At 52.9% G+C, this 43202-nt stretch carries 40 protein-coding genes and 1 pseudogene; 27 read left to right on the top strand and 14 right to left on the bottom strand.

What is annotated here, in order from left to right:
• The first annotated feature begins 282 nt into the window (after nucleotides 1–282).
• The gene (locus JTI85_RS16675) at nucleotides 283–1581 is read left to right on the top strand and encodes an MFS transporter (RefSeq protein ID WP_219351773.1); all 1299 of its coding nucleotides are present in this window, start codon (nucleotides 283–285) and stop codon (nucleotides 1579–1581) included.
• On the opposite strand, the gene JTI85_RS16670 is transcribed toward JTI85_RS16675, so the two are convergent.
• From JTI85_RS16670 to trxC, 5 genes are all read right to left on the bottom strand, one after another.
• A complete protein-coding gene (locus JTI85_RS16670; RefSeq protein WP_048210876.1) occupies nucleotides 1578–1901 on the bottom strand; it encodes a YfiM family lipoprotein in 324 nt (107 codons plus the stop codon). The two genes, JTI85_RS16675 and JTI85_RS16670, sit on opposite strands and share 4 nt — an antisense overlap.
• A 44-nt stretch (nucleotides 1902–1945) precedes the next feature.
• On the bottom strand, nucleotides 1946–3301 hold the full coding sequence (gene pssA, locus JTI85_RS16665) for a CDP-diacylglycerol--serine O-phosphatidyltransferase (protein WP_048210877.1): 1356 nt from the start codon (nucleotides 3299–3301) through the stop codon (nucleotides 1946–1948).
• A gap of 114 nt (nucleotides 3302–3415) precedes the next feature.
• Entirely contained in the window at nucleotides 3416–6076 is a 2661-nt protein-coding gene (gene pat / locus JTI85_RS16655) for a protein lysine acetyltransferase (RefSeq protein WP_219351771.1), read from the bottom strand.
• 36 nt (nucleotides 6077–6112) lie between these two features.
• The gene (gene tapT, locus JTI85_RS16650) at nucleotides 6113–6811 is read right to left on the bottom strand and encodes a tRNA-uridine aminocarboxypropyltransferase (RefSeq protein WP_061068369.1); all 699 of its coding nucleotides are present in this window, start codon (nucleotides 6809–6811) and stop codon (nucleotides 6113–6115) included.
• 69 nt (nucleotides 6812–6880) lie between these two features.
• The gene (trxC, locus tag JTI85_RS16645) at nucleotides 6881–7300 is read right to left on the bottom strand and encodes a thioredoxin TrxC (protein ID WP_003037559.1); all 420 of its coding nucleotides are present in this window, start codon (nucleotides 7298–7300) and stop codon (nucleotides 6881–6883) included.
• A 207-nt stretch (nucleotides 7301–7507) separates the two neighbouring features.
• Between trxC and JTI85_RS16640 the strand changes: the two genes are divergently transcribed.
• The gene (locus JTI85_RS16640; protein ID WP_048210880.1) at nucleotides 7508–8587 is read left to right on the top strand and encodes a tRNA/rRNA methyltransferase; all 1080 of its coding nucleotides are present in this window, start codon (nucleotides 7508–7510) and stop codon (nucleotides 8585–8587) included.
• Nucleotides 8588–8620: 33 nt separating this feature from the next.
• Here JTI85_RS16640 and ung read toward each other — a convergent pair whose 3' ends face one another.
• Nucleotides 8621–9310, bottom strand: a complete 690-nt coding sequence (ung, locus tag JTI85_RS16635) for a uracil-DNA glycosylase (protein WP_124022087.1) — start codon at nucleotides 9308–9310, stop codon at nucleotides 8621–8623.
• A 317-nt stretch (nucleotides 9311–9627) separates the two neighbouring features.
• Between ung and grcA the strand changes: the two genes are divergently transcribed.
• Complete coding sequence (gene grcA, locus JTI85_RS16630; RefSeq protein ID WP_005121223.1) at nucleotides 9628–10011, top strand: autonomous glycyl radical cofactor GrcA; 384 nt, start codon at nucleotides 9628–9630, stop codon at nucleotides 10009–10011.
• A gap of 79 nt (nucleotides 10012–10090) precedes the next feature.
• On the opposite strand, the gene eamB is transcribed toward grcA, so the two are convergent.
• On the bottom strand, nucleotides 10091–10678 hold the full coding sequence (gene eamB, locus JTI85_RS16625) for a cysteine/O-acetylserine transporter (RefSeq protein WP_199963062.1): 588 nt from the start codon (nucleotides 10676–10678) through the stop codon (nucleotides 10091–10093).
• Between the two features lie 102 nt (nucleotides 10679–10780).
• Between eamB and JTI85_RS16620 the strand changes: the two genes are divergently transcribed.
• Nucleotides 10781–11677, top strand: coding sequence for a LysR family transcriptional regulator (locus JTI85_RS16620; RefSeq protein WP_105242187.1), 897 nt, complete (start codon nucleotides 10781–10783; stop codon nucleotides 11675–11677).
• 17 nt (nucleotides 11678–11694) lie between these two features.
• Here JTI85_RS16620 and srmB read toward each other — a convergent pair whose 3' ends face one another.
• Nucleotides 11695–13023 (bottom strand): ATP-dependent RNA helicase SrmB, encoded by a 1329-nt coding sequence (gene srmB, locus JTI85_RS16615; protein ID WP_061068367.1) that lies wholly within the window; start codon nucleotides 13021–13023, stop codon nucleotides 11695–11697.
• 130 nt (nucleotides 13024–13153) lie between these two features.
• Between srmB and trmN the strand changes: the two genes are divergently transcribed.
• A complete protein-coding gene (gene trmN, locus JTI85_RS16610) occupies nucleotides 13154–13891 on the top strand; it encodes a tRNA(1)(Val) (adenine(37)-N(6))-methyltransferase TrmN (protein WP_137363678.1) in 738 nt (245 codons plus the stop codon).
• On the opposite strand, the gene nadB is transcribed toward trmN, so the two are convergent.
• On the bottom strand, nucleotides 13876–15498 hold the full coding sequence (gene nadB, locus JTI85_RS16605; protein ID WP_137363679.1) for an L-aspartate oxidase: 1623 nt from the start codon (nucleotides 15496–15498) through the stop codon (nucleotides 13876–13878). The genes trmN and nadB overlap by 16 nt on opposite strands.
• A 263-nt stretch (nucleotides 15499–15761) precedes the next feature.
• Here nadB and rseD point away from each other — a divergent pair, with 263 nt between their 5' ends.
• The 12 genes from rseD to acpS all read left to right on the top strand — a co-directional run bounded on the left by rseD (nucleotide 15762) and on the right by acpS (nucleotide 25357).
• Nucleotides 15762–15926, top strand: a complete 165-nt coding sequence (rseD, locus tag JTI85_RS16600) for a rpoE leader peptide RseD (RefSeq protein WP_124022090.1) — start codon at nucleotides 15762–15764, stop codon at nucleotides 15924–15926.
• Nucleotides 15923–16498, top strand: a complete 576-nt coding sequence (gene rpoE, locus JTI85_RS16595; RefSeq protein ID WP_003037573.1) for an RNA polymerase sigma factor RpoE — start codon at nucleotides 15923–15925, stop codon at nucleotides 16496–16498. Before rseD ends, rpoE begins: the two co-directional genes overlap by 4 nt.
• 31 nt (nucleotides 16499–16529) lie before the next feature.
• Nucleotides 16530–17180: an anti-sigma-E factor RseA gene (gene rseA / locus JTI85_RS16590; protein ID WP_219351769.1), complete on the top strand. Its 651-nt coding sequence runs from the start codon at nucleotides 16530–16532 to the stop codon at nucleotides 17178–17180.
• Complete coding sequence (rseB, locus tag JTI85_RS16585; protein ID WP_048210886.1) at nucleotides 17180–18136, top strand: sigma-E factor regulatory protein RseB; 957 nt, start codon at nucleotides 17180–17182, stop codon at nucleotides 18134–18136. The genes rseA and rseB overlap by 1 nt, the downstream gene beginning before the upstream one ends.
• On the top strand, nucleotides 18133–18597 hold the full coding sequence (gene rseC / locus JTI85_RS16580) for a SoxR-reducing system protein RseC (protein WP_048210887.1): 465 nt from the start codon (nucleotides 18133–18135) through the stop codon (nucleotides 18595–18597). The genes rseB and rseC overlap by 4 nt, the downstream gene beginning before the upstream one ends.
• Before the next feature lie 270 nt (nucleotides 18598–18867).
• The gene (lepA, locus tag JTI85_RS16575; protein WP_005130327.1) at nucleotides 18868–20667 is read left to right on the top strand and encodes a translation elongation factor 4; all 1800 of its coding nucleotides are present in this window, start codon (nucleotides 18868–18870) and stop codon (nucleotides 20665–20667) included.
• Between the two features lie 15 nt (nucleotides 20668–20682).
• The gene (gene lepB, locus JTI85_RS16570) at nucleotides 20683–21657 is read left to right on the top strand and encodes a signal peptidase I (RefSeq protein WP_048210888.1); all 975 of its coding nucleotides are present in this window, start codon (nucleotides 20683–20685) and stop codon (nucleotides 21655–21657) included.
• Between the two features lie 238 nt (nucleotides 21658–21895).
• Nucleotides 21896–22576 carry a ribonuclease III gene (gene rnc, locus JTI85_RS16565; protein ID WP_003037579.1) on the top strand — a complete coding sequence of 227 codons (681 nt, stop codon included), beginning with the start codon at nucleotides 21896–21898 and terminating at the stop codon, nucleotides 22574–22576.
• Entirely contained in the window at nucleotides 22573–23478 is a 906-nt protein-coding gene (gene era / locus JTI85_RS16560) for a GTPase Era (RefSeq protein ID WP_048210889.1), read from the top strand. Before rnc ends, era begins: the two co-directional genes overlap by 4 nt.
• Nucleotides 23479–23505: 27 nt before the next feature.
• The gene (gene recO / locus JTI85_RS16555) at nucleotides 23506–24234 is read left to right on the top strand and encodes a DNA repair protein RecO (protein WP_061068364.1); all 729 of its coding nucleotides are present in this window, start codon (nucleotides 23506–23508) and stop codon (nucleotides 24232–24234) included.
• An 11-nt stretch (nucleotides 24235–24245) separates the two neighbouring features.
• A complete protein-coding gene (gene pdxJ / locus JTI85_RS16550) occupies nucleotides 24246–24977 on the top strand; it encodes a pyridoxine 5'-phosphate synthase (protein WP_061068363.1) in 732 nt (243 codons plus the stop codon).
• Nucleotides 24977–25357, top strand: a complete 381-nt coding sequence (gene acpS, locus JTI85_RS16545; RefSeq protein ID WP_003037588.1) for a holo-ACP synthase — start codon at nucleotides 24977–24979, stop codon at nucleotides 25355–25357. Before pdxJ ends, acpS begins: the two co-directional genes overlap by 1 nt.
• A gap of 29 nt (nucleotides 25358–25386) precedes the next feature.
• On the opposite strand, the gene JTI85_RS16540 is transcribed toward acpS, so the two are convergent.
• Nucleotides 25387–25647 (bottom strand): YfhL family 4Fe-4S dicluster ferredoxin, encoded by a 261-nt coding sequence (locus JTI85_RS16540; protein WP_003037590.1) that lies wholly within the window; start codon nucleotides 25645–25647, stop codon nucleotides 25387–25389.
• A 55-nt stretch (nucleotides 25648–25702) separates the two neighbouring features.
• Nucleotides 25703–26551, bottom strand: coding sequence for a MurR/RpiR family transcriptional regulator (locus JTI85_RS16535; RefSeq protein WP_048210891.1), 849 nt, complete (start codon nucleotides 26549–26551; stop codon nucleotides 25703–25705).
• A gap of 117 nt (nucleotides 26552–26668) precedes the next feature.
• Between JTI85_RS16535 and murQ the strand changes: the two genes are divergently transcribed.
• From murQ to tadA, 4 genes are read left to right on the top strand one after another with little or no spacing between them, the layout of a single operon-like run.
• Nucleotides 26669–27562, top strand: a complete 894-nt coding sequence (gene murQ / locus JTI85_RS16530) for an N-acetylmuramic acid 6-phosphate etherase (protein WP_061068362.1) — start codon at nucleotides 26669–26671, stop codon at nucleotides 27560–27562.
• Nucleotides 27563–27571: 9 nt separating this feature from the next.
• Nucleotides 27572–28936, top strand: a complete 1365-nt coding sequence (locus JTI85_RS16525; RefSeq protein ID WP_115601646.1) for a PTS transporter subunit EIIC — start codon at nucleotides 27572–27574, stop codon at nucleotides 28934–28936.
• Between the two features lie 3 nt (nucleotides 28937–28939).
• Entirely contained in the window at nucleotides 28940–29575 is a 636-nt protein-coding gene (gene yfhb / locus JTI85_RS16520; RefSeq protein ID WP_115643078.1) for a phosphatidylglycerophosphatase C, read from the top strand.
• A 17-nt stretch (nucleotides 29576–29592) separates the two neighbouring features.
• On the top strand, nucleotides 29593–30129 hold the full coding sequence (tadA, locus tag JTI85_RS16515) for a tRNA adenosine(34) deaminase TadA (protein ID WP_101742030.1): 537 nt from the start codon (nucleotides 29593–29595) through the stop codon (nucleotides 30127–30129).
• A 12-nt stretch (nucleotides 30130–30141) separates the two neighbouring features.
• Here tadA and mltF read toward each other — a convergent pair whose 3' ends face one another.
• The gene (mltF, locus tag JTI85_RS16510) at nucleotides 30142–31692 is read right to left on the bottom strand and encodes a membrane-bound lytic murein transglycosylase MltF (protein WP_115643079.1); all 1551 of its coding nucleotides are present in this window, start codon (nucleotides 31690–31692) and stop codon (nucleotides 30142–30144) included.
• A 257-nt stretch (nucleotides 31693–31949) separates the two neighbouring features.
• Here mltF and purL point away from each other — a divergent pair, with 257 nt between their 5' ends.
• From purL to glnB, 5 genes are all read left to right on the top strand, one after another.
• Nucleotides 31950–35837 (top strand): phosphoribosylformylglycinamidine synthase, encoded by a 3888-nt coding sequence (gene purL / locus JTI85_RS16505; RefSeq protein ID WP_199945921.1) that lies wholly within the window; start codon nucleotides 31950–31952, stop codon nucleotides 35835–35837.
• Between the two features lie 590 nt (nucleotides 35838–36427).
• Entirely contained in the window at nucleotides 36428–37858 is a 1431-nt protein-coding gene (qseE, locus tag JTI85_RS16500) for a two component system sensor histidine kinase QseE/GlrK (protein ID WP_115602391.1), read from the top strand.
• Between the two features lie 22 nt (nucleotides 37859–37880).
• Nucleotides 37881–38600 carry a two-component system QseEF-associated lipoprotein QseG gene (qseG, locus tag JTI85_RS16495; protein WP_219352590.1) on the top strand — a complete coding sequence of 240 codons (720 nt, stop codon included), beginning with the start codon at nucleotides 37881–37883 and terminating at the stop codon, nucleotides 38598–38600.
• The gene (gene glrR / locus JTI85_RS16490) at nucleotides 38600–39934 is read left to right on the top strand and encodes a two-component system response regulator GlrR (protein ID WP_304502702.1); all 1335 of its coding nucleotides are present in this window, start codon (nucleotides 38600–38602) and stop codon (nucleotides 39932–39934) included. The genes qseG and glrR overlap by 1 nt, the downstream gene beginning before the upstream one ends.
• Nucleotides 39935–39994: 60 nt before the next feature.
• A complete protein-coding gene (glnB, locus tag JTI85_RS16485) occupies nucleotides 39995–40333 on the top strand; it encodes a nitrogen regulatory protein P-II (RefSeq protein WP_002914032.1) in 339 nt (112 codons plus the stop codon).
• On the opposite strand, the pseudogene JTI85_RS21785 reads toward glnB, so the two are convergent.
• Nucleotides 40330–40425: pseudogene (locus tag JTI85_RS21785) on the bottom strand (hypothetical protein); the annotation flags it as partial. The gene glnB and the pseudogene JTI85_RS21785 overlap by 4 nt on opposite strands.
• 4 nt (nucleotides 40426–40429) lie before the next feature.
• Nucleotides 40430–41620, bottom strand: a complete 1191-nt coding sequence (hmpA, locus tag JTI85_RS16480; protein ID WP_219351766.1) for an NO-inducible flavohemoprotein — start codon at nucleotides 41618–41620, stop codon at nucleotides 40430–40432.
• Nucleotides 41621–41945: 325 nt separating this feature from the next.
• Here hmpA and glyA point away from each other — a divergent pair, with 325 nt between their 5' ends.
• The gene (gene glyA / locus JTI85_RS16475; RefSeq protein WP_003037627.1) at nucleotides 41946–43199 is read left to right on the top strand and encodes a serine hydroxymethyltransferase; all 1254 of its coding nucleotides are present in this window, start codon (nucleotides 41946–41948) and stop codon (nucleotides 43197–43199) included.
• Nucleotides 43200–43202: the final 3 nt, after the last annotated feature.

Raw genomic sequence — 43202 nt, 5'->3', positions numbered from 1 at the left:
AAACTGCCAGGCATCAATTAAGTGAAGAAGCCCATCCTGACGGATGGGCTTTTTTGCGTCTGTGCGGGGTGCACATTGCCGGATTAAGCGCAGCGCATCAGGCAATTCTGACAGCCAACCTGGTTCTCTTCCTTCGAACATTTCTTAATCCTTTTCCTGCTAATTAAAATTGTGATCTATCTCTCATAATAAATTATAACAATTATATAACATTTAATTTACTAAAACAGACATGAAACATCATTGATAGATTCATAAGATCCTGGCAGGGGTACAATTCTAATGGCTGATAGCAGTGTAACTGAGAACGGGGCGCTGGCAGATGGCGACACCCGTCGTCGTATATGGGCAATTGTTGGTGCATCGTCAGGGAATCTGGTTGAATGGTTTGATTTCTATATTTACTCTTTCTGCTCTCTCTACTTTGCTCATATCTTTTTTCCATCTGGAAACACCACCACGCAACTCTTACAAACCGCCGGCGTTTTTGCTGCAGGCTTTCTGATGCGGCCAATCGGGGGATGGTTTTTTGGTCGTATTGCGGATAAACACGGGCGTAAAAAGTCTATGCTGCTGTCCGTTTGTATGATGTGCATGGGATCGTTGGTGATCGCTTGTCTTCCGGGATATGAAACCATCGGCACCTGGGCTCCCGCGCTATTACTGCTGGCCAGATTATTCCAGGGGTTATCTGTTGGTGGGGAATATGGAACCAGCGCTACCTATATGAGTGAAGTAGCCGTTGAAGGTAAGAAAGGTTTTTATGCCTCATTCCAGTATGTGACGTTAATCGGCGGGCAGTTACTGGCATTGCTGGTTGTGGTCATATTACAGCAAACGTTAGAAGACTCGGCGCTAAGAGCGTGGGGTTGGCGTATTCCCTTTGCGCTGGGAGCCGTGCTGGCTATTGTTGCGCTATGGTTGCGTCGCCAGTTGGATGAAACCTCGAAACAGGATGTCCGTGCGTTGAAAGAAGCGGGTTCTCTGAAAGGGCTGTGGCGTAACCGCAAAGCCTTTCTTATGGTACTGGGATTCACCGCTGCTGGCTCGCTGTGTTTTTATACGTTTACGACCTACATGCAGAAATATCTGGTTAATACGGCTGGTATGCATGCCAATGTGGCCAGCGGCATTATGACAGCTGCATTGTGCGTGTTTATGCTGGTGCAACCGCTGTTCGGTGCGTTGTCAGATAAAATAGGCCGACGGACTTCAATGCTGTGTTTTGGCGCGTTAGCCGCGATTTTTACTGTTCCCATTTTGACCGCGTTGCAAAGCGTGACGTCTCCTTACATGACGTTTGCTCTGGTGATGTGTGCCTTGTTGATCGTGAGTTTCTATACGTCAATTAGCGGTATTCTGAAGGCCGAAATGTTCCCGGCGCAGGTGCGTGCTCTGGGGGTTGGGTTATCTTATGCGGTGGCTAATGCTTTGTTTGGTGGTTCAGCCGAATATGTTGCGTTATCCCTGAAGTCTGTCGGCATGGAGACATCATTCTTCTGGTATGTCACCGTGATGGCGGTGGTCGCATTCCTGGTTTCGCTGATGTTACACAGTAAGGGAAAAGGTTTACGCCTCTAATGGTGTGCCAGTTGCCAAACGGTATAGCCGGTTGATGCGCCCGCCACATCCCAGGCAAAGTCTTTCCAGCTCCAGCCGCTCCCAGCGGGGCGGCTATCCCACAGCTCTTTTGATGCACCCAGGCTGACTGAGAACATCAAACCGATAGCTGCGCTACGATCGCGATTGTTTCCCTGATGCTGTGCATACTCGTTCCCCGCTGCGGCAAGCATGGCCGAGGCGATAAAGTGTTGAGCTTTGTCTTGCCCACTCCAGCTGTCGTTAGCCATGTGGCTACAACCGGAAAGAAGCAAAACACTGGCAAGAATACACAGACGCATCGTTGCCTCCATAGGAAAAACCCCGTCGCTGGACGGGGTCTTGATTACAGAATACGGCTGATTAATCTGTCGATTCGAATACGGCGTAATCGACGGATGAGCTTACGTACTTTGACTGGATAGTCGGCAATGCTCTGCAGGTCGCGATAGTGTTTCACGACGGTGGTGTGCGTGCGGATAAGCTCCAGCTCTTTATCACGCTGAGGAGTCAGTTCCTGCTGGGGATCATGGATAAGAATGGCGTTTTCCAAATCCAGCCGCCAGGCTCGGGGGTTAAGATTATTGCCGGTAAGCAGCATCCATTTATCATCAACCCACATGCCTTTCAGATGATAGGTGTTGTCATCATCTTTCCATAAGCGCACGACCAACTGGTCGGTATTCACGTAATACTGCAGTCTGCTCAGGAAACGGCGCAGATTTATTTCATACAGATAAGGCAGCGCACCGATGATCTTGAATGGCTCATCTTCCGGAATGAAGAAGTCGTTGGCGGTTTTATCACCGACAATGATTTCGACCTTTTTCCCTTCACGCAGCAGTTGAATGATATTGCGCACCAGGATGGCGGGCAGGTTGAAATAAGGGGTACAGATTGTGAGTTTGTGCTCCGCGCAGGGCATAAGATGGAAAATGGTCTTATTTAACAGACTGGATTTTCCGAGCCCAACCAGCGGCGTGACCGAAAGCTGCTCGTTATCCGCATCACCCTGAAAATGGAAGGATGCATCGCGCAATTCCTGACGGTACAGGCGGATATCATTTTTAATTTCCGGGCTTTTAGGACGATGGATATCATCGAGACGATTAACGCCGCGCCCATTCATCAGATTCTGCGTAACCCAATCGTACATTATATCGGCCATCTTCGCGTTGCGAATCAGCTGATAGCGGTCATAGCGGTATTTATCATGTTGGTGTAAGTAAACATCGTTCAGACTGGCCCCGCTATACAGGACGCTATCATCAATGATAAAGCCTTTAAAATGCAGAACACCAAGCGCTTCACGGGTGTTAATTGGCACGCCGTAGACAGGGATATCGATACCAGGATTTTCTTGCGCCATGCGGCAATACCAGTCAGCGTTGGTATTGGATGCCGCAACACCAATGCGTCCACGCTGGGCTCGATGCCAGTCGACAAGCACCCGGATATCCAGTTCAGGACGCTGCCGCTTTGCCGCATAGAGCGCGTCGAGTATGCCTTTACCGCCGTCATCCTGTTCCAGGTACAGCGCAATAATGCAGATCCGTCGCGTCGCGCTGGCTATTTTCTCCAGCAGAGTCTCCCTGAAATTTGCGGGAGCATAAAAGAAATCTACATCATCAACTGACTGAGAAATCTTAGGTAGTTGGGCAAGGTGTTGTTGATGTTTATTACGCTTAAATTTTGACAACATCACAGTGCATTTCTTCTCTGTTCATTGAAGGGTCCTCTGTGCTTTGCAGACGACATAAGCGGGCAATGATACCACCAGTACCCATTAATGTGGTCAACATTTCCAGTACCTTACTCACGATTCCTCATATTGGGCCAGATTCAGCGTTAGCCCAACAATTCCCTCTTCGAGCTGGACATCGACATCAAACCCGAGTTTTCGGGCCAGGGCGACCATCCCCCGATTGTTTGGCATCGTAATACCATTTAAACGTCTAAGTCCGTGATCTCGGGTGTATGCAATCAACTTTTCCATCAACCGACGACCTAAGCCCAGCCCTTTGAGGTCAGAACGAACCAGCACGGCAAACTCGGCGTCAACGTTATCAGGATCCGAGATTGCTCGCGTTACGCCGAGGATCTCTTGCTGATTATCTTTACAGCGTACTGCCACAAAGGCCATTTCCCGATCGTAGTCGATCTGTGTCATATTGGCTAAATCTTCGTGGGTAAATTCGTTTATCTCACTGAAATAGCGATAATAAAGATCTTCTTTCGTTACCTGAGATATGAACTGCTGCAGATGAGGCTCGTCCTCCGGCAAAATGGGACGGAACAGGCAGCGATCGCCATTTTTCAACTCCACCCATTCTTCAAGCTGATGGGGATAAGGGCGTACCGCCAGCCTGCTTTCGTTATCGCCCGTGAAAGGGGCAATATCCAGTGTGACGTCCAGTGCAGTAAATTCCCCAGCAGAGGCCAGTAGAGGATGGATATCCAGGCGCTGAATTTCCGGACAATCGACGATCAGGTTGGAGACCTGGACCAACAGTTGGCTTAAACCTGCAATATCTAAGGGCCGTAGTGCGCTGCGAGCGCGGATCTTTTTGTTTTTGATCCCCTGGATCACCAGATAACGCGCCAGATTCATGTTCAATGGAGGCAAGGCCACCACGGCTTGCTCGTCTGGACGCCACTCAACCCCGCCTTCGCCCAGCATAATCAACGGGCCAAACACAGGGTCATGTTCAACGACGACGCGCAGTTCCTGAGCGCCAGCGCGATTTGCCATACTTTGTACTAATAAACCGTGAATGCGCGCCTGCGGCCAGGCCATTTTTACCCGATCAAAAATCGCATTGGCTGCCTGCTGCACCTCTGTTGCCGTACGCAGATAGAGCATTACCCCCTGAACTTCCGATTTATGCGGGATATCAGGAGAACGCAGCTTCAGTGCTACCGGGTAACCGATTTGTTCTGCGATATGTACGGCTTCCGCACTGTCGCTGGCGATCCATGTCGGCAGTGTGTGTAAGCCATAGGCGTGTAAAATCGGCTGCACTTCATGGGTATCCAGCGATGTCGCTCCCTCAGCAATCGCCTGCTGTAACAGACTATGCGCTTCGGCGGTGTTAGTGGTCAGGCTATCGGGTAGGGCTGGTGTTTCTCGCAGTTGCTTCTGGTTACGCCGGTACTCCACCATATGCATAAATGCAGTGATAGTGCCTTCCGGCGTACGATAGGTGGGTAATCCGGCTTCACTAAACAGCCTGCGGGCTTCCTGGGATGAAAACTCGCCGCACCAGTTGGTCAGCAACGAGACGAACTTGCCGCGCGGATGGCGCTTTACCGCTTCGATCAACGCTTGCGCGCTTTCGGTTCCGGGGGCGGCTGCGCTGGGTGAGTGAATCACCATCAGTGCGTCGAAATCCTGACTGGCGAGTAAAATATCCAGTGTCTTGACGTAATGTTCGCTGCTGGCATCATCACGCAGATCCAGTGGGTTGGCGATATCCACGTGAGCAGGTAGGGCATCGCGTAATTTCTGGCAGGTTTCTTCACTCAGCGCGGCCAGCTTACCGTTTCGCGACCACAGTTCATCTAATGCCAGCGCCGCGGGAGCGGCCCCATTGCTGATGATCATCAGCCTGTCGCCACGTAGCGGACGCATGTGGCTCAGGGTTTCGACTGCCGAGAAAAGCTCATGAGTGTCCTGAACGCGCAATAAACCAGCGCGTTGAATCGCCGCATCCCAGGCCGGGTCCATTCCGGCACTGGTATGCAGTAAACGCTGCGCTGCAGGGCTGCGACCGCTTTTAATCACCAGAATAGGTTTATTGCGCGAGGCGCTACGCGCGGCGGAGACAAAACGCCTTGCATCGCTTAAATGTTCGAGGTAGAGCAATATCGCGCTGGTTTTGCTGTCGCGGGCCAGGTAATCCAGCAACTCATCAACGTCGATATCCAGGCTGTCACCCAGCGCGATAAACCAGGAAAAACCCATGTCGCGCTGCTGCGCCCAGTCCAGAATGGTGTTGGAAATCGCAGCCGACTGGGAAATAAATGCCAGCTTGCCGCGCTTGATGGGGACGGGGGAAAAGCTGGCGTTAAGCCCCTGCCAGGGCGCGAGAAGTCCCAGACTGTTGGGCCCCAGCAGACGTATGTTGTAGCGTGATGCACAGGCCAGCAGCTCCGCGTGTTGCGCCGTGGGAGCCGAGAGAATAATGCAGGTTTTACAGCCTTTCTCGCCAAGCGCTTCGAGTAATGCCAGGTTACGGCTGGCATTGGTGCACAACACAGCGAGATCGGGGCTAAAAGGCAGGCTGTTGATATTGGGCCACGCCAGTACGCCCAACACGGCTTTCCAGGCGGGGGTCACTGGTAAAACGGGGCCGTTGAACCCTCCTGCCAGCAGGTTACGCATCATCAGGTATCCTGCTCGATTGGGCTTCATTGACGCCCCAATCACGGCAATGGATTTCGGTCGCAGTAGCGCTTCCAGACCACGTTGACTCATATCGGCTTCCTTAATGACTCCAGTGACCGAATGATTTTAAACGCTTTCTGTTGAATCTGCTGTGACGCTTCCCTGATGTTGAGTTTTTCCTGCCAGGTAGCGTGTTTTAAAGCGCGTGAAGTGCTCACCTAATCCTTCGGCTGCCTGCGTATCACCTGCCAGATCCAGTAAAGCAATTGCCACTTCGGCAGTGCAATATTGCCCCTCGGCATGGACTTCGCGCAGATGGTAAGCGGAGAGGCGTGATAAATCGACGGAGATCACCGGCAGGTTATCAAGGTACGGGCTTTTGCGGAACATTTTGCGTGCTTCTGGCCAGGTGCCATCAAGCATAATGAATAGCGGTGGTTTACCGGCTGGTGGTGTGAAAATGACCTCACGCCCCTCGTCGGCATAAGATGCCGGGAATACGACCATCGGCTGATAATCCGGATTTTTCACCAGTTCAAGCAGCGCCTGCGGTGGCTCGGTGCGTGACCACTGAAAAGCCGTTGTTTCGGGCAGGATATCGGCAATTAAACGCCCGGTATTGCTGGGCTTCATCGGTTCGGTATCAAACATCACCAGGCAAAAACGGCTTTTCGCCTGAGCTGGCGTCAGCGTTTCACACAGGCACAGTTTCAGCGGCAGCAGGCAGCGCTGACAGCGACGGATGCGATTACCTCGGGCAAGAAAAGGGCGCGTGGCGCGCGCAAGACGCTCGGCACGTAACTGGAGAACGGCGTTATTGGTCATCGGGAAGCACGTTGAAAAATGCTATTGTCTCAGAGGACAAAACGGGGCACAAGATGTGCCCCATAGAGTTTATAATGATTCGTTAAGCCAGCTATCAAACGGAGCCTTAGGTACGGCACCATTAAGCATGTCGACGATTTCACCTTTTCTGAAGATCATGATGGTCGGGATGCTGCGGATACCGAAGCGGGCGCTGAGCTCACGTTCGGCTTCCGTATTCACTTTAACAAAACGTACTTTACCGCTACGTTCTTCCGCGACATCTTCAAAAATCGGAGCGAAGTTGCGGCATGGACCACACCAGGGGGCCCAAAAATCAACCACCACCGGGAGATCGTCTTTTAACAGTTTATCCAGTGTTTCACCGGTCGCATTGATCACCTCCCCATCAAACAGGTCGTGACCACAGCGTCCGCATTTAGCCGCTTCCTGGACACGATCGTCGGGGATGCGGTTGATAGCCTGGCAGCTGGTACAAACGGTATTCATAACTAACCTCTGGATGAGTGGAGTGGACTTCACGGCAGTAACGCCAGTATGTTTCTATTATGTTACATATTATCGGGGAGTCTGTTCTAAACAACAATGCGTTTTATTCAATGAGTACAATAGTCCTTAGCTTTTAAATGAAATAATGGCTAACGACGTGCACATCGGGTAATCTGCGCGCTTCGCGCAGAGCAGGTGGAGAAAAACATGAGCGACGAACTGAAGAACAAAAACGGCAAGGTCAAAGTGATGTACGTCCGCAGTGACGATGACTCGGATAAACGCACCCAAAATCCACGTACTGGTAAAGGCGGCGGTCGCCCCGGTACTTCCCGAGCCGAAGGCGGTCGTCGCCCTGCCCGTGATGACAGAAAGGGTCCGAACAGCGAACGAGGCCGTGAACGTGGTCGTGACCGCGATGTTGAACGCGATCGTAAACGTGAAGATTCGCCATGGCGTACCGTGTCCCGCGCCCCGAGTGATGACGCAGCGGAAAAAGCCGATCACGGCGGTATCAGCGGCAAAAGCTTTATTGATCCGGAAGTATTACGTCGCCAGCGCGCGGAAGAAACTCGCGTTTACGGTGAGAATGCCTGTCAGGCTCTGTTCCAGAGTCGTCCGGACGCTATCGTCCGCGCCTGGTTTGTTCAGAGCGTCACCCCGCGCTTTAAAGAAGCATTACGCTGGATGGCGGCAAACCGCAAAGCCTACCACGTGGTTGACGAAGCCGAACTGGCGAAGGCCTCCGGCACTGAACACCACGGTGGTGTCTGTTTCCTGATTAAAAAACGTAACGGTACCACCGTTAAGCAGTGGGTTGGTCAGGCGGGCGCGCAGGATTGCGTACTGGCGCTGGAAGATATCGCCAACCCGCATAACCTGGGCGGTATGATGCGTAGCTGCGCACACTTCGGTGTGAAAGGCGTGGTGGTGCAGGATGCGGCGCTGCTGGAATCGGGTGCGGCTATCCGTACCGCTGAAGGGGGGGCTGAGCACGTTCAGCCGATTACCGGTGACAGTATTGTCGACGTGCTGGACGATTTCCGTAACGCGGGTTACACGATAGTGATGACCTCAAGCGTGAAAGGTAAACCGCTGTTTACGACCACGCTGCCGGAAAAAATGGTGCTGGTATTAGGGCGTGAGCGTGAAGCTCTGCCGGAAGCGGCATGCTCAGCCGACGATTTGTGCGTAGCGATTGACGGTACCGGCAACGTAGAAACGCTTAACGTTTCTGTTGCGACCGGCGTGCTGCTCGCGGAGTGGTGGCGTCAGAACAAAGCCTGATAATAAAAATGCCAGCGAATCGCTGGCATTTTTTTACTCGCTTTCTGCGGGTAATATCGGCATCCAGTCAATCGGTTTTTCACCTCGTTGTTCCAGCCATTCATTAGCCAGTACAAAGTGATTGCAGCCAAAGAAACCGCGATGTGCAGAGAGCGGTGATGGGTGTGGCGCTTTCAACACATGGTGACGCTGCGCATCAATAATCGCGCCTTTCTTCTGAGCATGTGAACCCCAGAGCAGGAAAACCACACCTTCCCGATGTTGGTTAATCAGGCTGATGACTTTATCAGTAAACGTTTCCCATCCCAGACTGGCATGCGAATGCGCCTGACCCGCCCGAACGGTGAGAACGGTGTTGAGTAACAATACGCCCTGGCGTGCCCAGCTTTCCAGGTATCCATGTGTCGGACGGGTAAATCCCGGGATGGTGGCTTCCAGCTCTTTATACATGTTCAGTAGTGACGGCGGAGTGGCGATGCCAGGGCGTACAGAGAAGGCGAGACCGTGTGCCTGGCCTGGGCCGTGGTAGGGATCCTGACCCAGGATGACAACTTTCACGTCACCAAGCTCGGTAAAACGAAACGCGTTAAACACATCTTTTTGCGGTGGATAGATTGTCATTCCTGACTGACGCTCGCCGGCAACAGTATGCAGTGTGTTAACAAAATAAGGCTGCTGTTTTTCTTCAGCCAGCACATCGTGCCAGGTTAATTCGGTGGCCATCTCGCTCTCCTGCGAATTTTCAATCCTCCTAGCTTAACTGCTTCTGTCGACGTCGCAAAATTCTGTACGTTTCTCAAAGCGCTACCTCTTAAAGATAGTTGAAAATTTATGTAAAAAGTTTACCCGTGCATATGGTGTAAGTTGATGTAAAACAATAAAATCCACCTATCACCACTTTTCACGTGTGGTTTTTATTGATTTAAATCAAAGATTCAAGGGTGTGTGAGGGGTATATATACACTCAAGCAACAATGGTTTTACCAATTGGCCGGATGAGGCCAACCGAAATCAAATAATTTTGCCGGGGAGGCATCAACATGATTACAGGTATCCAGATTACTAAAGCTGCAAACGACGACCTGCTGAACTCTTTCTGGCTGCTGGACAGCGAAAAAGGCGAAGCACGCTGCATCGTTGCGAAAGCAGGTTTCAATGCTGATGACGTCGTTGCTGTCAGCAAACTGGGCGAAATCGAATACCGTGAAGTACCGGTAGATGTACAGCCAGAAGTTCGTGTAGAAGGTGGTCAGCACCTGAACGTTAACGTTTTGCGTCGTGAAACACTGGAAGATGCAGTTAAGCACCCGGAAAAATATCCGCAGCTGACTATCCGTGTTTCTGGTTATGCAGTGCGTTTCAACTCTCTGACCCCAGAGCAGCAGCGCGACGTTATTGCTCGTACCTTTACTGAGAGCCTGTAAGGCTCGCGGGGAATAACCCCGCTCAGCAGAGAATCTACAAGCGGAAGACGCCAGTGCGTCTTCCGCTTTTTTGTATCCGTTAGTAAAAAATTCTCACCGCACAATACACCAACAGTAATGCCAGAATGATATTCAACTGCCGACCGTAACGGCGAAAGATGCGCTGAAAAAGATGGCCCGCCAGCGCCCAACAGGCATTCCCGAAGGTGCCGATGAGCGCCAGCAGAATACTCACTCCAATCAACCAGTGCGCGTCCTGTGTATACGGCAATACAAATGTGGATAACGCGGTAATGCCGTACAAAATGATTTTGACGTTCACAAACTGCAAACCAAAACTCGCCCAAAAGCTAATCGGTTCCGCCTGCAGGCTATCGTTTGAGGCTGGGCTGGTGGCGATTTTCAGCGCCAGCCATAAAATGTAGGCTGCCCCTGCCCAACTCAGCCAATGAATAATAGCCGGATCCAGGACGGCCAGCGAAAACGAGATCCCGGCGCACAGCAGCATGACGATTAAAAAGCCCAGACTCATTCCGGCCAGAACACGCGTGCTTTGACGTAAGCCATGTGATGTCGCCGCACTCAGCGCGAGGATATTATTCGGGCCGGGTGTTAGCGCAGTAATCAGTGTATAGGTCCAGAATGCACTTAAAAGCATGGGGGTCACTTGTTATCTCCTCTGTTTTAGCAGACAGTACCCGAGATATAAGGTTTAAAAAAATGAATGTTTTTGCATTTTGAATTCGATAATTTCGATAGGTTGGTGAGGATGGATTTACGTCGGTTTATTACGTTAAAAACGGTAGTGGAAGAGGGCTCATTCCTTCGGGCTTCACAAAAGCTTTGCTGTACGCAATCAACCGTAACGTTTCATATTCAACAGCTTGAACAAGAACTCTCAGTACAGCTATTCGAAAAAATTGGCCGGCGGATGTGTCTCACCAGTGAGGGCAAACGGCTGATGCCGCATATACATGACCTGACGCGTGTGATGGCATCGATCCGTCAGACGGTGCAACAAGATGCACAGCCGAGCGGCGATCTCCGCGTCGCAACCGGAGAAACGTTACTGGCCTATAAAATGCCGCAGGTTTTACAGCGCTTTAAACAACGCGCTCCCAATGTTCGGTTGTCCCTACAGTCGCTCAATTGTTATGTCATTCGTGATGCCCTGCTGGACGATGAGGTTGATCTGGGGGTGTTTTATCGGGTTGGGAATGATGAGGCGCTTGAGATGCTGTCACTGGGTGAACAGTCACTGGCGCTGGTCGCCTCTCCGGCTCTTCAGGATGTTGATTTCACTCAGCATAATCAGCATATTCCCTGCAGTTTTATCATTAATGAACCGCAATGTATTTTTAGACAGCGTTTTGAAAGTCTGCTGCGTAAGCGGCAGATAACGCTGGAAAATACTATTGAGCTATGGAGTATCGAAAGCATCAAGCAGTGTGTCTCTGCGAATCTTGGTGTCAGTTTTTTACCGCGGTTTACCGTTGAGAAGGAATTACACTCAGGAGAATTAATCGAGTTGCCGTTCAGTGAAAAGCCTGAATTGATTACCGCATTGTGCGCACATCATGCCGGAAAAGTCGTTAGCCCGGCGATACGGGTTTTTATGGAATGTATTACAGAGAGCTTTGCTGCGCATGAAAAAATGCCGGGCTAAACGGCCCGGCATTCAGTTTACTCTTTGTCGGACTGCTGGGTAGCAGCTCCGCTCGGCTTACGACGTTTGCCGATATTTTTAGCGTCGCGGTGACGTTTTTTCACCCGCGGCTTCTCTTTCTCTTTCGCTTTTTTCTCGGCGCGCTTCGCCAGCACTTTCTTGGATGGCTTACCGTTGGATTTCTCACTTGGCGCGCGCGTGGTTGGACGCAGTTCGTCGATGACGCGTGCTTTCAGCGGCTCGTCAATATAGCGGCTCGCTTTGCCGAGCAGCAGGTGGTCATGCGCTTCAACCAAAGAGATTGCAGTACCTTTACGCCCGGCACGACCGGTACGACCAATGCGGTGCAGATAGGCATCGCCACTGCGCGGCATGTCGAAGTTAAACACGTGGCTGACGTCAGGAATATCGATCCCGCGAGCGGCAACGTCGGTGGCTACCAGCACGTTCACGCGACCATCGGTCAGGCGTTTGATCGCTTCGTTACGTTTGTTCTGCACCATCTCGCCTTCGAGATAGCAGTTATTAATGCCTGCCTGGCGCAGCCAGCCAGCCAGCTCGTGCACACGTTCGCGTTTGCGTACAAAGACAATTGAGCGGGTCGCTTCCGGCTGTTTTAACAGATGGATCAGCAGGGCAGTTTTGTGCTCGATATCATCGGCACGGTAGTAAAACTGATGGATCTTCTTGCGTTCGCGGGTGGACGGATCTGCCGAGACTTCGACAGGATCTTCCAGCAGACGCTCGGCAAAATCTTTGATCGCATCGCCTTCCAGGGTGGCGGAGAACAGCATCGTTTGCTTACGCCAGCGGGTTTCACCGGCGATATGTTCGATGTCCTGGGCAAAGCCCATGTCCAGCATACGGTCTGCTTCATCGAGGATCAGCGTTTCAACTGCATGGCAGTCGAAGTTCTCTTCTTTAATGTATTGCAGCAGACGACCAGTGGTGGCGACCACGATGTCCTGGTTTTCGCTAAAGACTTCCATGTGGTTCATGTAAGCCACGCCGCCGGTAATGGTGGCAATATCCAGATGCGTATTTTTGGCCAATTCACGGGCGTGTTCGGCAACCTGCATCGCCAGTTCGCGCGTCGGTGTCAGGATTAAAATGCGCGGTGGACCTGATTTCTTGCGCGGGAAGTCGAGCAAGTGCTGCAACGCTGGCAGCAAATATGCCGCCGTTTTACCGGTGCCTGTCGGCGCAGAACCGAGTACATCGCGGCCATCGAGCGCAGGCGGAATGGCGGCAGCCTGAATGGCGGTCGGGCGAGTGAAACCTTTTTCCTGGAGGGCTTCCAGCAGGCTTTCATCGAGTTCAAGTTCGGAAAAAGTCGTTACAGTCATGTTCTACCTCTGAGTGGGGCGCTGATTATAGACGTTACGGCTGCAATCTTCATCTGTTTGTATGGATATACCTTCTCAGGTATTGTTTTTATCCTATGTTATCGTTTTTTTTCCAGGAAGGTTGTTCTTCATGCCCCAGTCTACATCCGTACTTAGACGTAATGGATTTACTTTTAAGCAGTTTTTTGTGGCACACGATCGTTGTGCAATGAAAGTCGGAACGGACGGCATTTTATTGGGAGCCTGGGCCCCCGTTGCGGGCGTAAAGCGGATCCTGGATATTGGTACCGGGAGCGGCCTGCTGGCGCTGATGCTGGCCCAGCGCACTGAGGAAAACGTCATCATTGACGCCGTGGAGCTTGATGTCGACGCCGCGCAGCAGGCGCAGGAGAACATCGCGCAATCTCCGTGGATGCATCGTGTGAACGTGCATACGGAAGATGCCCAGCAGTGGATACCGCGCCAGACCGTGCGTTTTGATTTGATAATCAGCAATCCTCCCTATTATGAACAGGGCGTGGAATGTGCTACGCCGCAGCGCGAGCAGGCACGTTACACCACCACGCTCGATCATCAGGCACTGCTTACGCTGGCGGCGGACAGCATTACGGAAGAAGGCTTTTTTTGTGTGGTGCTACCGGAGCAGATTGGTAACGCATTTACTCAGCAGGCACTTGGCATGGGCTGGCATCTGCGATTGCGCACAGATGTAGCAGAAACCGAGGCCCGTCTACCGCATCGGGTATTGCTGGCATTCTCCCCGCAGGCCGGGGAGTGCTTTAGTGACAGGTTGGTTATCCGTGGGCCAGACCAGCGTTACTCTGAAGGTTATACGGCGCTGACCCAGGCATTCTATCTGTTTATGTGATGACTGAGCGGCGAGAGAATTGACGGGCCCGCCTCTGGAAGCTGTTCTGGATAATCCAGCGTGTAGTGCAGGCCCCGACTCTCTTTGCGCATCATCGCGCAGCGGACAATCAGCTCGGCAACCTGCACCAGATTGCGCAGCTCCAGTAGGTTGTTCGACACACGGAAATGGGCGTAATACTCGTCGATTTCCTGTTGCAGCATGGTGATACGGCGCAGGGCGCGCTCCAGACGTTTAGTGGTGCGCACGATGCCGACGTAATCCCACATAAACAGCCGCAGCTCATGCCAGTTATGCTGAATGACAACCAACTCATCCGGGTTTTCTACCCGGCTTTCATCCCAACCCGGGAGCGAGTTAACGCCGCGGGCATAAGGCATTCTGCGGTCAATATCTTCCGCCGCAGACCAGCCATACACCAGACACTCCAGCAGCGAGTTCGACGCCATGCGGTTGGCGCCATGCAGGCCGGTATAACTCACTTCGCCGATCGCATACAGCCCGTCGACATCTGTACGACCAAAGTCATCAACCATCACGCCGCCGCAGGTATAGTGCGCGGCAGGAACGATAGGGACCGGCTCTTTGGTCAGATCGATGCCCAGTCCCAGCAATTTTTCGTAAATCATCGGGAAATGCTGGCGAACAAACTCTTCGGGCTTATGGCTGATGTCGAGGAACATACAGTCAGCGCCGAGGCGCTTCATTTCGTGGTCGATGGCACGGGCGACAATATCACGTGGGGCCAGCTCGCCGCGCTTGTCAAAGTCGGGCATAAAGCGTGAGCCATCCGGGCGTTTCAGGTGTGCGCCTTCGCCGCGAAGCGCTTCAGTCAGCAGAAAATTGCGCGCCTGTGGATGATACAGCGCGGTTGGGTGAAATTGGTTAAATTCCAGATTGGCGACGCGGCATCCTGCGCGCCAGGCCATCGCAATACCGTCGCCCGAAGAAATATCCGGATTGGTGGTGTATTGATACACTTTAGAAGCGCCGCCAGTGGCCAACACTACCGACTTCGCATGGCAGGTCTCAACGGTTTCTTTATTACGATTCCAGATCCAGGCTCCGACAACCCGACGTGTTCCCGGCAGGCCAATTTTATCAGAGACAATCAGGTCCACGGCGTTACTGCGCTCCAGTACCCGAATATTCGGATGACTTTGCGCCTGGCTGACCAATGTGGTTTCGACCTCTTTACCAGTGGCATCTGCCGCATGCAGGATTCGTCGATGGCTATGGCCGCCTTCTCGGGTCAGATGATAGCTCTCTTCGCCATTGGGTTGAACCTGAGTATCAAATAAGACGCCTTGATCAATTAGCCACTGGACACACGAGCGGGCGTTACTGGCTACAAACTCAACGGCATGACGATCGCAAAGACCGGCCCCTGCAATCAGCGTGTCTTCAACGTGGGAGTCAATGCTGTCGGTTTCATCGAAAACAGCGGCGATGCCACCCTGAGCATAAAATGTCGAGCCTTCACTAACTGGCCCTTTGCTCAGGACAATGACCTGATGTTTTTCAGCCAGGCGTAGCGCCAGTGAGAGTCCGGCAGCCCCGCTGCCAATGATCAGCACGTCACAGGATAATTCGGGAGTCGTATTCATGATTTTTGTTTAATTTACTAAACAGTGTTCGTTCACCATAGCACCATACTGCGCGATACTGCACGTTTTATTTTCAACTGTGTTGCAATGGCTAAACACAGGGGAAGAGAATGTGGATGAGTGAAAGAGCAAAAATATTTTGTGAAGCAGGCCGTTAGCATCAGATTATGAGGTGAAATAAAGTGGCTGTTGGGTTACTCTGCTGGCGGTGAAATGGGCATTTCTATACAGATAGTGCGTTGATCGGGTTATGTAGACTTATAATGAGAGATAAGACCTGTCTACAACATGACAAACAAAAACAAATGCGTAACGGAACTTTACGAAACTTGAGCACTCTAAGCTTTTGCTTGCTCATAGTGAAGCTTATGGAGTGGCGTTTCGAAAGCGCGTGGAAATTTGGTTTGGGGAGACTTTACCTCGGATGAGCGAGCAGTTAACGGACCAGGTCCTGGTTGAACGGGTCCAGAAGGGAGATCAGAAAGCCTTTAACTTACTGGTGGTTCGCTACCAGCATAAAGTGGCGAGTCTGGTTTCCCGCTATGTACCGTCGGGCGATGTTCCCGATGTTGTACAAGAAGCATTTATCAAGGCCTATCGTGCGCTGGACTCGTTCCGGGGAGATAGTGCTTTTTATACCTGGCTGTATCGTATTGCGGTCAATACGGCGAAGAATTACCTGGTCGCTCAGGGGCGTCGTCCACCTTCCAGTGATATAGATGCGATAGAAGCAGAAAATTACGAAAGTGGCGGTGCGCTGAAAGAAATTTCGAACCCTGAGAACTTAATGTTGTCAGAAGAACTGAGACAGATAGTTTTCCGAACTATTGAGTCCCTCCCGGAAGATTTACGCATGGCAATAACCTTGCGGGAGCTGGATGGCCTGAGCTATGAAGAGATAGCCGCTATCATGGATTGTCCGGTGGGTACGGTGCGTTCACGTATCTTCCGAGCGAGGGAAGCTATTGATAATAAAGTTCAACCGCTTATCAGGCGTTGACGATAGCGGGATACTGGAAAAGGTATTAGGCATGCAGAAAGAAAAACTTTCCGCTTTAATGGATGGCGAAACGCTGGACACTGAGTTGCTCAAAGAGTTGGCTCATGACCCGGAAATGCAAAAAACCTGGGAGAGTTATCACCTGATTCGCGATTCCATGCGAGGTGATACCGCCGACGTTCTCCATTTCGATATTTCCGACCGCGTAATGGCTGCTATCGCAGATGAGCCAGTACGTCAGGCGGTGCCATTGATCCCTGAGGCCCAGCCAGCACCGCATCAGTGGCAGAAAATGCCATTCTGGAAGAAAGTGCGTCCGTGGGCTGCGCAGCTTACCCAAATGGGTGTGGCCGCGTGTGTATCACTTGCAGTTATTGTTGGCGTCCAGCACTATAATGGACAATCTGAAACGTCCCAGCAGCCCGAAACGCCGGTATTTAATACATTACCGATGATGGGTAAAGCCAGTCCGGTGAGCCTGGGTGTACCTTCTGACGCGACTGCCAGCGGCGGTCAGCAACAGCAGGTACAGGAGCAGCGTCGTCGTATTAATGCCATGTTGCAGGATTACGAACTGCAACGTCGACTGCACTCCGAACAGCTTCAGTTTGAGCAGGCGCAAACACAGCAAGCCGCTGTCCAGGTGCCAGGAATTCAAACTTTAGGAACGCAATCGCAGTAATGAAGCAACTTTGGTTTGCCATGTCACTTGTGGCTGGTAGCCTGTTCTTCTCTGTAAACGCCTCGGCCAATCCTGCGTCCGGGGCGTTGTTGCAGCAGATGAATCTGGCCAGCCAGTCGCTCACCTATGAGCTGTCATTTGTCAGCATCAATAAGCAGGGCGTTGAATCCCTACGTTATCGCCATGCCCGCCAGGACAACCGCCCTCTTGCACAGTTGTTGCAAATGGATGGACCGCGTCGGGAAGTGGTGCAACGTGGCAATGAAATCAGTTACTTTGAGCCAGGACTCGAACCGTTCACGCTGAATGGCGACTATATTGTTGATTCTCTGCCATCCCTGATTTACACCGATTTTAAACGTCTTGCACCCTACTATGATTTTATCGCGGTAGGACGCACGCGTATTGCCGACCGACTCTGTGAAGTTATCCGCGTGGTAGCGCGTGACGGTACGCGTTACAGCTACATCGTCTGGATGGACACCGAAACCAAGCTGCCAATGCGTGTCGATCTCCTCGATCGGGATGGCGAAACGCTTGAACAATTCCGCGTTATCGCCTTTACCGTCAATAACGGGGTTAGCGACAGCATGCAGACGCTGGCGAAAGCAAATCTTCCGCCGTTATTGTCAGTTCCTGCGGGGGAGAAAACGAACTTCAACTGGAGTCCATCGTGGTTACCGCAAGGCTTCAGTGAGGTTTCCAGCAGTCGACGCCCGCTGCCGACAATGGATAACATGCCGATTGAATCGCGCCTGTATTCTGATGGCCTGTTCAGTTTTTCTGTGAACGTGAACCGCGCGTCGCAAAACAGCGCCGATCAACTGCTGCGTACCGGACGTCGAACGGTCAGTACTACCGTGCGGGATAATGCCGAAATCACCATTGTGGGCGAGCTCCCGCCGCAAACGGCAAAGCGTATCGCGGATAATATTAAGTTCAGGGCCGCGCAATGATTAAAGAATGGGCAACAGTCGTCTCCTGGCAAAATGGCCTGGCGACGGTCAGCTGCGATGTTAAAGCATCGTGTAGCAGCTGCGCGTCGCGGGCTGGATGCGGCAGTCGTGTGCTGAACAAACTGGGGCCGCAAACAACGCATACTATCGTGGTACCCAGCGATGAACCGCTGACGCCTGGGCAGAAAGTTGAACTGGGTATTGCCGAAGGGAGCCTGTTAGGCTCGGCGATGCTGGTTTATATGTCTCCGCTGGCGGGACTCTTTATTTTTGCTGCGCTGTTTCAGGTGCTGTTTGGCAGCGATATCGCCGCACTCAGCGGGGCGATACTGGGCGGTGTGGGGGGATTCCTGATTGCGCGAGGATATTCCCGTAAGCTTGCTGAGCGCGAAGCCTGGCAACCGGTTATTCTCAACGTAGCTCTCCCGCCCGATCTGATTCGTGTTGAAACCCCGCAGTGATATCTTTGCCTGATGGCGCTGCGCTTATCAGGCCTACAGCGTCCTCAGATGCAAAGGTAGGCCGGATAAGGCGTTTATGCCGCCATCCGGCAAAAGTTTCACTGACTTTGCAAAGTTGTTTCCAGTTCCCGCTATCCTTGCTCTATGAACATTTCCTCGCCTCAGCGATGTAGTGTAGAATGCGGCGTTTCACTAAAACAGACGTTAAGCTCAGAACAGCGACTTCTCAGAGCCTGCCCAGGCAGGCGTAAGGCACAATAATTACACTATATGAAGAACATACGTAACTTTTCAATCATAGCTCACATCGACCACGGTAAATCGACGCTGTCTGACCGTATTATCCAGATCTGCGGTGGCCTGTCTGACCGTGAAATGGAAGCGCAGGTTCTCGACTCGATGGATCTTGAGCGTGAGCGCGGTATTACTATCAAAGCGCAGAGCGTGACGCTCGATTTCAAAGCATCTGATGGTGAAACCTACCAGCTTAACTTTATCGACACCCCGGGCCACGTTGACTTCTCTTATGAAGTTTCACGCTCGCTTGCCGCCTGTGAAGGCGCACTGCTGGTCGTTGATGCCGGGCAGGGGGTTGAAGCGCAAACACTGGCTAACTGCTATACCGCCATGGAAATGGATCTGGAAGTGGTGCCAGTACTGAACAAAATTGACCTGCCAGCCGCCGATCCAGAGCGTGTGGCGGAAGAGATTGAAGATATCGTCGGTATTGATGCGGCTGACGCTGTCCGTTGCTCGGCGAAAACCGGTGTTGGCGTGACCGACGTTCTTGAACGTCTGGTGCGTGATATTCCGCCGCCAGAAGGCGACCCGGAAGGCCCGTTACAGGCGCTTATCATCGACTCCTGGTTCGATAACTATCTCGGTGTGGTCTCGCTGGTGCGTATTAAAAACGGTACCATGCGTAAAGGCGACAAAATCAAAGTGATGAGTACCGGTCAGGTCTACAACGCTGATCGCCTGGGTATCTTTACGCCGAAACAGGTTGACCGTACAGAACTGAAGTGTGGCGAGGTAGGTTGGTTAGTTTGCGCCATTAAAGACATCCTCGGCGCACCGGTAGGCGATACCCTGACGCTGGCTCGTAACCCGGCAGATAAACCCCTGCCTGGCTTTAAAAAAGTGAAGCCGCAGGTATATGCGGGTCTGTTCCCGGTCAGCTCCGACGACTACGAAAACTTCCGTGATGCGCTTGGTAAGCTGAGCCTCAACGATGCTTCCCTGTTCTACGAACCGGAAAGTTCTACCGCGCTGGGCTTCGGCTTCCGCTGTGGCTTCCTGGGGCTGCTGCACATGGAGATCATTCAGGAGCGTCTGGAACGTGAATACGATCTGGATCTGATCACTACCGCACCGACCGTAGTGTATGAAGTGGAAACCACGGCGAAAGAGACTATCTACGTCGACAGCCCGTCCAAACTGCCGCCGCTGAATAACATTTACGAACTGCGCGAGCCGATTGCTGAATGTCATATGCTGCTGCCGCAGGCATACCTCGGCAACGTTATTACACTGTGTATCGAGAAGCGTGGTGTACAGACCAACATGGTTTACCACGGTAACCAGGTTGCGTTGACCTATGAAATTCCAATGGCGGAAGTGGTCCTCGACTTCTTCGACCGTCTGAAGTCGACTTCTCGCGGCTATGCGTCGCTGGATTATAACTTCAAACGTTTCCAGGCCTCCGACATGGTACGTGTTGATGTTCTCATCAACAACGAACGCGTCGATGCACTGGCGCTGATTACCCACCGCGATAACTCCCAGAGCCGTGGCCGTGAACTGGTCGAGAAGATGAAAGATCTGATCCCTCGCCAGCAGTTCGATATCGCAATTCAGGCAGCCATTGGTACGCACATCATTGCGCGTTCAACGGTTAAGCAACTGCGTAAAAACGTTCTGGCTAAGTGCTACGGTGGCGATATCAGCCGTAAGAAAAAGCTGCTGCAAAAACAGAAAGAGGGTAAAAAGCGAATGAAGCAGATCGGTAACGTCGAACTGCCGCAGGAAGCCTTCCTCGCTATTCTGCATGTCGGTAAAGACAGCAAATAATCTTAAGGAGTTGGCATGGCGAACATGTTTGCCCTGATTCTGGTGATTGCCACACTGGTGACGGGCATTTTATGGTGCGTAGATAAGTTTGTCTTCGCGCCAAAACGCCGGGAGCGCCAGGCTGCGGCACAGGCCGCTGCAGGCGATTCACTGGATAAAGCAACGCTGAAAAAAGTTGCCCCTAAGCCGGGTTGGCTGGAAACCGGTGCGTCCGTTTTCCCGGTACTGGCTATTGTGCTGGTGGTGCGTTCATTTATTTATGAACCGTTCCAGATCCCGTCGGGTTCGATGATGCCAACACTGTTGATTGGTGATTTTATTCTGGTAGAGAAATTTGCCTACGGAATTAAAGATCCGATTTATCAGAAAACGTTGATCGAAACTGGCCACCCGAAACGCGGTGATATCGTGGTATTTAAATACCCGGAAGATCCGCGTCTGGACTACATCAAACGCGCTGTCGGTTTACCGGGAGACAAAGTGACGTACGATCCGGTGGCGAAAGAGGTGACGATTCAGCCAGGATGCAGTTCTGGTCAGGCTTGTGAAAACGCGCTGCCGGTAACGTACTCTGATGTTCAGCCAAGTGATTTTGTGCAGACGTTTGCTCGCCGCAACGGCGGGGAAGCGACCAGCGGTTTCTTTGAAGTTCCGCTGAACGAAACGAAAGACAACGGTATTCGCCTGACCGAGCGTAAAGAAACGCTGGGTGAGGTAACTCACCGCATTCTGATGGTGCCAATCGCGCAGGATCAGGTGGGGATGTATTACCGTCAACCGGGTCAGCAGTTAGCCACCTGGATCGTTCCACCGGGGCATTACTTCATGATGGGCGATAACCGTGACAACAGCGCGGACAGCCGTTACTGGGGATTTGTACCGGAAGCGAATCTGGTAGGTAAAGCGACCGCAATCTGGATGAGTTTCGACAAACAAGAAGGTGAGTGGCCAACCGGTGTTCGTTTGAGCCGCATTGGCGGCATCCACTAATTGCTGATAATGGTTCACGCTGTCGTCTTAATAACGACAGCGTGAATTATTTCTCGGATTAATTCCCTCAGACTAACGACATCCCTTGTCGTTGTGTATAGAATATTCCCCCGAAGTTTTAGGTTGGCACCGTCAGGTTGCCACGGCACACGAAACAGCATTGGTCTCTCTAATGACGGGTGTATATCAGGTCTGTTTCGTGTGCTGAATTGTTGACGCATTCATTTATTGGTATCGCATGAATCCCATCGTAATTAATCGGCTTCAACGGAAGCTGGGCTACACTTTTAATCATCAGGAGCTGTTGCAGCAGGCATTAACTCACCGTAGTGCCAGCAGCAAACATAACGAGCGTTTAGAATTTTTAGGCGACTCTATTTTGAGCTTTGTTATTGCGAATGCGCTGTATCACCGTTTCCCTCGAGTGGACGAAGGTGACATGAGCCGCATGCGCGCCACGCTGGTGCGTGGAAATACGCTGGCTGAATTAGCCCGTGAATTTGACCTCGGTGAATGTTTACGCCTGGGACCGGGCGAGCTGAAAAGCGGCGGTTTTCGTCGCGAATCAATTCTGGCGGATACCGTCGAAGCGTTGATCGGCGGCGTCTTCCTCGACAGCGATATTCAAACCGTTGAGCAATTAATCCTGAACTGGTATCAAACGCGTCTGGACGAAATTAGCCCAGGCGATAAACAAAAAGATCCGAAAACGCGCCTGCAGGAGTATTTGCAGGGTCGCCACCTGCCGCTGCCGTCTTATCTGGTGGTGCAGGTTCGTGGTGAAGCGCATGATCAAGAATTTACTATCCACTGCCAGGTTAGCGGCCTGAGTGAACCGGTGGTTGGCACAGGTTCGAGCCGTCGTAAGGCTGAGCAGGCTGCCGCCGAACAGGCGTTAAAAAAACTGGAGCTGGAATGAGCATCGACAAAACCTATTGCGGATTTATTGCCATCGTCGGTCGCCCGAACGTCGGCAAATCCACCCTGTTGAATAATCTGCTTGGGCAGAAGATTTCCATTACCTCACGTAAGGCTCAGACAACACGTCACCGTATTGTTGGCATCCATACTGAAGGCGCGTATCAGGCGATTTATGTTGATACCCCGGGCCTGCATATGGAAGAGAAACGTGCCATCAACCGCCTGATGAACAAAGCGGCCAGCAGCTCTATTGGTGATGTTGAACTGGTTATTTTCGTTGTCGAGGGCACACGCTGGACGCCGGACGACGAAATGGTGCTCAACAAGCTGCGCGACGGTAAAGCGCCGGTAATTCTGGCCGTGAACAAAGTAGACAACGTTCAGGAAAAAGCCGATCTGCTACCGCACCTGCAGTTCCTGGCAAGCCAGATGAACTTCCTCGATATCGTCCCGATTTCTGCCGAGACCGGCTTGAATGTCGATACCGTTGCGGGCATCGTGCGTAAGCATTTGCCGGAAGCTATTCATCACTTCCCGGAAGATTACATCACCGACCGTTCTCAGCGTTTTATGGCCTCTGAAATCATCCGTGAAAAGCTGATGCGTTTTCTAGGCGCTGAATTGCCGTACTCCGTTACTGTGGAAATTGAGCGTTTTATCTCCAATGAGCGCGGTGGTTACGATATTAACGGTCTGATCCTCGTTGAACGTGAAGGGCAGAAGAAGATGGTTATTGGCAACAAAGGGGCCAAAATTAAAACCATCGGCATCGAAGCGCGTAAAGACATGCAGGAGATGTTCGAAGCGCCGGTTCACCTCGAACTGTGGGTGAAAGTGAAATCCGGCTGGGCCGATGACGAACGCGCGCTGCGTAGCCTCGGTTACGGCGACGACGTCTAAACCCATCTTCTGAAACACGGCGAGTATATGGAAGGATGGCAACGAGCCTTTGTCTTGCATAGTCGCCCCTGGAGCGAAACCAGTCTCGTGCTGGACGTCTTCACGGAAGAGTCGGGTCGCGTGCGCCTGGTGGCTAAAGGCGCACGTTCTAAACGTTCTAATCTCAAAGGCGCGCTCCAGCCTTTTACCCCATTGTTGCTTCGCTTTGGTGGGCGTGGAGAGGTTAAAACCCTGCGTAGCGCTGAAGCCGTTTCTCTGGCACTCCCTCTTAGCGGTATCACGCTGTACAGCGGCTTGTATATCAACGAACTTATCTCCCGCGTACTCGAGTACGAGACCCGTTTTTCTGAACTCTTTTTCGATTATCTGAATTGTATCCAGGCGCTGGCTGGTGCGACGGGTTCGCCAGAGCCTGCGCTGCGTCGCTTTGAGCTGGCCTTACTTGGACATCTGGGGTACGGCGTCGATTTTACCCATTGTGCGGGCAGCGGCGAGCCGGTAGACGACACCATGACCTATCGTTACCGGGAAGAAAAAGGGTTTATCGCCAGCGTAGTGATCGATAATTCCACTTTTACCGGACGCCATCTCAAAGCGCTTGAGTCACGTGAATTTCCCGATGTCGATACGTTACGCGCCGCGAAACGCTTTACCCGCATGGCGTTAAAGCCGTATCTTGGTGGTAAGCCGTTAAAAAGCCGGGAACTGTTCCGGCAATTTATGCCAAAACGCGCAGTAAAAACAAATAATGATTAACGAGGATTGTCATGGCTGAATTACTGTTAGGCGTCAATATTGACCACATTGCCACGTTACGTAATGCACGCGGCACCGCATACCCGGATCCGGTTCAGGCGGCGTTTATCGTTGAGCAGGCGGGCGCGGACGGTATTACCGTACACCTGCGTGAAGACCGCCGCCATATCACCGACCGCGACGTACGTATTCTGCGCCAGACGCTGGATACGCGCATGAATCTGGAAATGGCGGTCACCGACGAAATGTTGGCAATCGCCGTCGAGACGAAGCCGCATTTTTGCTGTCTGGTGCCGGAAAAACGTCAGGAAGTGACTACTGAAGGTGGTCTGGACGTCGCCGGCCAGCGTGACAAGATGCGCGATGCCTGCAAGCGACTGGCGGACGCAGGCATTCTGGTTTCGCTGTTTATCGATGCCGATGAAGAACAGATTAAGGCTGCTGCGGAAGTTGGCGCGCCATTTATTGAAATTCACACCGGCTGTTACGCTGATGCGAAAACCGATGCGGAACAGGCCAGTGAACTGGCGCGTATTGCTAAAGCGGCGACTTTTGCTGCCAGCCTGGGCCTGAAGGTGAATGCCGGTCATGGCCTGACGTATCACAACGTTAAAGCCATTGCGCGGATCCCGGAAATGCACGAGCTGAATATTGGCCATGCCATTATCGGACGCGCGGTGATGAGCGGTCTGAAAGACGCCGTGGTGGAAATGAAACGCCTGATGCTGGAAGCGCGTGGCTAATGGCTATTCTGGGATTAGGCACGGATATCGTGGAGATTGCCCGCATTGAAGCGGTGATCTCCCGTTCCGGTGACCGTCTGGCAAGACGCGTGCTCAGTGACAACGAATGGGCAATCTGGGAGACGCATCAGCAGCCGGTGCGTTTTCTGGCAAAGCGCTTTGCGGTCAAAGAGGCGGCAGCAAAAGCCTTTGGCACGGGTATTCGCAATGGGCTGGCGTTTAATCAGTTTGAAGTCTTCAACGATGAACTCGGTAAGCCGCGTCTGCGGTTATGGGGGGAGGCGTTAAAACTGGCGGAAAAACTGGGTGTCGCGCATATGCATGTGACGCTGGCCGATGAGCGTCACTACGCCTGCGCCACGGTGATTATCGAGAGTTAGATTCTGCACGTTGCCGGATGGCGACGCGGTTAAAGTTTATCGGCGTGGTGCATCAGCACAAACTTATCCCACAATTGCTCTTCCGTTTCGACATGTGCCGGATCTTTCAAAATAGTATTGGGGATCGGGCACACCTTCTGGCAGGTTGGCGTGTCGTAATGGCCTACGCATTCCGTACATTTGTCGCTGTTAATCTCGTAAATGCTGTCACCCATCGAAATTGCCTCATTCGGGCATTCGGGTTCGCACATATCGCAATTGATACACTTTTTAGTGATTAACAGGGCCATCAGGAAACTCTCAAAACATCACAAATCGGGCGGGCATTATACGCGCATTCTTTGCTCAGACCAGTTTTTTTACCAGTGCTTCGCTGTGGCGAATGCGTTCCGGAGCATGTTCTAAATCTTGCTGAACCAGCGCCATAAACAGTAAATCCGTGAGCATCATCTGCGCGTGCGTCGATGAAATTGCCGCGCTGCGTGTCGCTTGTTCTTCGGCAATCGTATACAGGCAATGGCTTGCTCGCTGTTGCAGGGCGTTCGGTGTAAATCCAGTGATGGCGAGGATTTTCGCGCCGGTGCGCAACGTTTCATCCGCAGCCAGGTTGAGCTCGCGGCGCTCTCCGGTATACGAAATCGCCAACAGGAGATCGCCCGGCGAAAGCGCCTGTACCGTTGCCAGCAGGGCGTGCATATCGCGTTCCACTACCGCGTTAAAACCTATTTTCAACAGTTTCCAGGCAAAATTCTGTGCTACCAACCCCGATGCACCAATTCCGGTCAGGACAATGCGTCGGGCGGAGCGTAACAATGCGACGCTTTCCATCAGCTTTTCTTCGCTGTTGATATCCAGTGTGGCGTGCATGGCCGCCACGTTCTCCTGAATCAGTTTTTCACCCACCAGACGCATAGGGTCGTCGCCGCGAATCTGATTATGCACTGGGATAGAGTGGGGATTGGGATTACTGGCCAGTGCTTCACTGATCGCCAGTTTGAGTGCAGGAAATCCTTTGAAACCCATCTTTTGCGCGAACTTCACCACGCTGGACTGGCTGACGCCCGCTTCAAAGGCGAGTTGCTGTGAACTGAGATGACGCGCAGTATCCGGCTGTGCGAGGAGGTAATCCGCAAGCTTTTTATCGCTTTGCGCGAGGTCCGGGTAACGCTGACGAATGCGAATCAAACAGTTCATGCTGTCTCCTGGCGAAAACGTGATGGCGATTACAAAACAAAATTTCACTCGCCTGGGTGAATATTATATTCCATTATAACGGATTAATATGAATTAAAAATTCCTAAGGAACAAAAAATGAATCTCGGTGCGTTAGTGTCAGAAAGCCGCAATCCTCAGACCATGGATCTTGATGCGTTATCCACACTTGAGTTGGTTCATCGTTTTAATCAACAGGATACGCTGGTAGCCGTTGCTGTAAAAGCAACGCTGACTGAAGTTGCGCTTGCGGTCGATGCAGCGGCTGACGCGTTAAAAGCGGGTGGACGGATTATCTACATGGGGGCGGGGACCAGTGGGCGTCTTGGCGTACTGGATGCGTCTGAGTGCCCACCGACTTTTGGTGTACCGCATGGACGGGTTGTTGGCCTGATTGCTGGTGGGCCGGGCGCATTGCTGAAGGCCGTTGAAGGTGCAGAAGATAACCCGCAACTGGGTGAAGATGATCTTCGTTCGCTCAACCTTACGGCTCAGGATGTGGTGGTGGGTCTGGCTGCATCCGGGCGTACACCGTATGTGATTGGCGGCTTGCAATATGCCCGTTCCGTTGGCTGCACCACGGTGGCGATTTCCTGTAATCCGGATTCCCCCATCGCGCGTGAAGCGGACATCGCCATATCACCGGTTGTTGGCCCGGAGGCTCTGACAGGGTCAACGCGACTGAAGTCCGGTACTGCGCAAAAACTGGTACTCAATATGATTTCTACCGGTGCAATGGTGAAGTTTGGCAAGGTGTATCAGAACCTGATGGTGGATATGAAAGCGACTAACGTTAAGCTGGTAGACCGGGCTTGTCGCATGGTCGTGGAAGCTACCGGTATTGCGTATGACCAGGCGCAAGCTCTGCTGAAACAGACCGATTTTGATGTTAAGCCCGCCATTCTGATGGCTCTCACGGGGCTCGATGCCGCTGCAGCCCGCGAAAAGCTTGCCGCTCACCAGGGTTTTTTACGCGCGGCGTTAGAACACTAAGAGGTGTATATGGATAAGACGGCGGTGCTGGCCAGCGATATCCTGCTGGGCGTGGGCGGAGAGAAAAATATTCTGCGCCTGGAAAACTGTATGACCCGCGTCAGAGTGGAAGTACAGGATGACGCTCAGCTCGATATTTCCCGACTCAAGCAACTGCCGGGCGTTAGCGGCTACGTGAAGCAAGGGGCGCAGCACCAGATCATTGTCGGCCCCGGCAAAGCCGCGAAAGTGGTCGATGCCATGCGTTCCCTGATTGCCGATGGCGGCGAACGTTCCAATGTGGGGGATATTGAGCGAACAAAATCAGAGGCCAAAGCGAAGTACAAAGCGCCGATGAGTGACGCGCTACGCAAGCTGGCTAACGTTTTTATCCCGCTTATTCCGGCGTTTATCGCCTCCGGTTTGATTACCGGCATCATTAACATCCTTAAGCGACCGGATATCGTTGGGGATTTTGCGACCCACTATCCAAATATGCTTGGGCTGATGGGAATATTTGGCAGCGCCGTGTTTGCCATCATGAATATTCTGGTCGGAGTGAATACCGCCAAAGTATTTGGCGGTTCGCTGGCGATGGGCGGGGTGATGGCCGGTATTCTCTCCAGCCCGCAACTGGCGCAAATTACCTTGTTTGGCGAGGCATTGCAGCCGGGACGCGGTGGAGTGATCGCCGTGCTGCTGGTGGTGGCGTTGATGTGCTGGATCGAACGCAAATTCCGCGAAGTGCTGCCGGAGTCTCTCGAACTGATCCTCAATCCACTGCTGACCACCCTTATTACCGGGACAATCGCTATTGTGGCGCTGCAACCGCTTGGCGGCTGGATTTCTGAATCGATTGCTCACGGCGCATCCTGGGCTATCGATCGCGGCGGTTTCCTGGTGGGAGCCGTGCTGGCTGGGACTTTCCTGCCGTTGGTGCTCACCGGACTTCATCAGGGGTTGGTGCCGATCCACGTTGAACTGGTACAGGCGCATGGTTATAACGCGCTCTTTCCTATTCTGGCGATGGCAGGAGTGGGGCAAATCGGTGCGGCTATTGCGGTACTGATGAAAACCCGTAACGCACGGCTGAAAAAAGTGATTAAAAGCGCGCTGCCGGTTGGATTGCTGGGCATTGGTGAACCGCTGATTTTTGGGGTGACGTTGCCATTAGGCAAGCCGTTTATCGGTGCCTGTCTCGGTGGTGCAGTCGGTGGGGCGCTGATCAGCTACTGGAAGGTGGCGACGGTCATTACATTTGGCATCTCCGGATTACCGCTGGCACTGACGATTGTTGCCGGAAAAGTGATGTTCTATCTGTTAGGCTATCTGGTAGCAGTTATCGCCGGGTTCTTGTTTACCTGGCTATTGGGATTCACTGATCCAGAGGAATAAGGTTTGACCAGTCACCAGCGTCGCGTTGTTTTTTTTGATTTGGATGGCACGTTACACCAGCAGGATATGTTCGGCAGTTTCTTACGTTTTCTGCTGCGTCGCCAACCGCTAAATGCGTTGCTGGTGCTGCCCCTGTTGCCGATTATTGCGCTGGCAATGTTAATTAAAGGGCGCGCCGCCCGCTGGCCCATGAGCCTGCTGTTGTGGGGTTGTACCTTTGGTCGCAGCGAGGCGTGTCTGAAGGCACATCAGGCCGATTTTGTGCGCTGGTTTCGCGGGCATGTGACGGCATTTCCTGTCGTGCAGCAGCGTCTGACGACGTACCTGTTAAGCTCCGATGCTGATATCTGGCTTATCACCGGTTCTCCGCAGTCGCTGGTGGAGCAGGTTTACTTCGACACGCCGTGGCTACCGCGTGTCAATCTGATCGCCAGTCAAATGGCGCGGGGATACGGTGGCTGGGTATTGCCGCTACGCTGTCTGGGGCATGAAAAAGTCGCGCAACTGGAACGGCAGATTGGCGCACCGCTGTCTCTTTACAGCGGCTACAGCGACAGTAAGCAGGACAATCCACTGCTCTCTTTTTGCCAGCATCGCTGGCGCGTCACGCCGCGCGGAGAGCTGCAACAACTCGAATAGAGTAAACGATAGCGTCTGTGTATAATGCGCCCGCTTTGATTACTGGAGTTACCCCTTTGTCTGAAGTTGAATTTAGCCACGAATACTGGATGCGTCATGCTTTAACGCTGGCTAAGCGCGCCTGGGATGAGCGTGAAGTCCCGGTGGGTGCGGTATTGGTACATAACAACCGCGTTATTGGCGAAGGCTGGAACCGACCGATTGGCCATCATGATCCTACCGCCCACGCTGAAATCATGGCGTTGCGCCAGGGCGGTCTGGTGCTACAAAACTACCGTCTGCTGGATGCAACGTTGTATGTCACACTGGAGCCGTGCGTGATGTGCGCAGGCGCGATGGTCCATAGCCGTATCGGTCGGGTGGTTTTTGGCGCACGCGATGCGAAAACGGGCGCTGCCGGGTCATTAATGGATGTGCTGCATCACCCTGGAATGAATCATCGGGTTGACGTGACCGAAGGGGTGTTACGCGATGAATGCGCCACGCTGCTCAGTGATTTCTTTCGCATGCGTCGGCAGGAAATCAAAGCGTTGAAAAAATCTGCCAATCAGTAAATACCAATCAGACTACTTGTCCTCTTTCTTCTGTGCTGAAAACAGCAGAGAAGGGGAGTGCGACAGATAGTTTGACGACGTCTGAGTCAGAAACGCTGAAAGCGGAAATTTATCTTTACCTAACAGCTCAGCCGGTGACACTGCCGGGTAATCCTGTGCCAGTTGCTGCGTTTCCTGCGCCTGTTTTTCTTTCTCCTGCAGATACCCCACCAGGCTAATCTGGTATTTACGGATGTTTTCCACATAGGCGTAGGCTTCGTGACCGCGCGCATAGCCATAGGTCAACTTGTTGTAATACGGCTTTTGGCTGAGCAGCGGCAGACGCTGTTTTACGTCGGACCAACTGTTCGGATTACCTTTGGTTTTCACCGTCAGCGCCCGGGCATCCAGCATGTGCGCATAACCCATGTTGTAGGCGGCAAGCGCAAACCAGATGCGTTCCCCTTCGGGGACGGTATCCGGCACTTTGCTCATCATGTCCTGCAAATACCGCGCGCCGCCGCTGATGCTCTGCTCGGCATCGGTACGGTCAGTTAGCCCGAGACTCTGGGCGGTATTTTTGGTCAGCATCATCAGCCCGCGTACACCGGTCGGGGAAGTCGCCTGCGCGTCCCAGTGCGACTCCTGATAGGATATTGCGGCGAGCAGTCGCCAGTCTATCTCCTGCGCATACTTCTCAAAAAGCGGCTTGAGGTCTGGCAACACGCTGTCTACGGCGCGCAAAAAGGTGCGGGTATCAACATAGTCAAAATCATCGCCATGCCCAAGGTACTTTTCTTCCAGTCGCGCAAGCGAGCCGTCTTCATTCATGGTATTGAAGAAATCCAGCAGGGCAGCAGACAGCGTATTGTCATCGTCCAGACGACTGAACCAGGTCACCGGCTGTTCGTCAGAGACGTCCAGCGCCACGGCCAGCTCAGGATGAACTCGCTGATATAAGCTGATGGCAACGGAATCGGCAATGGTGTAATCCAGCTTACCGGCGATGACATCATCAAGCAGTTCAGTGGTGCCCTTTTTCTCATCAACTTTCCAGCTCAGGTCCGGGTATTTTTTTTCTTTTAGCTGCTGGAGGTCGTTAACCACCACATGCCCCGGGGCGATAGTCAGTTGGTTTTCGTTCACGGTGGCAAGCGTACGCGGGCGGTATTGCCCAACCCGATACACCAGTTGTTGCGATACGGAATAGTAGGTCGGACCCGGCTGATAATTTTTAACGCGCTCGCTGTTATACACCAGACCAGCGGCTAACAGATCGGCATTACCGTTATCCAGGTCGTCAAAAAGCTGGCTGATATTCTGGCGTACGGTGATTTTCAGCTTCACACCCAGGTAGTTGGCGAAGGCTTTGGTCAGTTCGTAATCCAGGCCAAACTTTTTCCCATTAAGCGCGGCGTAAGTGAGCGGTGAGTCGATGGTACTGACGCGCAGCTCTCCCCGCGACTGAATGGCGGCGATACGATTGTCGGCTTTACCGAACCAGGGGATAGATGGCCAGAGGGCCGCTGCCAACAACAGCGTCAAAATACCGATGAACAGATAATTAATCTTTAATTTTTTCAATTAGTTAATTCTCTGAACCGTACGTTGTCTCTGCGTGCTGTGGTATTGATTAAGAAGTGAAGTCGTCATTAATGAGCGGCATTTTGCTTAAACTTGCGCCAGTTGGCAACTTATTCAGAAACCAGACCGCATTTGATGATAAGAAGAGGCCGTGATTTTATTTCGACGCAAACGGTTTCGTCGGCGCGCCAGATTCTTTATAATGACGCCCGTTTCCCCCACTTGGGCACACCGAAAGCTTAGAAGACGAGAGACTTATGATGGAAATTCTGCGTGGTTCACCTGCACTGTCTGCATTCCGTATTAACAAACTGCTGGCACGTTTTCAGGCTGCCAACCTCCAGGTCCACAATATTTACGCCGAGTACGTCCATTTTGCCGATCTGAATGCACCATTGAATGAGGATGAGCGCGCGCAACTTGCACGTCTGCTGAAATATGGTCCTGCTCTTCACAGCCACGCCCCTGAAGGCAAACTGCTGCTGGTCACGCCTCGCCCGGGTACCATTTCCCCGTGGTCTTCTAAAGCGACTGATATTGCCCATAACTGCGGCCTGCAACAGATTAGCCGCCTGGAACGTGGCATTGCCTGGTATGTTGAGGCCTCCACGTTGACCGCTGAGCAGTGGCTGGCGGTTGCCGATATTTTGCACGACCGCATGATGGAAACGGTTTTCTCTGCGCTGAGCGATGCTGAAAAACTGTTTGTTCATCACCAGCCTGCGCCGGTTTCCTGCGTTGACCTGCTGGGTGAGGGACGTCAGGCGCTGATCGACGCTAACCTGCGTCTGGGCCTGGCGCTGGCGGAAGACGAAATCGACTATCTGCAGGATGCGTTCACCAAACTGGGACGCAACCCGAACGACATTGAACTGTACATGTTTGCGCAGGCTAACTCCGAGCACTGCCGCCACAAGATTTTTAACGCCGACTGGGTTATCGATGGTAAACAACAGCCTAAGTCGCTGTTCAAGATGATCAAGAATACCTTCGAAACCACGCCGGACCACGTGCTGTCTGCCTATAAAGACAACGCCGCGGTAATGGAAGGTTCCGAAGTGGGCCGCTACTTTGCCGACCATAAAACCGGCCGCTACGATTTCCATCAGGAACCAGCCCACATCCTGATGAAGGTAGAAACTCATAACCACCCGACGGCTATCTCTCCGTGGCCAGGTGCGGCAACCGGCTCCGGCGGAGAAATCCGCGATGAGGGTGCAACCGGTCGTGGTGCAAAACCGAAAGCCGGGCTGGTAGGCTTCTCCGTCTCCAACCTGCGTATTCCTGGCTTTGAACAGCCTTGGGAAGAGGACTTTGGTAAGCCGGATCGTATTGTCACCGCGCTCGACATCATGACTGAAGGCCCGCTGGGTGGCGCGGCGTTTAACAACGAATTTGGTCGCCCGGCGCTGACCGGCTACTTCCGTACCTATGAAGAAAAGGTCAACAGCCATAACGGCGAAGAGCTGCGCGGTTACCATAAACCGATCATGCTGGCAGGCGGGATCGGTAACATCCGTGCCGATCACGTGCAGAAGGGCGAGATCGTCGTTGGCGCCAAGCTGATCGTCCTCGGCGGCCCGGCGATGAACATCGGTCTTGGCGGTGGGGCTGCATCATCCATGGCTTCCGGTCAGTCTGATGCCGATCTTGATTTCGCTTCTGTACAGCGTGATAACCCGGAAATGGAACGTCGCTGCCAGGAAGTTATCGACCGTTGCTGGCAGATGGGCGATGCCAACCCGATCCTGTTTATCCATGACGTTGGTGCGGGCGGCCTGTCTAACGCCATGCCGGAGCTGGTAAGCGATGGCGGTCGCGGCGGTAAGTTCCAGCTGCGTGACATCCTCAGCGACGAGCCGGGTATGAGCCCGCTGGAAATCTGGTGTAACGAATCTCAGGAGCGCTATGTGCTGGCGGTTGCCGCCGATCAATTGCCGCTGTTTGACGAACTGTGTAAGCGTGAGCGCGCGCCGTATGCGGTGATCGGTGAAGCCACCGAAGAACAGCATCTGACTCTGAGCGATAGCCACTTCGACAATCAGCCGATCGACATGCCGCTCGATGTGTTGTTGGGCAAAACGCCGAAAATGACCCGCGATGTGCAGACGCTGAAAGCCAAAGGCGATGCCCTGAATCGTGGCGAAATCTCGATTGCAGATGCGGTTAACCGTGTGCTGCATCTGCCGACTGTCGCGGAGAAAACGTTCCTCGTGACTATCGGCGACCGTACCGTTACCGGTATGGTGGCGCGCGATCAGATGGTGGGGCCATGGCAGATCCCAGTCGCCAACTGCGCGGTCACTACTGCAAGCCTTGATAGCTACTACGGCGAAGCGATGTCTCTCGGCGAGCGCGCGCCAGTCGCATTGCTCGACTTCTCAGCCTCTGCGCGTCTGGCGGTCGGTGAGGCACTGACCAACATTGCGGCAACGCAGATTGGCGATATCAAACGCATTAAACTGTCGGCCAACTGGATGGCGGCTGCGGGTCACCCTGGCGAAGACGCCGGACTGTACGAAGCGGTAAAAGCCGTTGGAGAAGAATTATGTCCGGCGCTTGGCCTGACCATTCCGGTGGGCAAAGACTCTATGTCGATGAAAACCCGCTGGCAGGAAGGCAACGAACAGCGTGAAATGACCTCGCCGCTGTCGCTGGTGATCACCGCCTTTGCCCGCGTGGAAGATGTGCGCCACACGATTACCCCGCAACTGTCTACTGAAGACAATGCGCTGCTGCTGATTGATCTTGGCCTTGGCCACAATGCGCTGGGTGCGACGGCGCTGGCGCAGGTTTACCGTCAACTGGGCGATAAGCCTGCCGATGTGCGTAACGTAGAGCAGCTGAAAGGCTTCTACGACGCCATTCAGGCGCTGGTGGCACAGCGTAAGCTGCTGGCCTACCACGACCGTTCCGACGGCGGCCTGCTGGTTACGCTGGCAGAAATGGCCTTCACCGGTCACTGCGGCGTTGAAGCAGACATCGGCACTCTGGGCGATGATCATCTGGCGGCGCTGTTTAATGAAGAGTTGGGGGCTGTCATTCAGGTTCGCGCCGCTGACCGTGAAGCGGTTGAGGCGTTGCTGGCTCAACATGGCCTGGCCGATTGCGTGCACTATCTGGGTAAAGCCGTGCAGGGCGACCGCTTCGTGGTCGAAGCCGATGGGCAGTCGGTGTTCAGCGAAAGCCGTACTACCCTGCGTATGTGGTGGGCAGAAACCACCTGGCAGATGCAGCGTCTGCGCGACAATCCAGAGTGCGCCGATCAGGAACATAACGCTAAAACCAACGATGCCGATCCTGGCCTCAACGTTAAACTGTCGTTTGATATCAATGAAGATGTTGCCGCGCCGTATATCGCTACCGGTGCGCGTCCAAAAGTGGCCGTGCTGCGCGAACAGGGCGTTAACTCCCACGTAGAAATGGCAGCAGCTTTCCACCGTGCGGGCTTTGACGCTATCGACGTGCATATGAGCGATCTGCTGGGTGGGCGCATCGGGTTGGGCAACTTCCAGGCGCTGGTGGCCTGTGGTGGCTTCTCTTACGGTGATGTGCTTGGCGCAGGCGAAGGTTGGGCGAAGTCGATTCTGTTCAACAATCGGGTCCGTGATGAGTTCGAAACCTTTTTCCATCGCCCGCAAACGCTGGCACTCGGCGTGTGTAACGGTTGTCAGATGATGTCTAACCTGCGCGAGCTGATCCCAGGAAGCGATCTGTGGCCACGCTTTGTGCGTAACCACTCCGATCGCTTTGAAGCGCGTTTCAGCCTGGTCGAAGTGACACAAAGCCCGTCTCTGCTGCTTGCCGGTATGGTTGGGTCACAGATGCCAATCGCAGTTTCTCACGGCGAAGGTCGCGTAGAAGTGCGTGACGATGTACATCTGGCAGGACTGGAGAGCAAAGGGCTGGTGGCACTGCGCTACGTTGATAACTTCGGTAAGGTGACCGAAACCTATCCGGCTAACCCGAACGGTTCGCCAAACGGTATCACTGCTGTTACCACCGAAAATGGTCGCGTCACCATTATGATGCCACACCCGGAACGCGTGTTCCGTACCGTGAGCAACTCCTGGCACCCGGAAAACTGGGGCGAGGATAGCCCGTGGATGCGTATCTTCCGTAATGCGCGTAAACAACTCGGTTAATTGGCCTGCAATCATCAAGCCCCTCTTCGTGAGGGGCTTTTTTTATATCACAGGCCGGATAAGGCGTTTACGCCGCCATCCGGCAATAAACTTAGCGCTTATGCCACAAAATTAAAGTGTCGGGAAATCCCGACATTGGCAGGGTTGGCTTGTCGCCAAAAAGAGACACTTAATGATTTGATTTATAATGATTTTGTTTTTAAGTACAGCGAGTGTTGCTGATTAGCGACAGAATGGACAAAAAACACTCAACTCTTATTTTTACACAATTATTCATATTTCTTATATTTATCATTGTGTTAATAAAGTGTTTTGAATATTGGCACAGATGCTGCATAATATTAACCAGTGGCTCATTCACCTTCTTATGTCAGCCCCTTCGGGACGTGCTACATAAACTTCGAATGACGCACAACAAGGTGCCTGCCGTCCAACATCTGATATTAGCGAAGCTCATATCAACCTTCGGGCGAAACGTCGAGTTAGGCACCGCCTTATTCCACAACAAAGCCGGGTTAATCCCGGCTTTGTTGTATCTGACGTTTCCCTCAGTTAGCATCGTCTTATTCCCGTCCATTGAGAGTAACGCCTTGAAGCGCTGGTCTGTTTTCCCCCGATCCTTACGTCAGCTGGTGACACTGGCATTTTTGCTGATCCTGCTCCCTTTGCTCGTACTGGCCTGGCAAGCGTGGCAGAGCCTGAACGCCCTGAGCGCGCAGGCGGCGCTGACTAACAGAACCACGCTCATTGATGCCCGACGCAGTGAGGCAATGACCAACGCCGCGCTGGAGATGGAACGTAGCTACCGACAGTATTGTGTGCTGGATGACCCGACGCTGGCAAAGGTTTACCAGAGCCAGCGTAAACGTTATAGCGACATGCTGGATGCGCATGCGGGCGTGTTGCCGGACAACAAGCTCTACCAGGCGTTGCGGCAGGATCTCAACGATCTCGCCCAATTGCAGTGTAATAACAGTGGTCCTGACAGCCAGGCGGCAGCCCGCCTGGAAGCCTTCGCTAATGCGAATACCGACATGGTGCAGGCCACACGTACCGTGGTCTTTTCGCGTGGTCAGCAGTTACAACAAGAAATTGCCGAACGAGGTCAGTTCTTTGGCTGGCAGGCGCTGGTGCTGTTTCTCGTTAGTCTGGCGATGGTGCTGCTGTTTACCCGTATGATCATCGGTCCGGTGAAGGGCATCGAGCGGATGATTAACCGTCTGGGGGAAGGGCGCTCGCTGGGTGATAGCGTATTATTTACCGGGCCCCGGGAGCTGCGGTCCGTGGGGCAGCGCATTATCTGGTTGAGTGAACGTCTCTCCTGGCTTGAGTCGCAACGGCATCAGTTTTTACGCCATCTTTCCCATGAGCTGAAAACACCGCTTGCGAGCATGCGCGAAGGTACCGAATTGTTAGCCGATCAGGTAGTTGGCCCGTTAACGCCGGAGCAAAAAGAGGTCGTCGGGATTCTGGATGACAGCAGCCGTAATCTGCAAAAGCTGATTGAGCAATTGCTTGATTACAACCGCAAGCTGGCGGATGACGAGGTTGAGCTTGAAACTGTAGAAATCGCGCCGCTGGTGGAAAGCGTGGTTTCAGCACATAGCCTGCCTGCTCGCGCCAAAATGATCCATACTGATGTTGCGCTGGCGGCGAACGCTTGTCTGGCCGAACCCATGCTGTTAATGAGCGTGCTGGACAATCTTTATTCCAATGCGGTGCACTATGGCGCTGAATCCGGTAACATTTGGATCCGCAGCAGTTTGCATGGCTCAACGGTATATATTGATGTCATAAATACCGGCACACCGATTCCAGAAGCAGAACAGGCAATGATCTTCGAGCCTTTTTTCCAGGGCAGCCATCAGCGAAAAGGGGCAGTCAAAGGAAGCGGGTTGGGGCTGAGCATAGCCAGAGACTGTATCCGCCGTATGCGGGGAAAACTGTATCTGGTTGATGAGCATGCGCAAAGCGTTTGTTTTCGCATAGAACTGCCGCTATCTGCATCGAAAAACCACTAAAATGAACCTAAGTCTGGTGAGTATGCCACACGTTGTTGCCCGAATGCTTAAACGAGATTTTATTCGCCGCGTCTTACTCGCAAGTCTGCCATGCCTGGCGCTGGTCGGCTGCGTTCCAAATGCGGTGAATCACATTATCGGCGATCCTTCGCAGGAGAAAATCCCGCCGCATCAACTCGCTGATTACCTTGCCACCGAATGTACGGATATCTGGTCGCTAACGGGTCAGTCCACGGATACCAACCCGTTGTATTGGCTGCGGGCGATGGATTGCGCCGATCGCATGATGCCAGTGCAGGCGCGCAGTGAAGCCAGTAGCCAACTTACGGATACCTGGCAGGGCGCTTTTAAGCGTGGGATCCTGCTCGATAACGCCCGTATTACCCCGTCTGAACGGCGGGAGGTCGTTACGCGTCTCGACGCGTTAAGTCCACAAATTCCGACTCAGGTTCGACCGCTTTATCAGGCCTGGTTCCGTAACCAAATGTTGCAGTTACAGCTTGCCGAAGAACGCATGCGTTACAGTAAGCTCCAGCAGTCGTCAGATAGCGATCTCGATACGCTGCGTCAGCAGCAACAGCATTTGCAGAGTCAGCTCGATCTCACCACCCGTAAGCTGGAAAATCTGACCGATATCGAACGACAACTGTCCACCCGTAAACCTGCCGGCAGCTATAATCCCGATGCGTTGCACGGTACTGATAAACTCACGACGCCCGATGATGGGGAGGCCATGCCATGATAAGCCGCAAGCCCGCGCATCTGCTGCTCGTCGATGACGATCCGGGACTGTTGAAATTGCTCGGTATGCGACTGACCAGCGAAGGTTACAGCGTCGTAACCGCAGAAAGTGGGCAGGAAGGCTTACGAGTACTGAATCGTGAAAAAGTGGATCTGGTCATTAGCGACCTGCGCATGGATGAAATGGACGGCATGCAGCTGTTCACTGAAATCCAGAAAGTGCAGCCGGGGATGCCGGTCATTATCCTGACAGCGCACGGCTCCATTCCTGATGCTGTCGCGGCAACGCAGCAGGGTGTTTTCAGCTTTCTCACCAAGCCGGTCGATAAAGATGCGCTCTACAAAGCGATTGACGGTGCGCTGGAACAGTCCGCGCCTGCTACCGATGACAGCTGGCGTGAATCAATTGTTACCCGTAGCCCGTTAATGTTGCGTTTGTTAGAACAGGCGCGGATGGTCGCGCAATCGGATGTCAGCGTATTGATCAATGGTCAGAGCGGCACCGGGAAAGAGGTGTTTGCCCAGGCGATTCACAACGCCAGCCCGCGCAGCCACAAGCCCTTTGTTGCCATTAACTGTGGCGCGTTGCCGGAACAACTGCTGGAGTCTGAACTGTTTGGCCATGCGCGCGGCGCTTTTACCGGCGCGGTGAGTAATCGTGAAGGGCTGTTTCAGGCCGCGGAAGGCGGCACGCTTTTTCTCGATGAGATTGGCGATATGCCTGCACCGTTACAGGTGAAACTGCTGCGCGTATTGCAGGAACGAAAAGTCAGACCGTTGGGCAGTAACCGCGATATCGACATTGATGTGCGGATCGTTTCTGCGACCCACCGCGATTTACCCAAAGCGATGGCTCGGGGCGAATTTCGCGAGGATTTGTACTATCGCCTCAACGTGGTGAGTCTGAAGATCCCGGCGCTGGCCGAGCGTACGGAAGATATTCCGCTGCTGGCGAACCATCTGCTGCGCCAGTCTGCTGAACGGCACAAACCGTTCGTACGCGCCTTTTCAACCGATGCCATGAAGCGGTTAATGACCGCCAGCTGGCCGGGCAACGTGCGTCAGTTGGTCAACGTAATTGAGCAGTGCGTGGCGTTGACCTCTTCGCCAGTGATCAGCGACGCGCTGGTGGAGCAGGCGCTGGAAGGGGAAAACACCGCGCTGCCGACATTTGTTGAGGCGCGTAACCAGTTTGAGCTCAACTATCTGCGTAAGCTGCTGCAAATCACCAAGGGCAATGTGACTCACGCGGCAAGAATGGCGGGGCGCAACCGTACCGAATTCTATAAGTTGCTTTCTCGACACGAGCTGGATGCAAACGATTTCAAAGAATAAATCTGCGGATTATGTTAGCTTTATTCGATCAAAAGACAGGCGACCTTTTCAAGGAATAGCATGAAAAAGATTGATGCGATTATTAAACCCTTCAAGCTGGACGACGTCCGCGAAGCGCTGGCAGAAGTCGGTATCACCGGGATGACGGTAACGGAAGTGAAAGGCTTTGGCCGTCAGAAAGGCCATACCGAGCTGTACCGTGGCGCGGAATATATGGTGGATTTTCTGCCGAAGGTAAAAATTGAAATTGTGGTTACCGACGACATCGTCGATACCTGCGTCGACACCATTATTCGTACTGCCCAGACCGGCAAGATCGGCGACGGTAAGATTTTTGTCTTTGACGTGGCTCGCGTTATTCGTATTCGTACCGGTGAAGAAGACGACGCGGCAATCTAAGCCGCGCCTTGCTTGCCGGATGGCGGTGTAAACACCTTATCAGGCCTACAATATCTCGTAGGCCTGATAAGCGCAGCGCCATCAGGCATAACGTAATTACAGAACTTTATGCGGACCGAAGCATTCGTAATGAATGTTCTCGTTTTTCACGCCCAGGCCGACCAGCTGCTTTGCGGCAAACTGCATAAAGCCAACCGGACCGCACAGATAAAACTGCATCGCCGGATCGCTGATTGCGCTTTCCAGTTTGTTCAAATCCATCAGACCTACACTATCAAACGCGCCTTTCGCGCGATCGGCTTCGGTTGGCTCACGATACCAGGTGTGTGCACTAAAGCGTGGCAGCGTTTTGCCGAGTTCATTTACTTCATCAGCGAAGGCATGGACATCACCGTTTTCAGCCGCATGGAACCAGTTAACCTGCGCCGTATGGTTTGCTTTCGCCAGCGTATCCAGCATTGCCAGCATTGGGGTCTGACCTACGCCTGCGGAAATCAGAGACACAGGGGTATCGGTCGCGACGTCCATAAAGAAATCGCCCGCAGGTGCGGCTAAGTGAACAACGTCGCCAACATTTGCATGGTTGTGCAGCCAGGTGGAAACCTGACCACCGTCTTCACGCTTAACGGCAATCCGATAGCCTTTGCCATCAGGTTTTCGGGTCAGTGAGTACTGACGAATTTCCTGATGCTGGAAACCTTCCGGCTTCAGCCAGACGCCCAGGTATTGCCCCGGATGATATTCAGCTACTGCGCCACCGTCGACAGGCTCAAACTCAAAGCTGGTAATCAGTGCACTTCGCGGCGTTTTTGCCACGATGCGGAAAGGACGGGTACCTTCCCAGCCGCCATTTTTATTGGCATTTTCGCTATAGATTTGTGCTTCACGGTTGATGAAAACGTTCGCCAGTACGCCATACGCTTTACCCCACGCATCCAGGACTTCCTGGCCTGGGCTGAACATTTCGTCCAGCGTTGCCAGCAAATGACCACCCACGATGTTGTACTGCTCTGGTTTAATCTGGAAGCTGGTATGCTTTTGCGCGATTTTCTCAACCGCCGGCAACAGCGCCGCCAGGTTTTCGATATTGCTGGCATACGCGGCAATCGCGTTAAACAGCGCCTCGCGCTGATCGCCATTACGCTGGTTACTCATGTTGAAAATTTCTTTCAGCTCTGGGTTATGCGTAAACATGCGATCGTAGAAATGGGCAGTCAGCTTCGGACCTGTTTCAACCAGCAGGGGAATGGTGGCTTTCACTGTAGCGATGGTTTGTGCGTCAAGCATACGGTCTTCCTTTATCTGAGACTTTAATGATGTATGTCAAATACATCTTATAAAAAATACCCCTGCATTGTAAATGGTTCTTTGTAACTTTGCGTTGTAAAGGTTACATCGTGAAAAATCTGCATCACAAACCTGAAAAGAAATCCGTTGAAATTCAGCAGACCTTTGTTCTCCAAAGCCTTGCGTGCCGTGAAGGTAATCGTTTGCGTAAAATCCTTTGTCAAGACCTGTTATCGAAGAATGATTCGGTTATACTGTTGGCCGAAGTCCTAGGGACTGCCTTTTTAGGCCGAAATTCTATTGTTAGCTGAGTCAGGAGATGCGGATGTTAAAGCGTGAAATGAACATTGCCGATTATGATGCCGAACTGTGGCAGGCTATGGAGCAGGAAAAAGTACGTCAGGAAGAGCACATCGAACTGATCGCCTCCGAAAACTACACCAGCCCGCGTGTTATGCAGGCGCAGGGTTCTCAGCTGACCAACAAATATGCTGAAGGTTATCCGGGCAAGCGCTACTACGGCGGTTGCGAGTACGTTGATATCGTTGAGCAACTGGCTATCGATCGTGCCAAAGAGCTGTTTGGCGCTGACTACGCTAACGTACAGCCGCACTCTGGTTCTCAGGCTAACTTCGCTGTTTACACCGCTCTGCTGCAACCGGGCGATACCGTTCTGGGTATGAACCTGGCACAAGGCGGCCACCTGACTCACGGCTCCCCGGTTAACTTCTCCGGCAAACTGTACAACATCATCCCTTACGGTATTGATGAGTCCGGCAAAATTGACTACGAAGACATGGCGAAGCAGGCCAAAGAGCACAAACCGAAGATGATCATCGGTGGCTTCTCTGCTTACTCCGGCGTTGTTGACTGGGCAAAAATGCGTGAAATCGCTGACAGCATCGGCGCATACCTGTTCGTCGATATGGCGCACGTTGCGGGGCTGATTGCCGCAGGCGTTTATCCGAACCCGGTTCCACACGCACACGTTGTCACCACCACCACCCACAAAACCCTGGCGGGTCCGCGCGGCGGCCTGATCCTGGCGAAAGGCGGTGACGAAGAGCTGTACAAAAAACTGAACTCTGCGGTGTTCCCAAGCGCGCAGGGCGGCCCGCTGATGCACGTGATCGCGGCGAAAGCTGTGGCGCTGAAAGAAGCGATGGAGCCTGAGTTCAAGGTTTACCAGCAGCAGGTTGCTAAAAACGCCAAAGCGATGGTGGAAGTGTTCCTGAACCGTGGCTACAAAGTGGTTTCTGGCGGTACTGAAAACCACCTGTTCCTGCTGGATCTGGTTGATAAAAACCTGACCGGTAAAGAAGCTGACGCTGCGCTGGGCCGCGCCAACATCACCGTCAACAAAAACAGCGTGCCGAACGATCCGAAGAGCCCGTTTGTGACTTCCGGTATCCGTATCGGTTCTCCGGCAATCACTCGCCGCGGCTTCAAAGAAGCGGAAGCGAAAGAGCTGGCTGGCTGGATGTGTGACGTGCTGGACAACATCAATGACGAAGCCGTAATCGAGCGCGTCAAAGGTAAAGTTCTGGATATCTGCGCACGCTTCCCGGTTTACGCGTAAGCC

Origin of the sequence: Citrobacter sp. Colony219 (assembly GCF_019382635.1) — a bacterium.
GTDB lineage: Bacteria > Pseudomonadota > Gammaproteobacteria > Enterobacterales > Enterobacteriaceae > Citrobacter > Citrobacter youngae.
The sequence above is the reverse complement of the archived record's forward strand: the minus strand, read 5'-3'. Positions and strand labels throughout refer to the sequence as shown.

What these genes read in the sequence shown, in the direction of transcription:
- JTI85_RS16675 (WP_219351773.1), top strand. Translation starts at nt 283, where the DNA reads ATGGCTGATAGCAGTGTAACTGAGAACGGGGCGCTGGCAGATGGCGAC.
- JTI85_RS16670 (WP_048210876.1), bottom strand. Translation starts at nt 1,901, where the DNA reads ATGCGTCTGTGTATTCTTGCCAGTGTTTTGCTTCTTTCCGGTTGTAGC.
- pssA (WP_048210877.1), bottom strand. Translation starts at nt 3,301, where the DNA reads ATGTTGTCAAAATTTAAGCGTAATAAACATCAACAACACCTTGCCCAA.
- pat (WP_219351771.1), bottom strand. Translation starts at nt 6,076, where the DNA reads ATGAGTCAACGTGGTCTGGAAGCGCTACTGCGACCGAAATCCATTGCC.
- tapT (WP_061068369.1), bottom strand. Translation starts at nt 6,811, where the DNA reads ATGACCAATAACGCCGTTCTCCAGTTACGTGCCGAGCGTCTTGCGCGC.
- trxC (WP_003037559.1), bottom strand. Translation starts at nt 7,300, where the DNA reads ATGAATACCGTTTGTACCAGCTGCCAGGCTATCAACCGCATCCCCGAC.
- JTI85_RS16640 (WP_048210880.1), top strand. Translation starts at nt 7,508, where the DNA reads ATGAGCGACGAACTGAAGAACAAAAACGGCAAGGTCAAAGTGATGTAC.
- ung (WP_124022087.1), bottom strand. Translation starts at nt 9,310, where the DNA reads ATGGCCACCGAATTAACCTGGCACGATGTGCTGGCTGAAGAAAAACAG.
- grcA (WP_005121223.1), top strand. Translation starts at nt 9,628, where the DNA reads ATGATTACAGGTATCCAGATTACTAAAGCTGCAAACGACGACCTGCTG.
- JTI85_RS16620 (WP_105242187.1), top strand. Translation starts at nt 10,781, where the DNA reads ATGGATTTACGTCGGTTTATTACGTTAAAAACGGTAGTGGAAGAGGGC.
- srmB (WP_061068367.1), bottom strand. Translation starts at nt 13,023, where the DNA reads ATGACTGTAACGACTTTTTCCGAACTTGAACTCGATGAAAGCCTGCTG.
- trmN (WP_137363678.1), top strand. Translation starts at nt 13,154, where the DNA reads ATGCCCCAGTCTACATCCGTACTTAGACGTAATGGATTTACTTTTAAG.
- nadB (WP_137363679.1), bottom strand. Translation starts at nt 15,498, where the DNA reads ATGAATACGACTCCCGAATTATCCTGTGACGTGCTGATCATTGGCAGC.
- rseD (WP_124022090.1), top strand. Translation starts at nt 15,762, where the DNA reads ATGAGAGATAAGACCTGTCTACAACATGACAAACAAAAACAAATGCGT.
- rpoE (WP_003037573.1), top strand. Translation starts at nt 15,923, where the DNA reads ATGAGCGAGCAGTTAACGGACCAGGTCCTGGTTGAACGGGTCCAGAAG.
- rseA (WP_219351769.1), top strand. Translation starts at nt 16,530, where the DNA reads ATGCAGAAAGAAAAACTTTCCGCTTTAATGGATGGCGAAACGCTGGAC.
- rseB (WP_048210886.1), top strand. Translation starts at nt 17,180, where the DNA reads ATGAAGCAACTTTGGTTTGCCATGTCACTTGTGGCTGGTAGCCTGTTC.
- rseC (WP_048210887.1), top strand. Translation starts at nt 18,133, where the DNA reads ATGATTAAAGAATGGGCAACAGTCGTCTCCTGGCAAAATGGCCTGGCG.
- lepA (WP_005130327.1), top strand. Translation starts at nt 18,868, where the DNA reads ATGAAGAACATACGTAACTTTTCAATCATAGCTCACATCGACCACGGT.
- lepB (WP_048210888.1), top strand. Translation starts at nt 20,683, where the DNA reads ATGGCGAACATGTTTGCCCTGATTCTGGTGATTGCCACACTGGTGACG.
- rnc (WP_003037579.1), top strand. Translation starts at nt 21,896, where the DNA reads ATGAATCCCATCGTAATTAATCGGCTTCAACGGAAGCTGGGCTACACT.
- era (WP_048210889.1), top strand. Translation starts at nt 22,573, where the DNA reads ATGAGCATCGACAAAACCTATTGCGGATTTATTGCCATCGTCGGTCGC.
- recO (WP_061068364.1), top strand. Translation starts at nt 23,506, where the DNA reads ATGGAAGGATGGCAACGAGCCTTTGTCTTGCATAGTCGCCCCTGGAGC.
- pdxJ (WP_061068363.1), top strand. Translation starts at nt 24,246, where the DNA reads ATGGCTGAATTACTGTTAGGCGTCAATATTGACCACATTGCCACGTTA.
- acpS (WP_003037588.1), top strand. Translation starts at nt 24,977, where the DNA reads ATGGCTATTCTGGGATTAGGCACGGATATCGTGGAGATTGCCCGCATT.
- JTI85_RS16540 (WP_003037590.1), bottom strand. Translation starts at nt 25,647, where the DNA reads ATGGCCCTGTTAATCACTAAAAAGTGTATCAATTGCGATATGTGCGAA.
- JTI85_RS16535 (WP_048210891.1), bottom strand. Translation starts at nt 26,551, where the DNA reads ATGAACTGTTTGATTCGCATTCGTCAGCGTTACCCGGACCTCGCGCAA.
- murQ (WP_061068362.1), top strand. Translation starts at nt 26,669, where the DNA reads ATGAATCTCGGTGCGTTAGTGTCAGAAAGCCGCAATCCTCAGACCATG.
- JTI85_RS16525 (WP_115601646.1), top strand. Translation starts at nt 27,572, where the DNA reads ATGGATAAGACGGCGGTGCTGGCCAGCGATATCCTGCTGGGCGTGGGC.
- purL (WP_199945921.1), top strand. Translation starts at nt 31,950, where the DNA reads ATGATGGAAATTCTGCGTGGTTCACCTGCACTGTCTGCATTCCGTATT.
- qseG (WP_219352590.1), top strand. Translation starts at nt 37,881, where the DNA reads ATGCCACACGTTGTTGCCCGAATGCTTAAACGAGATTTTATTCGCCGC.
- glnB (WP_002914032.1), top strand. Translation starts at nt 39,995, where the DNA reads ATGAAAAAGATTGATGCGATTATTAAACCCTTCAAGCTGGACGACGTC.
- hmpA (WP_219351766.1), bottom strand. Translation starts at nt 41,620, where the DNA reads ATGCTTGACGCACAAACCATCGCTACAGTGAAAGCCACCATTCCCCTG.
- glyA (WP_003037627.1), top strand. Translation starts at nt 41,946, where the DNA reads ATGTTAAAGCGTGAAATGAACATTGCCGATTATGATGCCGAACTGTGG.